The sequence below is a fragment of the Salinivibrio sp. MA351 genome, from assembly GCF_001996065.1.
Taxonomy (GTDB): Bacteria; Pseudomonadota; Gammaproteobacteria; order Enterobacterales; family Vibrionaceae; genus Salinivibrio; species Salinivibrio costicola.
Window position 1 is genome coordinate 1 of sequence record NZ_MUFG01000025.1, and the last position, 48,425, is coordinate 48,425.

Annotated in this window: 43 protein-coding genes and 1 riboswitch; of the genes, 15 read left to right on the plus strand and 28 right to left on the minus strand. The window is 50.9% G+C overall.

Annotation, left to right across the window (positions count from 1 at the left end; translation table 11 throughout):
- Positions 1-191: hypothetical protein (locus BZG78_RS15530; protein WP_206779563.1), on the plus strand; the 191-nt coding region annotated here is incomplete at its 5' end.
- 551 nt (positions 192-742) lie between these two features.
- Positions 743-1,225, plus strand: coding sequence for an RNA-binding protein (locus tag BZG78_RS12350; RefSeq protein ID WP_077661390.1), 483 nt, complete (start codon positions 743-745; stop codon positions 1,223-1,225).
- Here BZG78_RS12350 and murI read toward each other — a convergent pair.
- Positions 1,179-2,000 carry a glutamate racemase gene (gene murI, locus BZG78_RS12355; RefSeq protein WP_077661365.1) on the minus strand — a complete coding sequence of 274 codons (822 nt, stop codon included), beginning with the start codon at positions 1,998-2,000 and terminating at the stop codon, positions 1,179-1,181. The two genes, BZG78_RS12350 and murI, sit on opposite strands and share 47 nt — an antisense overlap.
- A gap of 80 nt (positions 2,001-2,080) precedes the next feature.
- Entirely contained in the window at positions 2,081-3,895 is a 1,815-nt protein-coding gene (locus tag BZG78_RS12360; RefSeq protein ID WP_077661366.1) for a TonB-dependent receptor, read from the minus strand.
- 31 nt (positions 3,896-3,926) lie between these two features.
- Positions 3,927-4,158, minus strand: a riboswitch (cobalamin riboswitch).
- 122 nt (positions 4,159-4,280) lie between these two features.
- On the opposite strand from BZG78_RS12360, the gene trmA reads away from it, so the two are divergent.
- Positions 4,281-5,384, plus strand: coding sequence for a tRNA (uridine(54)-C5)-methyltransferase TrmA (gene trmA / locus BZG78_RS12365; protein WP_077661367.1), 1,104 nt, complete (start codon positions 4,281-4,283; stop codon positions 5,382-5,384).
- Positions 5,385-5,457: 73 nt separating this feature from the next.
- Here the strand turns inward: trmA and BZG78_RS12370 are convergent, their stop codons facing one another.
- A complete protein-coding gene (locus tag BZG78_RS12370; protein ID WP_021022553.1) occupies positions 5,458-5,841 on the minus strand; it encodes a YijD family membrane protein in 384 nt (127 codons plus the stop codon).
- 12 nt (positions 5,842-5,853) lie between these two features.
- Positions 5,854-6,489 carry an HTH-type transcriptional repressor FabR gene (fabR, locus tag BZG78_RS12375; protein WP_028569605.1) on the minus strand — a complete coding sequence of 212 codons (636 nt, stop codon included), beginning with the start codon at positions 6,487-6,489 and terminating at the stop codon, positions 5,854-5,856.
- A 185-nt stretch (positions 6,490-6,674) separates the two neighbouring features.
- Between fabR and sthA the strand changes: the two genes are divergently transcribed.
- Complete coding sequence (sthA, locus tag BZG78_RS12380; protein WP_077661368.1) at positions 6,675-8,093, plus strand: Si-specific NAD(P)(+) transhydrogenase; 1,419 nt, start codon at positions 6,675-6,677, stop codon at positions 8,091-8,093.
- 76 nt (positions 8,094-8,169) lie between these two features.
- Here the strand turns inward: sthA and cysQ are convergent, their stop codons facing one another.
- The 14 genes from cysQ to gspC form a co-directional block, all read right to left on the minus strand.
- On the minus strand, positions 8,170-8,979 hold the full coding sequence (gene cysQ / locus BZG78_RS12385; RefSeq protein WP_077661369.1) for a 3'(2'),5'-bisphosphate nucleotidase CysQ: 810 nt from the start codon (positions 8,977-8,979) through the stop codon (positions 8,170-8,172).
- 3 nt (positions 8,980-8,982) lie between these two features.
- On the minus strand, positions 8,983-9,537 hold the full coding sequence (nudE, locus tag BZG78_RS12390) for an ADP compounds hydrolase NudE (RefSeq protein WP_021022557.1): 555 nt from the start codon (positions 9,535-9,537) through the stop codon (positions 8,983-8,985).
- Positions 9,538-9,580: 43 nt separating this feature from the next.
- On the minus strand, positions 9,581-10,327 hold the full coding sequence (locus tag BZG78_RS12395) for a type II secretion system protein N (protein WP_077661370.1): 747 nt from the start codon (positions 10,325-10,327) through the stop codon (positions 9,581-9,583).
- A 4-nt stretch (positions 10,328-10,331) separates the two neighbouring features.
- The gene (locus BZG78_RS12400) at positions 10,332-10,826 is read right to left on the minus strand and encodes a type II secretion system protein M (RefSeq protein ID WP_077577218.1); all 495 of its coding nucleotides are present in this window, start codon (positions 10,824-10,826) and stop codon (positions 10,332-10,334) included.
- The gene (gene gspL / locus BZG78_RS12405) at positions 10,823-12,076 is read right to left on the minus strand and encodes a type II secretion system protein GspL (protein ID WP_158011802.1); all 1,254 of its coding nucleotides are present in this window, start codon (positions 12,074-12,076) and stop codon (positions 10,823-10,825) included. The genes BZG78_RS12400 and gspL overlap by 4 nt, the downstream gene beginning before the upstream one ends.
- Positions 12,045-13,049 carry a type II secretion system minor pseudopilin GspK gene (gene gspK / locus BZG78_RS12410; RefSeq protein WP_077661372.1) on the minus strand — a complete coding sequence of 335 codons (1,005 nt, stop codon included), beginning with the start codon at positions 13,047-13,049 and terminating at the stop codon, positions 12,045-12,047. The genes gspL and gspK overlap by 32 nt, the downstream gene beginning before the upstream one ends.
- Positions 13,046-13,684 (minus strand): type II secretion system minor pseudopilin GspJ, encoded by a 639-nt coding sequence (gene gspJ, locus BZG78_RS12415; RefSeq protein ID WP_077661373.1) that lies wholly within the window; start codon positions 13,682-13,684, stop codon positions 13,046-13,048. The genes gspK and gspJ overlap by 4 nt, the downstream gene beginning before the upstream one ends.
- Complete coding sequence (gene gspI / locus BZG78_RS12420) at positions 13,668-14,045, minus strand: type II secretion system minor pseudopilin GspI (RefSeq protein ID WP_077661374.1); 378 nt, start codon at positions 14,043-14,045, stop codon at positions 13,668-13,670. Before gspI ends, gspJ begins: the two co-directional genes overlap by 17 nt.
- Positions 14,045-14,593 (minus strand): type II secretion system minor pseudopilin GspH, encoded by a 549-nt coding sequence (gspH, locus tag BZG78_RS12425; RefSeq protein WP_158011803.1) that lies wholly within the window; start codon positions 14,591-14,593, stop codon positions 14,045-14,047. The genes gspI and gspH overlap by 1 nt, the downstream gene beginning before the upstream one ends.
- Position 14,594: 1 nt before the next feature.
- On the minus strand, positions 14,595-15,050 hold the full coding sequence (gene gspG, locus BZG78_RS12430) for a type II secretion system major pseudopilin GspG (RefSeq protein WP_033379158.1): 456 nt from the start codon (positions 15,048-15,050) through the stop codon (positions 14,595-14,597).
- Positions 15,051-15,057: 7 nt separating this feature from the next.
- Positions 15,058-16,293 (minus strand): type II secretion system inner membrane protein GspF, encoded by a 1,236-nt coding sequence (gene gspF / locus BZG78_RS12435; RefSeq protein WP_077661376.1) that lies wholly within the window; start codon positions 16,291-16,293, stop codon positions 15,058-15,060.
- Positions 16,293-17,819: a type II secretion system ATPase GspE gene (gspE, locus tag BZG78_RS12440; RefSeq protein ID WP_077661377.1), complete on the minus strand. Its 1,527-nt coding sequence runs from the start codon at positions 17,817-17,819 to the stop codon at positions 16,293-16,295. The genes gspF and gspE overlap by 1 nt, the downstream gene beginning before the upstream one ends.
- Entirely contained in the window at positions 17,816-19,798 is a 1,983-nt protein-coding gene (gspD, locus tag BZG78_RS12445; RefSeq protein ID WP_077661391.1) for a type II secretion system secretin GspD, read from the minus strand. Before gspD ends, gspE begins: the two co-directional genes overlap by 4 nt.
- A gap of 71 nt (positions 19,799-19,869) precedes the next feature.
- Positions 19,870-20,739 (minus strand): type II secretion system protein GspC, encoded by an 870-nt coding sequence (gspC, locus tag BZG78_RS12450; protein WP_077661378.1) that lies wholly within the window; start codon positions 20,737-20,739, stop codon positions 19,870-19,872.
- A gap of 287 nt (positions 20,740-21,026) precedes the next feature.
- Between gspC and hslR the strand changes: the two genes are divergently transcribed.
- The 4 genes from hslR to BZG78_RS12470 all read left to right on the plus strand — a co-directional run bounded on the left by hslR (position 21,027) and on the right by BZG78_RS12470 (position 26,266).
- Positions 21,027-21,431, plus strand: coding sequence for a ribosome-associated heat shock protein Hsp15 (gene hslR, locus BZG78_RS12455; protein ID WP_077661379.1), 405 nt, complete (start codon positions 21,027-21,029; stop codon positions 21,429-21,431).
- Between the two features lie 35 nt (positions 21,432-21,466).
- Positions 21,467-22,342, plus strand: coding sequence for an Hsp33 family molecular chaperone HslO (gene hslO, locus BZG78_RS12460; protein ID WP_077661380.1), 876 nt, complete (start codon positions 21,467-21,469; stop codon positions 22,340-22,342).
- A 321-nt stretch (positions 22,343-22,663) separates the two neighbouring features.
- Positions 22,664-24,292 (plus strand): phosphoenolpyruvate carboxykinase (ATP), encoded by a 1,629-nt coding sequence (gene pckA, locus BZG78_RS12465; RefSeq protein ID WP_021022572.1) that lies wholly within the window; start codon positions 22,664-22,666, stop codon positions 24,290-24,292.
- 132 nt (positions 24,293-24,424) lie between these two features.
- The gene (locus BZG78_RS12470; protein ID WP_077661381.1) at positions 24,425-26,266 is read left to right on the plus strand and encodes an AsmA family protein; all 1,842 of its coding nucleotides are present in this window, start codon (positions 24,425-24,427) and stop codon (positions 26,264-26,266) included.
- On the opposite strand, the gene BZG78_RS12475 is transcribed toward BZG78_RS12470, so the two are convergent.
- The 4 genes from BZG78_RS12475 to typA all read right to left on the minus strand — a co-directional run bounded on the left by BZG78_RS12475 (position 26,263) and on the right by typA (position 30,583).
- Complete coding sequence (locus tag BZG78_RS12475; protein ID WP_021022574.1) at positions 26,263-27,207, minus strand: bifunctional GNAT family N-acetyltransferase/hotdog fold thioesterase; 945 nt, start codon at positions 27,205-27,207, stop codon at positions 26,263-26,265. The genes BZG78_RS12470 and BZG78_RS12475 overlap by 4 nt on opposite strands.
- 27 nt (positions 27,208-27,234) lie before the next feature.
- On the minus strand, positions 27,235-27,669 hold the full coding sequence (gene dtd / locus BZG78_RS12480; protein WP_077661382.1) for a D-aminoacyl-tRNA deacylase: 435 nt from the start codon (positions 27,667-27,669) through the stop codon (positions 27,235-27,237).
- Complete coding sequence (locus BZG78_RS12485; protein ID WP_077661383.1) at positions 27,641-28,609, minus strand: virulence factor BrkB family protein; 969 nt, start codon at positions 28,607-28,609, stop codon at positions 27,641-27,643. Before BZG78_RS12485 ends, dtd begins: the two co-directional genes overlap by 29 nt.
- Before the next feature lie 147 nt (positions 28,610-28,756).
- Positions 28,757-30,583: a translational GTPase TypA gene (gene typA, locus BZG78_RS12490; protein WP_077661384.1), complete on the minus strand. Its 1,827-nt coding sequence runs from the start codon at positions 30,581-30,583 to the stop codon at positions 28,757-28,759.
- Positions 30,584-31,114: 531 nt separating this feature from the next.
- On the opposite strand from typA, the gene glnA reads away from it, so the two are divergent.
- The 6 genes from glnA to add all read left to right on the plus strand — a co-directional run bounded on the left by glnA (position 31,115) and on the right by add (position 39,607).
- Complete coding sequence (glnA, locus tag BZG78_RS12495; RefSeq protein WP_077461674.1) at positions 31,115-32,524, plus strand: glutamate--ammonia ligase; 1,410 nt, start codon at positions 31,115-31,117, stop codon at positions 32,522-32,524.
- Between the two features lie 201 nt (positions 32,525-32,725).
- On the plus strand, positions 32,726-33,262 hold the full coding sequence (locus BZG78_RS12500) for a DUF4124 domain-containing protein (RefSeq protein ID WP_021022580.1): 537 nt from the start codon (positions 32,726-32,728) through the stop codon (positions 33,260-33,262).
- Between the two features lie 109 nt (positions 33,263-33,371).
- Complete coding sequence (gene glnL, locus BZG78_RS12505) at positions 33,372-34,436, plus strand: nitrogen regulation protein NR(II) (protein ID WP_021022581.1); 1,065 nt, start codon at positions 33,372-33,374, stop codon at positions 34,434-34,436.
- A complete protein-coding gene (gene glnG / locus BZG78_RS12510; RefSeq protein ID WP_077661386.1) occupies positions 34,429-35,838 on the plus strand; it encodes a nitrogen regulation protein NR(I) in 1,410 nt (469 codons plus the stop codon). Before glnL ends, glnG begins: the two co-directional genes overlap by 8 nt.
- A 135-nt stretch (positions 35,839-35,973) precedes the next feature.
- A complete protein-coding gene (locus tag BZG78_RS12515; protein WP_199877198.1) occupies positions 35,974-38,520 on the plus strand; it encodes an EAL domain-containing protein in 2,547 nt (848 codons plus the stop codon).
- 85 nt (positions 38,521-38,605) lie between these two features.
- Entirely contained in the window at positions 38,606-39,607 is a 1,002-nt protein-coding gene (gene add / locus BZG78_RS12520) for an adenosine deaminase (protein ID WP_077461679.1), read from the plus strand.
- A gap of 47 nt (positions 39,608-39,654) precedes the next feature.
- Here the strand turns inward: add and hemN are convergent, their stop codons facing one another.
- The 5 genes from hemN to BZG78_RS12545 all read right to left on the minus strand — a co-directional run bounded on the left by hemN (position 39,655) and on the right by BZG78_RS12545 (position 44,147).
- Positions 39,655-41,028: an oxygen-independent coproporphyrinogen III oxidase gene (hemN, locus tag BZG78_RS12525; protein ID WP_077577230.1), complete on the minus strand. Its 1,374-nt coding sequence runs from the start codon at positions 41,026-41,028 to the stop codon at positions 39,655-39,657.
- Between the two features lie 199 nt (positions 41,029-41,227).
- Positions 41,228-41,722, minus strand: coding sequence for a DUF2489 domain-containing protein (locus tag BZG78_RS12530; RefSeq protein ID WP_077461681.1), 495 nt, complete (start codon positions 41,720-41,722; stop codon positions 41,228-41,230).
- 13 nt (positions 41,723-41,735) lie between these two features.
- Positions 41,736-42,224, minus strand: a complete 489-nt coding sequence (gene yihI / locus BZG78_RS12535; RefSeq protein WP_077647238.1) for a Der GTPase-activating protein YihI — start codon at positions 42,222-42,224, stop codon at positions 41,736-41,738.
- The gene (locus tag BZG78_RS12540; RefSeq protein WP_077661388.1) at positions 42,221-42,865 is read right to left on the minus strand and encodes a class I SAM-dependent methyltransferase; all 645 of its coding nucleotides are present in this window, start codon (positions 42,863-42,865) and stop codon (positions 42,221-42,223) included. The genes yihI and BZG78_RS12540 overlap by 4 nt, the downstream gene beginning before the upstream one ends.
- Before the next feature lie 664 nt (positions 42,866-43,529).
- Positions 43,530-44,147 (minus strand): c-type cytochrome, encoded by a 618-nt coding sequence (locus tag BZG78_RS12545; RefSeq protein ID WP_077461683.1) that lies wholly within the window; start codon positions 44,145-44,147, stop codon positions 43,530-43,532.
- A gap of 149 nt (positions 44,148-44,296) precedes the next feature.
- Between BZG78_RS12545 and yihA the strand changes: the two genes are divergently transcribed.
- A complete protein-coding gene (yihA, locus tag BZG78_RS12550; RefSeq protein WP_021022591.1) occupies positions 44,297-44,941 on the plus strand; it encodes a ribosome biogenesis GTP-binding protein YihA/YsxC in 645 nt (214 codons plus the stop codon).
- Positions 44,942-45,520: 579 nt separating this feature from the next.
- Here yihA and polA read toward each other — a convergent pair.
- Positions 45,521-48,271 (minus strand): DNA polymerase I, encoded by a 2,751-nt coding sequence (gene polA, locus BZG78_RS12555; RefSeq protein WP_077661389.1) that lies wholly within the window; start codon positions 48,269-48,271, stop codon positions 45,521-45,523.
- Positions 48,272-48,425: the final 154 nt, after the last annotated feature.

Here is a 48,425-nt window from a genome sequence, read left to right on the forward strand (position 1 = left end):
TAGGCCTGCCGCCAGCGTTCAATCTGAGCCATGATCAAACTCTTCAATTAAAGTTTTGGTGTTTGCTTTTCCTAAGAAAAGACAAACGGCTCGATAAATACTGTTTTGTTCGTCTCTTGCGAGACAAACGAATTGACTGTGCCGAACAACGTAAACGTTGTTTCGTATTGGTCACTCAGTTCATCGAATAAATCTTTTTGTCTATTCTCAACGAGTGCCCACACAGATTGCATAGGTCAAATTGTTAAAGAGCGTTGACTGTGCGAAGCTCCGCTTCGCTTGGTCAGGGCTGCGTATCTTACGCGCCTTGCCGTTAAAGTCAAGAAGAAATTTTATCTTTTATTTTCAACCCTTACGGCCGAAACAAAACCTCTTTTTGACTCCCCTAACGCTTGGCGTTAAGTGGACGGCTATCTTAATCTTTTAAAAACTCACGTCAAGCGTTTATTTTTATTTGATTTTTTACGTCAACATGGCGCTGAGCGCTTGCCCTGTGTGCCGTGTCGATGTGGGGCGTAGTATAGCGACACAGATCACACTGACAAGGGTTTTTTACGTTTTTTATTTCGACTGGGCAATAATCCACCTAAAATGATGAATAACCAGCGTTTTGAAACATTCTTGATACGTGGTATTTACTGAGAGGTAACGCTGGCCTGTTTTCTTGGTCCTTTTCATGACATGCATTGCCTATTTGTTGTTCATGTCATCACTTTTAATTGCTCTATTTTTAATAATGCTTATGAAATCACCAGTCAATTTTGCACTAATTATCTGTATCGCCGTACTCGGCGCCATTATCGTCAACCTGATGGGGGTCAGTTCACCTGCCATTGCATTCGCTGCAGGCGCAATCGTCAGCGGACTGGCTTGCCTCTACCTTCCTCTCCCCGATTTTAAACCAGCGACACAGGATGCCCCTGCACCACATAGCGCGAACAACGACGAGGAAGAATCATCTCAGAGTAAAACCTTGTATGTGGGTAACCTACCTTATCGCGCCAATGAAAATGATGTCCGTACACTGTTTAGCGAACATGGCGAGGTTTTTGCCGTTCGGCTGATGAAGGATAAACGCACCGGCAAACGTCGAGGCTTTGGTTTCGTGGTGATGGCCGCTGCGCATGCCGAGGATGCCATCAACGCCCTGAATAACAATGTATACGGCGAGCGGACACTTAAAGTCCGTGAAGCGAACGAACCAAAAAAGCAGGCGAATAGCTAACGCGCGTCAATCCTATCGACTGTATATAGTCGGATAGCGCGTCAGACTTAATCGGTGTTGCCGTTGCGTAAGCGTGATTGTCTGATGTTGTCGCGGTAACACTGGATAAGTTCAGTGTCGCCGTCAGTGAGACGATGCGGCGCGCGATTGCAGTGCCTGAATCAATCAAACACACTGACTCACCCAATACTTGTTGGATTTCATCTCGCAATAAGGGGAAATGCGTGCATCCCAGCACCAACGTATCGATGGTGGCTGTAAACGGCGCTAAGATTGCCGTTAAGTCTTCTTGATTAACGGCCTCGCCTCGTAACTTTCGCTCTGCCATATGCACCAAAGCTGTAGTACCTACCGACACCATATGACAGCCTTTGGCGTAATCGGCAATCAACTGCTTCGTATAAGGACGAGCAACGGTGGCAGGTGTGGCCAGCAAACCTATCGTTTTATGCTGACTTTGCGCCGCTGCCGGTTTGATCGCCGGCACCACGCCGACAACCGGAATCGCTAACTGTTCACGTAACTGCGGCAGTACCAGCGTCGAGGCGGTATTACATGCGATGACGACGATATCAATATCATGCTGCGTACATACCGTACTCACCAAAGCAGTCACACGAGTGATGAGTTGGGTATCATCCAGCTCACCGTATGGGAAAGCTGCGTTATCGAACAAATAGGTGTAGTTAGCGTCAGGAAGCAGCTCTCGCACCGACTGATAAATCGATAAGCCCCCCACACCGGAGTCGAAGATCAATATATTGGGCTGCGCCATGGGACACCCATTCAATAAAAAACGCCCTTATCATAACGATAAAGGCGTGATTAAAGCTAGTTTCACCATAAAAGCAAACGCTAGTACTGATAGTCCAGCGTCATAAAGTAGCCGCGTTCGGCCGCAGGATAACCCCCCGCAGTCTCGTACTCTTTATCGAACACATTATCGACTTTGCCTTTCACGGTCAGGTTATCGGTCGCCTGATAAGAGGCAGTAACCGTCCACAGACTATAGCTTCCCAGCATCTTTCCACCGGGATAATCCAGACGTTCACTTTGATACTGCCACTGAGTACCGAGCTGCAGTCGCTCCCATTGGTAGGATGCATCCCACTTCGCTATCCGTTTAGCGCGACGTGCGAGCTGCTCGCCTGTTTTCTCATTTTTAGGATCTTTATATTCTAACGATATGCGATTATTTAAAGAGTGGACATCAAAGTTAGCAATAAACTCAACGCCTTCGATCTTAGCTTCACCCACGTTTTGGTTCTGACCATTGGGGTAACTACCTGCATACTGAATGAGATTATCAATGCGATTGATATAGCCTGTAAGTGACCAATCAACGTCAGCCGTCACGCCACGAAGAGCAAACTCGGTATTGGACGATTCCTCCGGCTTGAGCGTTGCATTGCCGCCCCATCCGTAAAGCTCAGTCAGACCGGGTGCCTTAAAAGCGGTGCCGTAGCTAGCGACCAATTGATACCCTTCCGCTACCGCAAAACCCGCGCTTGTCTGCCACGTCGTATGCTGCCCGTATTGTTGGTTATCATCCGACCGTGCGCTTGCCTCTATAGATAGTGCCTCTACTGGGCTAAATTGCGTTAAAAGGTAAGTGCCCAGGTTATCGCGCGGATTGATTGCAATATCATCGGGATTGGTAATCAAGCTTCCTTCATTAAAGGTATCGTGTCGATAATCCACGCCACCACCAAGCAGCCAATCCTCCGTAGCTTGATACTGGAGTCCCAACGAGGTAGAGACTTGCTCCACATCAGAATTTTTATTCTCCTTACGCGCACTGCCAGGAAAGTAGTCATACTTATCTCGCTGAGAAAACTCCCCGCTCAGGGTTGCACTCCAGCCCCCTGAGCGATAATTCAGCGTGCCAGCCAGTGCTTGGCTTTCTAACCAGCCATGTTTCAAGCTCCCTGAATAATCGTAATCGTATTCATTCTGGTACCAGCGTCCGGTGATATCGGCCGACCAAGATGCATTCCAGCGATGACTGTATCCAAGTTGTGCATTGCGGCCGGTAAAACCATGCTGATCACCCAAGTTACTTGTCGTTGGATGAACATTGTATCCATCATTCGACTCATACCCAGCGATACCAGAGAAGTGACCCTTATCGCCCAACGTTGTTGACCACGTGCCACTAACAGCATGATGATCCAAACTGCCCATGGTTACGGAAACATTGGCTCGCTCTTTATCGGTTTTAGTGATGATATTGATCACACCGCCGATCGCGCTCGACCCATAGAGTGTGGCGCGTGCGCCGCGAATAACCTCAATACGCTCGATACTGTTCACCGGGATCTGATTAAAATCCACCGACCCTGTGATGGACGAGGCCATACGCACCCCATCAATTAGGACCAAAGAGTGGTCTGATTCCGTGCCGCGCATAAAAATAGAGGCAAGTTGGCCACGACCTCCGTTTTGAGCAATTTCAACACTCGGCACCGTGCGCAATACATCGACAAGGCTTCGCGCCTGCAAACGCGCAATGTCTTGACGCGTCAAAATGGCTGCGGATTGCAATACTGAGGCATCGGACTGCGCAAACCGACTGGCGGTCACCACCACCGTTTCGGTATTTTGCTCGGCCCACGCGCTCGCGGGGAGTAATGACGCCGCCACCAGGCTCGCCACAATTGGTTTGTTCATGGGTTATTCCTTCCTATCGCGAGAATATGCAGCACTGTGCTGCGGGGCGGGCTGTATTCGGACTTAAGAGCATGGCTTTCGCCGCCTACTGCTAACGACTTCCCATCGCATACTGTTAAACAGTATTGGCGACAGTGTCTGGTCTAGTGCCGAGTTAGGGTCGTTCTCTGATACCGCTGCGCGTCAGTTGCGGATTCTCACCGCATTCCTGCGATTACGGCCTGTTTGCTCGCTAATCGCTTACCCGCCCAAGGATAGTAGCCATCTAGATGGATATTGTCCATTGATAACCTTATAGAATAACGGAGAATCGTGAGCAAGGCTGGACATAGCTGGGGATTTGTCTAAAATCTGCGCTCATTTTCCAATCGCTGAGGCAGCCATCATGACCAAGGCCCAACCAACCGTTGACTACGACACACAGCTTGCTGAGAAAGTCCAACGACTCACGGAACAACTCGCACCGTTTCACGCGCCTGAGCTCGAAGTGTTTCATTCGCCAGAGACGCATTATCGGATGCGCGCGGAATTTCGGGTATGGCATGAGGGGGATGATCTTTACTACATCATGTTTGACCCGGCGACTAAACAAAAATATCGCGTTGATACCTTTCCCGTGGCGAGCCGCTTAATCAACGACTTGATGCCGCTCTTACTCGAAGCAATTAAACCCAACGAGACCTTGCGCCGCAAACTGTTCCAAGTGGACTTTTTGTCAACCCAAAGTGGCGAGATCTTGGTGTCGTTACTGTACCACCGCCAACTAGATGAAGCGTGGGAGCAGGCCGCCCAGACACTGAAGCAACGCCTCAATGATGAAGGCTTTAACCTCAACTTGATTGGCCGTGCGCGTAAGCAAAAAAAGGTACTAGACCGCGATTACGTATTAGAAAAGGTACAGGCTGATGGCCAAACCTTGGTGTACCAGCAAATTGAAAACAGTTTTACCCAGCCCAATGGCCCAGTGGCGCAAAAAATGCTGGATTGGGCGATTGATTGTACCCGAGATAGCGAGGGCGATTTGCTGGAACTGTATTGCGGTAACGGCAACTTCTCACTGGCGCTGGCAAAAAACTTCCGTCGAGTCTTAGCCACCGAGCTTGCCAAACCTTCGGTACAATCGGCGCAATACAATATTGCCGCCAATCATATCGATAACGTGCAAATCGTTCGTATGTCAGCTGAAGAGTTTACCCAAGCGATTAATGGTGAGCGTGAGTTCCGTCGCTTACAAGACCAAGGCGTGACGCTGAGTGATTATCAGTGCAACACCATTTTTGTCGATCCACCCCGCGCGGGCATGGATGATGAAACCTGCAAAATGGTGCAAGGCTACGATCGTATTTTGTATATTTCATGCAATCCGGAAACCTTGGTCGAGAATTTACAACGCTTAGGTCAAACCCACCGGATTAGCCGTTGTGCCCTGTTCGATCAATTCCCATTCACCCACCATACCGAAGCGGGTGTGTGGTTAGAGCGCCAATAAAACCGCTAAAGCCAGAAACAAAAAAGGCGTCGCTCGCGAAAGGGACGCCTTTTTTTGTTTTTAACCCTGGTGATTAGGAATCAGAGGCCGTCTCTGCAGTCTGTTTGCGACTAAAAAAGCCCAACTTATGTCCAATCCAGAAAGCTAACGCCATTGAGACCAAAATCGAGAAGAAGTTACCGCCCAGCTCTGGTATTTGCATGCGAATAAAGGCGGAATAGCCAAATGCCCCCACCAGGAAACACGCAAAGGCAATCAGCGGTGTGCCTTCTGTCAGTGGCTGTCGTTCATGCAATTGATAACAAGCATGTACGGCCAGTACAAATGCGAGAATGGGGAAGATCGAAAACGCCACGCCACTGAAAAAGACGGTGGCTAGCGTTGCACTTCCACAAATGCCAGTGACTAGCGCCAGCAATAAGAATTTACGTTCTGATTTGACTTGCTCGTGTTCCATGTTTTCACCTGTTTATGACAGTTTTTCCTGTAAGGCTCGCCGCTCACGGTCTTTACGGTACCAGTAAGCTCCCTTGGCTATCATGCGCAATTGTAACACCATTCGCTCCGCCAATTCTGCGCGTGCGTGCGGGTCGAGATCAAGGGCCTCAGCCCCCATATTGAAGACTAAAATCACACACGCCTCAGATTGATTGTACGCTTCTTCATACGTGAGCTGTGTGCGCGATTGTAAATACTCGGTTAACTCCGCAACAAAATGTTGAATTTCTCGCGCGACCGCAGCACGAAACGCAGCGGATGTACCTGACCGTTCACGGAGCAACAATCGAAACACATTCGGACTACTTTCAATAAATTCCATAAAGGTTTCGACGGAAGTACGTACCACACTGCCTTCCGCAGCGATACGTTGACGCGCTTGGCGCATCAGTTGGCGCAATAACAAGCCCCCTTCATCGACCATGGTTAAACCGAGCTCATCCATGTCTTTAAAGTGACGATAAAATGAAGTCGGCGCTATACCTGCCTCTCGGGCCACTTCGCGCAAACTTAAGCCTGAGAAACTGCGCTCAGCACTGAGTTGGCTAAACGCCGCATCAATGACAGATCGACGCGTTTTTTCTTTTTGTTCTGCTCGAATCCCCATCATATCCAACTCATGGTCACCATGGTGTCACTATACGCAATTTTTATCGGCAAATCAGCCAGCCTACATCACGCGCGAACGCCAATTTCACCAGAGATTGGGCACCGAAAGTTAACCTTACGGATAATAAGCGTTAAACTAGTCATAAATGGATGTTGCAATAATGAAAATAAGGTCTGAGCCCTATGAGTAAGTCGAGTCCCCACCCAAAAGATCACTTTGACGCGATCGTTATTGGTAGCGGCCCTGGCGGTGAAGGGGCCGCGATGGGTTTGTCAAAAGCAGGCAAACGCGTCGCGGTGATTGAGCGCGAAAACACGGTTGGCGGCGGATGTACCCATTGGGGCACGATTCCCTCCAAAGCGCTACGCCACACGGTTAGCCGGATCATCGAATTTAATCAAAGTCCGATTTATACCCAAAACACCAAAAGCCTACACAGCACGTTTGCACAAATTCTAAGTCATGCCGATTCAGTGATTGGCAAACAAACGCGCATGCGCCAAGGCTTTTACGACCGCAACCAATGTACCTTGTTACATGGGAGTGCCACATTTATTGATGCACACACATTAGCGGTTCATCATAGTGATGGCAGCGCTGATACCTACACGGCTGATCACTTTGTGATAGCCACCGGCTCTCGCCCTTATCAACCGGCAGATGTTGATTTTGCTCACCCTCGTATTTACGACAGTGATTCAATTTTGTCGCTTGAGCACGACCCTCGTCATGTCATCATTTATGGTGCGGGGGTCATTGGCAGTGAATATGCCTCGATTTTTCGCGGGTTAGGGGTGAAGGTCGATTTAATCAATACACGAGACCGCTTGCTCTCCTTTTTGGATAACGAAATCTCTGATGCCTTGTCCTATCACTTTGGCAGTAGCGGCGTCATGATCCGTAACGATGAGACCTATGCAAACATTGAAGGCACGGAAGATGGGGTGGTCGTCCATCTTGAGTCAGGCAAAAAAATGAAAGCCGATTGTTTGCTCTATGCCAACGGACGCGCGGGCAATACCGACAAACTTAATCTTCAATCCGTCGGGCTGACACCGAATTCTCGCGGTCAACTTGATGTCGATAACGAAAGCTATGCCACTGAGGTCGGTCACATCTACGCGGTCGGTGATGTCATTGGTTATCCAAGTTTAGCGAGTGCTGCCTACGACCAAGGCCGTGTGGTGGCTGAAGCCATCTGCCAAGGCAATGCCAATGTGCGCCTGATTGAACATATTCCAACTGGGATCTATACCATTCCGGAGATCAGTTCAGTGGGGAAAACCGAGCAGGAGCTCACTGCAGAGAAAGTCCCTTACGAAGTAGGCCGATCGCTTTTTAAACACCTAGCACGAGCACAAATTGCAGGGATGGATGTCGGTAGCTTAAAGATACTGTTTCACCGTGAAACACGCGAGATCCTTGGCATCCATTGCTTTGGTGAACGTGCCTCGGAAATCATTCACATTGGCCAAGCGATTTTCGAGCAAAAAGGTGAGGCAAATACCATCGATTATTTTGTCAACACCACCTTCAATTATCCCACCATGGCAGAAGCCTATCGGGTGGCGGCGCTTAATGGGCTCAATCGCTTGTTCTAGCGGCTTTGTTCTTATCCATGCAAAACGGCACCGAGAGCGGTGCCGTTGACTGTATTCTCAAACACCTGCGGTGTCTCTAGCGACATAAAATAGATGACCACGCTAGCGACTCATCACCAAGAACAATAAAGTTTGGATTTTGCAGTGAATCCCGCTCGTTATACGACAAAGGGTCAAGCTCTGTGCTGAGGATCCGTCCACCTGCTTGCTCGACGATGCATTGCGTCGCGGCGGTGTCCCACTCTCCGGTCGGTCCTAAACGCAGATAACAATCTACCGCCCCTTCCGCCACTAAACAGGCTTTCAGTGCGGCTGAGCCCAAAGGGATCAAATCGTAATTAATTTCAGGCGCTAACTTTTCCGTCACCGCATGAATATCTTGTCGACGACTGATCGCAATGGATAACGAGGTAATCGCTTCGTCGCGCTTTATGGTCGAGATGCGATGCATATCGCCATCAGGGGTGATTTTCCACGCCCCTTTATCTTGGCACGCATAATAGGTCACACCCGATACAGGCGCATAGACCACGCCCATCACCGGATGGTTGTTTTCCACCAGCGCAATAATAGTGGCAAAATCGCCACTGCCAGCGATAAATTCTTGGGTACCATCCAGTGGATCAATCAGCCAATAGCGCTGCCATTGTTGGCGATCACTGAAGGGCACACCGCAATCTTCTTCCGACAATACCGGAATATCCGGCGTCAAGGCAGTGAGTTTTTCCGTAATCAGCTTGTGGGCAGCTAAATCGGCGCTGGTCACCGGGGTTTGATCACTTTTGGTGATCTCTTCAAAATCACCGTCTTGATAAATATCGAGAATAACCTGGCCCGCTGAGCGGGTTATTTCAATCACATCGGGCAACAACTCAGGCAATGCCATGCCTCACCTCTCCGCTTGTAAGTACTTCAGCGCCATCATCAGTGCGGTAATACTGCGCGCTTCACAGAAATCACCATGGGTCAGTAACTCTTCCGCTTGGGCTAACGGCCAGCGAATGATCTCAAGCGGTTCGGGTTCATCACCTTCCAAGCTTTCTGGATACAAATCACGTGCCAACATCAAGGTCATACGGCTGGAAAAGTACGAAGGCGCGAGGACCACCTCTTTCAACGGGATCAATTCGCGCGCGCCCTGGCCAATTTCTTCTTTCAGCTCACGCACCGCCGCTTGCGCGGCCTCTTCACCCGGGTCAATTAAGCCTTTCGGGAATCCCAATTCATAGCGCTCTGTCCCAGCAGCATATTCTCGGACTAATAAGAGATCGCCTGACTCGGTAACCGGCACCATCATTACCGCATTACGGCCTGAGGGTTTCATCCGCTCATAGGTACGTTCAACGCCATTGCTAAACGTGAGATCTAACGACTCCACCTTAAACAAACGAGAAGCGGCGACGACCTGTTTCGACAGGATTTGAGGAAGTTTACGCTGCGTCATAGTGTGATTTGCCACCCTTTGCTGATATGCCAATCAGGCCTTGTTAGCCGCGAAAAGAAAAGCGATAGCGGCCTTGTTGATCTGGCGCGCCTAACCAAGATAATGGCGCCTTCATCGGCTCGGGATAGTCAGGCCCCGGCTTTAGCCATCCCGATACAGAGTATCGCCCAGACGGCGTAATTGACAATGAAAACTTATTGCTTAAAGACGCCGACTGCCCCTCACCGTGCGCGGCAATACCTTGATTTTCGCAGGATAAAGCGGCTTGCGCAGGAATATTTTCTAGCTGCCCCATCGGCAGTTGCAATGCTGCATGCTGCCATTGGATTTGCCCTTGCAATTGCTGACACCCTGATTCAGCCAAGATGGCATCGCGCAGCACCAGATCGAGTGTGCCATCAATCGCAACGCCTGGGGGCAGTGCGATAGCGCCTGTTAATAGCTGCGCGGGCGCAGACACCAACGTTTGTGACACCGTCAGTGTCGAGCCGTTAAAACCGAGGTTCCCTTTTCCTTGCAACCCGTCAGGGCTACGTACCTTAATGGCCGCTTCAAACGTCGCGCCGGTGACTAAACGATGCCACTGCACATCCCATTGCACCGGTCCTAGGGTATAATTTTGCCACCGTATTTGTTCGACTTGCCCGTGCCAAACCGTGCCGTCGATTTCACCGATGTGTATCACATCGGGCAAAGGCGCTAGACGTAATAAAGATGCAGGCGCATGCACCACAACACTGACCACAAAGACAAGCACACACCCTATGCCGAATAAGCCTTTTTTCCACATTGTTTTATCGCTCCAACTGCAGTCGATTCACCTTAACTTTGCCGGCCGTCTCTGTGGCTTCCGTGCTTAAACGCACTACGCGAATACCATGTACACTCGCCAGTTGATCTAACCAGCGGAGGAGTTGGTTAAACGGCAGCGGTTCAATCCCAAGCTGCACGCTATCTTCACCCGGTTGTAAGCGCGTAATCGTGAGGTTAAATTCCCCAGCACTGGCCGCGATGACTTGGTTTAATGGCTGTGTTCGGCTTGCAGAGGCTTGATGACCGCTTCCTGACTGCGCCCGCAGCTGCATGATTTGGGTGCGCTTTTGTTGAACGTCTCGCAACAGGTGCTGCTCGCTGGCTAGCGCGGTATTGGCCTTTTCGGCCTGAGTTTGAAGCGGGACGATAACTCCCCAGTACAAAAGACTAACGACCAGCACGCCACCCGCGATCAGTAATAACCGCTGCTCGCGCACACTGATCGCCTGCCACTGGGCTTGGATGCGTGCCATCATGATGGGCTCCTTAACGTAAACTCGCCACTGACTACGTCGCCACTACGGTTCAGCTGGCCGAGCTCAGTCGCATAATGCTCGCTCAATATTCCTCGCAAACGCTCAAATTGCGCAAAGTCTCGACCTTTGGCGCGTAAAATCAACGCGTCTCGATTACCCTGATAACGCAGCGCCTGGAGCTCAAGGCCAGGCACATCATCCAGCATTGGCGCTAATTGTGCCAACCAAGGCAGTAGCGCGGAATCCTGTTGCTGCCGGGCTAGGCGGGCGATTTCAGCGTCCATTTGCCGCACCATATACGAGCGGGTTGGAATGCGTTGGTATTGTGGTAACGTCTCACGAAACAAGGCTTCGCTTTGCGAGCGTAACGCTTGCACCTGTTGCTGGGTGTCACGAAGTGCCAGCCATTGCTCGCCGCCCAACAACGCCATCATCATCACCAATAGCGCGGCGGTGGGGATCAGCGGCTTGAATCGCTGCTTCATCTGGCTTTGCGGCCGATAAGGGCCGGATAATAAATTGGTAGACACCGCGGTACTCTGTGCGGCCAACACACTGATAGTTGGTTCACTTTGCTGCCACTGCACCGGGAAGCCATCGATGGGCAAAGGCGACTCGGTGTGTGCGTCTTGCGCGCCATACACCTGCAGGCTGAGTGTCGATGACTCGGTGTCTGCCGCGCGCGCTCCCTCGGTTTGATTGCCCGGCTGTTGCCACCAAGCTTGCGCCCAGAAGGCAAGCCATGCGCGCTGCCCAACCACACCTTGATGGGGTTGATAGCGGCACAACCACTGATCGGCCAGTGGCGCTAGCGTCAACGTTTGAGACTGCCAAGGTAAACACAACACATCCGGGATCCACTGGCGAGCATGGATATTGGCCGCATCAAGGGCCTGCTGCCAAGCTTGCATCTGCCGATGAGCCACCACCGCGACCTGAGCGGTGTTTTCTTGGGTATCGAGCAGGGTGACATGCACCGCCTCAACCTCATCGGCTAATGCTTCTTCCAGTAAATAGGGCACGACTTTGTCTCGTTGCCGGCGCGAGCCAGGCGGTAACGTCACCGAAGTGAGCGTCAGCCAGGTACTGTCCACCAGCACAACCACACGTCTTGTCTGTGCTTGTTCTGTTAATGCTGACAACTGCTGACAGGTGCCGGTCGTCATCACTTGGTTATCGCTGGTACGCACCTGCGCCCAATAAATGGGTTGGCTGGCATCACTGATCCTGATTATCAGTCGCTCGCTCACGCATTCCTCCGAACCGACGGCGTAAAACCGATACTTGGCCGTCGTCTTGATAGTGCAATAATGCCTGGATGTGACGTTGGGCTGAGGCCACGTGCACATCGGCGTGTAATAAAAAGTAATGGCTTGTCACGCTTAAATGCGACATCACTTGCTTGCGCGCCGCCTCATCAAAATCAGTCAGCGTCAGGGTAGCGATAAAATCGTCGACACTTTTCCAACCCGAATCAGGGCGCTCGGTCAGTACCTGTTCTGCCTGTTCAACTGACAGGGCCGGGGTAAACAACGCCGATAGCAATGCAGCCTGTTTGTCCGTTAACGTGTTCACGTTCACCATCAGCTCCGCAGAGGGAATCGCACACAGCTGCGGTGATAACTGACGAAAGACCTCAGCGTTGACTCCACGAACAGCGCGCCACTCACTGACATCGGCAATCACGGCATCAGCCGTCACGTAAGCGGGACGGACACTCTCGTAGTGAGCATCTTCCGCGCCTAACGATTGATCAAGCTGATTATTTTCATCAATATAATCGCGACTCGCTTGCGCAATCACATCGGCTTGATAACTATCGTCGACCTGGCTACCGATTAAAGCACGCAGTACGCGCACTTCATACGGCACCTCTCCGCCTAACGCTGCACCTCGCAACTGCAAACTATTTAAGTTAAAGCAGGCTTGCGCATCTTGTAAGTGACCACTAACTTTGCCACCTTGAAGCGGAAATGTCCGCGCAGACTGGGCCCAGTCCTGGTTTACATTCACCGTATCACTGTCCGATAAACTCTCGCGTAATACCGCAGAGGCAAGGGCTTCCACCGCGTTGCTGTACCAATACACTTGCTGAAAATGGAGCTGGTTTTCCGCCCGATGGTAATTGGTAAACAATCGTGACGCCATGCTGCCAGCAATCGCTGTCATCAGCGCCATGATCATCATCACGATAAGAAGCGCCGCGCCTCGCTGTCGGGTCATTGTGCCTCCCGCTGCAGCGGCGCGGGTAACGTTTGCCCCGCCAGCAAATACGTGCGGACTAACCGCCCGTAACGCGGATGAGTAAAGCGTACTTGCACCGCTTTGGGCAAAGCATGGGCCGTGTTATAGCTTTCTTGCCAATTGCCTTCCACGTAAAACCGAAACGTGAGCGCTTTGATATCACTGAGCAAGGTGGCCACCGCTGGCTCATCACCTGCGGCCTGATCCGGATAACGCCAACGCAGGCGCTCTAAGTGACCGTCCCGTTGTCGGTAGCCAACCGCGACGACTTCACCGCGAGGAAAACGCGCTTGCGGGTTAATCCAACCGGTACGCGTAAAACGCATACCCATTTCCTCACTTTGGAGAACATCGCGTCCGGCAATCAGCAGTCGCTCGGTCGGTGTTTGACCGTCGATACGCTGACGACGCGCGGCCATTTGACGAAAGTCACTGTCCATGATCACTAACGCACGTTGCAACCGCTGCAAGGTTTCGCCGACTTCACGCGATTGCACATTGCTGCGTTGTACGGTTTGTAGCACTTGATAAGCCGTCAGGCTGATACTGGCAAATACCACCAACGCCAACAAGACTTCAAGTAACGTAAATCCCTTTTCAGCGCGTCTCGACATACGTCCTCACGGTCACCAATGGGTTATCGCTCTGCTCAGCGGCGGACACCGACAGATCCACCGCTCGCAGTTGGCCGGTTTCGGTCGCCACCGGCGTAAGTTGCCATTGCCATTGCTGACCGGCCATCTCAGTGGTCCCTTGCGTCGTCTTTTCTGGCACGTCAGCCCTGAGCACGACTTCAGCAAGTTGGTTATCCGCCACCATGGCCGCTAAGGTTTTTTGCTCTAAACGCCCTAGCGAACGGGTATGCTGGCCCGTCGCCTTCATGACACTGAGCGCCGCAATAGCAAAAATGGCCACCGCCACCAATACCTCAAGCAAAGTCATGCCCTTTTGGGGGCTTGGCGTCTTGCCATGCATCAGCGGTCCTCCACCCGTTGCCAAGTAAACTGTGCCAGCTCATTGGCTTTAAGCTGCCAAGCGGCCCGGCCATCTACGTCGATTCGTAAGGTAAAAGGGGTGAGTTCACCATTGGGCAATAACCAGATCTGTGGTGGGGCCACGGGCTGCTCACCCTCGTCATCAAACAGGTTCTCAAACAGAGGCTTATCTTCGAACAAGCGGTCTTGTTGCTGCCAACCAAAGCCGTCCATGGTGAGAGAAAACCGGCTTTGCGCTGGCAAGGTCCCTTGGGTTGCCCAGCGTTCACTGCGTACGGGGCGCCACTTGTCTTCCCCCAACGTTAACAGCTGATAATCATGCTCATTGATGCGCACGCCATACGTTCGCCCCTCGAGCCAGCTTTGCTCGGCCCAGAGCTTCATCCGCTGGTGTAACGCTTGCCCCGCTTCTTGCGCGCGGGTATCGGCAGGCTCTGGCCACACCATCACCACACCAGAGGCACTGACAGCGATAATGACCACCACCAGTAAGATCTCAAGGAGGGTAAAACCTGCCGCTTGGCGCATCTTATTGCAGCTCGTTAAGGTTCCAGTTGCCGATGTCTTGGTTGACACCGTCGCCCCCTTCTTGGCCATCCGCGCCTAACGAGAAAATATCAATCACCCCATGTTCACCTGGGCTGACATAGCGATAATCGTTATTCCATGGGTCCTGTGGCAAGCGCTTAATGTAGCCTTGATCCGGATAGCTGCGCGGTACCGGCTCACTTTGTGGTTTGTTCACTAACGCGTCTAAGCCTTGATCGGTGGTGGGATATTGGTTGTTATCCAGTTTGTACATGTCCAGTGCGTTTTCAAGCGCACTGACATCAGCAATCGCCTTTTTGACCGCGGCTTTATCTTTATTACCGAGCAAATTGGGGGCGACAAAGCTTGCTAATAAGCCAATAATCACCACCACGACCATCACTTCGAGCAGGGTAAAACCGTGTTGACGACGCATCTTGTTCTCCTTATTTATCATTATAAAATTACAATCCAACCATATCGTTCATGGCAATAATCGGCATCAAGGTGGCCACGACAATAAAAAGCACCAATCCTGCCATTAATACGATCATTAACGGGCCGAATATACCCAGTGCCACATTCACTTGGGCTTCAAAATCTTTATCTTGGTTATCCGCGGCACGAGAGAGCATGGGCTCAAGATCACCACTGCGTTCACCACTGGCAATCATGTGCAGCATCATGGGAGGAAATAAGCGCGACTGATCCAAAGCGACACGCAAACTGGCACCTTCCCGCACTTTATCCGCAGCCTCCAATACGCGCATGCGGACGTATTGATTACTCATCACTTGCGCGGCGACTTTCATCCCATCTAATAACGGGATGGCACTGGCCGTGCATATTGCCAAGGTACGCGCAAAACGGGATGTATTCAGGCCGCGAGCCACCCGACCAATCACCGGTAAGGATAGTATTTTTTTATCCCACACTAAGCGTCGCTGCGTATCCTTAAGCAAGGCTCGGATACTGACACCGATAAGGATCAGTGCGCTCACCACCCAAATCCCCCAGTCGGTAATAAAATCACTGGCGTTCAATAGAAATTGGGTGGATGCCGGCAGCGCCTGACCGGTTTGAACAAATTGGCCGACAATATCAGGCACCACGGTGGCCAGTAAAAAGGCGACAATCACCACCGAAAAGAAGGTGAGAATGGCGGGATACAACATGGCTTGTAACAACGTGGACTGAATGCGCTGACGGTTCTCAACATAATCAGCCAAGCGTGATAATACGGTGGATAAATACCCCGCTTTTTCACCGGCAGCAATCATCGCTCGGTAGAGTTCATTAAACACCTGTGGGTAATCGGCTAACGCATCAGCCAAGGTGTACCCTTCCATCACTCGCGCTCGAACACTGGTCATCATGCTGCCTATTCGCGGTTTTTCCGCTTGCTCTGCCACTGCTTTTAAGCACTCTTCAAGTGGCATAGAGGCATCGATTAAGGTCGCTAATTGGCGGGTGATCAACGACAGCTCTTGTGTACGAATACCGCGGTTTCGTTGATTGAACAGTGGCTGCGACGCCGATGCCTTTTGGTTGGCGCGTTGACGACGCGTAGCATTGACGTCGAGCGGGGTAAAGCCTTTGTCACGCAGCTGCTGACGCGCTTGTCGTGCAGTATCGGCCTCAATCACCCCTTTACGCTTACGCCCTCGCGCGTCTAACGCTTGATAGTCAAATGCGCCCATTAGCCCTCCTTGGTGACACGAATCACTTCTTCAAGGGTGGTTTGCCCTTGCAGCACTTTGGTTAGGCCGTCATAGCGAATACTCGGACTTTGCGCACGCACGGCTTCTTCTATCGCATGCTCGCCCGCATCATGATGGATCAGCGCTTGCACCTTCTCGTCGACTGTCAGCAATTCATGAATCCCGGTTCGGCCTCGGTAGCCCTTGTGGTGACAGTGTTCACAGCCATCCGCTTTATAGAGCGTGATCGCCTCACCGGGGTTCGCCAAGCCTAGCTCGACAAATAACGGCTGCTGCGAGCTATCGGCTTGATAAGGGATACGGCACCGTGGACATAAGGTGCGGACCAAGCGCTGCGCCAGCACGCCGAGTAACGAGGAAGACAACAAGAAAGGCTCAATGCCCATATCACGTAAGCGTGTCACCGCGCCAATCGCCGTGTTGGTGTGCAGTGTCGACATCACTAAGTGACCGGTCAGTGAGGCTTGTACGGCGATTTGTGCGGTTTCTAAGTCTCGAATTTCACCCACCATTACCACGTCGGGATCTTGACGCAACATGGCGCGCAACCCTCGCGCAAAGGTCATATCGACTTTTGGATTGACTTGGGTCTGACCGATACCCGCCAGATCAAATTCGATCGGATCTTCCACGGTGAGGATATTGCGATCCTCACTGTTAATGGTTTGTAATCCAGCATACAAGGTCGTGGATTTCCCCGACCCCGTCGGGCCGGTGACGAGCAAAATACCATGAGGTTTGTGAATCAGTGCGCGAAAATCTTGGTGCAAGCTGGGCACCATGCCCAACTGCGCGAGATCCAGTTGGACGGCGTTCTTATCCAGCAAACGCATGACGACACGTTCGCCGTGAGACGAGGGCATGGTCGACACCCGTACATCCACCGCTCGCCCACCAATACGGACCGAAATACGCCCATCTTGCGGCACCCGTTTTTCGGCAATATCTAGTTTTGCCATCACTTTGACGCGAGACACTAATAAGGGGGCCAACTTGCGGCTGGGGGATAGAACGTCACGCAGCACCCCGTCAACGCGAAAACGGATCGATAACGCATGCTCAAAGGTTTCGATATGAATGTCAGACGCGCTTTCTTTAATCGCTTCGCCTAACATGGCATTAATCAACTTAATGATCGGCGCATCGTCTTCCGATTCAAGCAAGTCTTCACTTTGCGGCAGCTCTTCGGCCAACGAGAAAAAGTCGTCGCTGTCAGCATCCGCACCAATGTCAGCCATTAGCTGTTGTGCATCGGCGCTGTCTCTTTGATAGAGGCGAGTCAGGTGGTGCTCAAAATCAGCATCCGACACCCATTCGGGGGCGAGAGTCGCGCCCAGCACACGTTGCACCTCCACCAAGGTCTGCGGTGTTACCGACGCTAAACACAATAAACGTGGGGTGTCGTTGTCGGTCAATACCACCACACCGTGACGACGCGCAAAGCCAAAGGGTAACTGCCAGGTTGTCACCGGTTCAGCCGCTAGCGCCGCAGCACGCTCACTCATCCTTCTAACTCCGCTTGTAGCATACGTACTTCGGCCGGCATCACCGCTTCGCTGTTGTAATCAGGCAGGACCGGTTTTTCGGCGTCAGGCATCAGCTTAACGCCATCTTGGGCGCGCAGTAATTGCTCGGCGCGGATATAGTTGTATTTGCGTTGGGTCACCCCGTCTGCGGTCAAACCGGTACGGATAATGGTCGGCTTAATAAACAGCATCAGGTTTTTCTTTTCGGTTTCGGTCGAGGTCGACTTAAACAAGTGCCCTAAAATGGGAATATCCCCCAACAGTGGCACCTTGGATTCACTTTCGACCGTTCGTTCGTCAATCAAGCCACTTAATACAATCATTTGTTGGTCGCCGACCATCACAGATGTATTCAGTTGACGTTTACCAAAGCGCACATCCACCGCGCCACTGGCGCCGAGCACGTTCGAGACTTCTTGCTCAATATCGAGCAACACCGCGGAGCCTTCGTTGATTTGCGGGGTCACTTTCAGTTTAATCCCCACATCTTTACGCTCGACAGTTTGGAAGGGGTTGTCGTTATTCGAGCCCGTTTGCGAGCCGGTGATCACAGGGACTTCTTCACCGACAATAAACGAGGCTTCTTGGTTATCGAGCACCATCAAATTGGGCGACGACAAAATATTCGACTCGTTTTTCGACGCCACCGCGGTCACCAAGGCGGTCCAATCGCCCATGACTACGCCGGCAGCCAAGCCATTTAAGCCACCTAATACATTGTTTAATGCCGAGTAATCGCCCGACTCGGTAATCGGAACATTGTACGGAGTACCATCATCCCGATAGCGTACTTCAGTACGAGTAGTATCTTCCGCTGCTTTCTGTCCTGTGAGGTAACTAGTAACACCCACCCCTGCGTTATTAAACTGAATCCCACCGTTTTCAAGCGAGCCCCACTGTACGCCGAGGTTCGCCCCATCGGACTCCGACATTTCGACGATTAGCGCTTCAATCAACACTTGTGCGCGGCGTATATCGAGCTGAGAAATCACGCTCTCAAGGGTTTTTAAAATATCAGGTGGCGCGGTGATCACCAGCGAGTTAGTGCCTTGGTGAGAGGAAATTTGTACCGCTTGGTCATTCACACTCGGTTTCGCATTTTTCTCTTTTTCTTTCAGAAGATTATCCGAAACACCTTGCAATACATCGACCAAATCTTCCGCTTTCGCATAGCGCAGATAGATCACCCGGCTGTTGCCCGTGGTCGCCATTTCTTGGTCGAGTTGTCGGATAAGTTCAATCACGCGCTCACGGACTTTGGGCTCGCCAGAAACCAACACCGCATTCAGCCGTTCATCGGCGACAATGCGTGGTTCTAAAAGCTCAGGGCGGGTGTTGGCGTTGTCTCGCTTATTTAAAGTATCGACAATCCGTACCATTTCCGCGGCTGACGCATGGTCAAGGCGGACCACTTCCACTTTTTTATCGCCCGCTTGATCGACGCGCTGAATAATATCAGTGAGCCGATTCACCACCGCGGCACGACCGGTAATCATAATGACATTGGCAGGATCATAGTGCACCACGTTCCCTGCCCCCGCATTATTGATCAGCTGACGCAACAAAGGGGATAGCTCGCGCACCGAGACATTTTTCACGGCAATCACGCGGGTCACGACTTCGTCGCCGACCACGTTATCGCCTTCTCCAACCACAGGAACGGGCGAGGTTTTCGCATCTTTGTCGCGAACAACTTTAACAATCCCATTTTCCATCTCAACCACCGCAAAGCCATACACTTCGAGCACGTTGAGGAAAAATTGGTAGTACTGTTCATCGTCTAACGTATTGTAACTGCGTACATTAATGGTGCCGCGTACCGAGGGGTCAACGATAATGGTTTTCTCGAGGTTGCGCCCTACAATTTCGATAAACTCTTGAATATTCGTGCCTTTAAACGAGGCACTAAATTCTGCCGCTCCCGCCGGTAGGCCAGAGAAAAGCAGACTTGCGGCCATCAGATAGGGGATCAGTCGTTGCTTTACGTTCACGTCACACTCCTAAAGCCGCACGGGGCGGTTGTGGTAATTTATAGTTGAATCGAAATGTCATGTTGCTGCCCTTGTCGCTCGACCACTAAATCAAGCGTGCCCTGTTGTTGAATGCGATTGAGAATATCGGGAAGCGCCACCGAGCGGCTCAGTGTTAGACCGTTAATGGCGACGGCGATATCACCCGGCTGTAACCCCGATTGCTCAAATAACACCGGATTTTTCCCTGGTGTAAGACGAAAGCCTTTTAACTGTTTGGCATCGCCGACCTGCGCTAACTGGACATAATCAAATAGGCGCTGAGGATTGCTGGCAAGCTGTCGCGCTAAGTCGGCAGGCCAGTCAGAGCTGGTCTGCCTTGAGGTTGGCGCCGGCTTTGGGGGCGTATGGTTACCCTCAGAGGAAGAAAACACGGTTTGCGGTGTACTGTCAGCCTCCACACCCGGCATCAACAAGGCTTCACGACGCGTACCTTGACGAAGGATGACGCGATCGGACAAGACTTGATCGACACTGACCTGGGTACCTTTAACTTGCTCACCCACACCATAGGTTGCTTGTTGACCACCGTTAGCAATCACCGCTAATGCCCGAGCAGGCTGATTGGAAGCCACCACGCCGACTAAAGTAAGCTGTAAACGGGTCTCAGGCACTTGGCTAACCGACTGCTGGCGCTGTTGCGCGGAAGCTTGGAATCGACCAAATAACTGGGCATTAATCGCGGGCGCCAATGAAAAGGCCCCCTTACCGGTGACTTGGCTCGCCACAACCTGACTACTCGACGGCAAGATAGGTGCCGCGGGAGGCGTGTAGACATGCCACACCAGCCGCCCAATAAGCCAAGCCAGTAAAAGTACTAGCCCACCGTTTAGGCACAGCAGTACCCGACCGCGTGTCAGTGCAGACATCGAGATTGTTCGTTGAGGGCTTCCTGCCTGGATCATCCTTTTAAAACCAATTAATGACACCACATGCCTATTGATGGCCTTTTTCGCCATTAGATTCCACGATTAGATTACGAAAAGCTGGACATACTAGCAAAAACACATTGTGATCTTGAGACTTTTTCATTTATAGCGTGTTTATTTTACCCAAGTCGCAGCGATGACGGGAGGATGAGCGCTGATGCTGTGATACTGCTCTAAAGTAAATTTTATGCTAATGTCGCCGATCCAGATTGCGCAGGAGTTGAGGGATGAAAAAAAGCACATCGACACCTTTGACAGCGGTCAGGTTAGATAAATGGCTGTGGGCCGCTCGCTTTTATAAAACACGCTCTATTGCACGCAATATGATCGATGGGGGCAAGGTGCACTACAATGGTCAACGTGCCAAGCCAAGCAGAATGGTCGAGGTTGGGGCTGAGATACGCTTGCGCCAAGGCCATGATGAAAGAACCATCACTGTTTTAGCGTTATCGGAGCAACGTCAAGGCGCGCCGATCGCGCAAACCTTGTATCAAGAAACCGACACGAGCCTAAAGAAACGTGAGCACGAGACGGAAATGCGTCGCTTAAATGCCCATAATCCACGTCCCGATGGACGACCGGATAAAAAGCAACGCCGAGATATTCGTAAGTTTAAACAAGGCATAGACTAAGGCCGCAAGTCGCGCCATTGCCGGAGAGAGATTGCATGTCAAACGATCAATTACACCGTTACCTATTCGAAGATGTGTCTGTGCGTGGTGAGCTAGTCAAGCTCGACGAAACCTATCAACGCATCCTGGAGAATCAAAACTTCCCAGCCCCGGTGAATGCTTTACTGGGTGAAATGTTGGCCGCCACCAGCCTGCTTACCGCAACACTCAAATTTAATGGCTCGATCACGGTGCAATTGCAGGGAGATGGTCCTGTGTCGCTGGCGGTCATTAATGGTGATCACCATCAGCAACTGCGCGGCACCGCGCGGGTGAAAGGTGCCGTCAAAGAGGATGCGACCTTGCCAGAAATGATGGGCAAGGGCCAACTGGTCATTACCATTGAGCCTGTCGATGGCGAGCGCTATCAAGGCATTGTTGGCTTAGAGTCGGATCATTTACAAGGTTGCTTGGAAGATTACTTCGCACGCTCAGAGCAGTTAATGACCCGTCTTTGGTTACGCACGGGAGAGGTTGACGGCAAGTCGCATGCGGCCGGTATGATGTTGCAAGTGTTGCCTGACGATAAAGGCGACGAAGGCGACTTTGATCACCTTGCCCAGCTGACTGAAACGATTAAAAATGATGAACTTTTCAGCCTCAGCGCCAAAGATGTCTTATACCGTCTGTACCATCAAGAGAAAGTCACCCTGTATCCGGCACAAGATGTGGTGTTTAAATGCAGTTGCTCCCGTGAACGCAGTGCCGGTGCTATTGCCGCGATTGAGCGCAGTGAAGTCGACAAAATGGTCGCGGAAATGGGTACGATCCATTTGCACTGTGATTACTGTGGCACTGACTATGCGTTCGATAGCGTTGATGTGGCGGCAATTTTTGAGCAAAACGCCAGCTCCTCCTCTCAAATGCAATAACCACGTGCTACATTTTTAGCGCTTCGAAGTAAATAAGCTTGACCAAGCTCAAAAGCCAGCACAACGCTGGCTTTTTTCTTATTCCTTCCCGACTTAACTCACATTTTTCTGCGCGTTATTTTTGTACAAACAATAATAGGTCTTTGGGTAGCGCAAACGTTTAACTAAGCGTTACCATGTCTATGACATGGCAGCTGGTGGTCCGTACCCTACAATCACAATAACCCCAGTCTGTCGTCATCTATGGAGTCAGTTCCTGAATCTATATTTCAGGTTGCTAGCACAAAGACAGTTAACACCATCTTACCTCAAGGAGCACCTATGACTGTCCTGAACGTCGAATCTGAGGTCGCTGACATCGATCTTTCCCGTTATGGTCTGGAAAATGTCAAAGAAGTCATCCGTAACCCCTCATATGAGCAGTTGTTCGAAGAAGAAACCAAACCTGGGCTGGAAGGCTACGAGAAAGGCGTAGTGACCGAACTCGGCGCGGTGTCGGTAGACACGGGTATTTTTACCGGCCGTTCTCCCAAAGATAAGTACATTGTTCGTGATGACACCACGCGCGATACCCTGTGGTGGTCGGATCAAGGCAAAAACGATAATAAACCGATCGATCAAGCGGTATGGAATGATCTCAAGGCACTGGTCACACAACAACTCTCTAATAAACGCCTGTTTGTCGTTGATGGCTATTGCGGTGCCAACCCCAACACACGATTACGTATTCGCGTGATCACCGAAGTGGCTTGGCAGGCGCACTTCGTCAAAAATATGTTTATTCGTCCAACCGAGGAAGAGCTTAAAGATTTCGAGCCTGACTTTGTGGTGATGAATGGTGCCAAATGCGTGAACAACCAATGGCGTGAACACGGCCTAAACTCAGAAAACTTTACCGTTTTCAACCTCACCGAACGGATGCAGCTTATTGGCGGTACTTGGTATGGCGGTGAAATGAAAAAAGGCATGTTCGCGATGATGAACTACTTCTTGCCGTTGCAAGATGTCGCATCGATGCATTGCTCCGCCAACATGGGCAAAGATGGCGACGTTGCCATCTTCTTCGGGCTATCTGGAACCGGGAAAACCACACTCTCCACCGATCCTAAGCGCCAGCTTATCGGTGACGATGAACATGGTTGGGACGATCAGGGCGTCTTTAACTTTGAAGGGGGCTGCTATGCCAAAACCATCAAGTTATCTAAAGAGGCTGAGCCAGATATCTATAACGCCATCCGCCGTGATGCGTTATTAGAAAACGTCACCGTCCGTGGCGACGGCCGCATCGATTTTGACGATAATTCGAAGACAGAAAACACCCGCGTGTCATATCCTATTTATCATATCGATAATATTGTGAAGCCGGTCTCAAAAGGCGGTCATGCCAACAAGGTGATTTTCTTGTCTGCGGATGCATTCGGCATACTTCCACCGGTGTCTAAATTGACCCCTGAACAAACCAAGTACCATTTCTTATCTGGTTTTACCGCGAAGTTAGCAGGTACCGAGCGCGGTATTACTGAACCCACGCCTGCTTTCTCAGCGGCCTTTGGCGCGGCATTTTTGACCTTGCACCCCACCAAGTATGCGGAAGTATTGGTCAAGCGCATGGAGGCGGCAGGGACTGAAGCCTATCTGGTCAATACAGGCTGGAATGGCTCAGGCAAGCGGATATCCATCAAAGATACCCGCGCGATCATCGACGCGATTTTAGACGGCTCGATCGAAAAAGCCGACACCAAGGTAATTCCAATCTTTAATTTGGAAGTTCCTGTCTCGCTAGACGAAGTGAGCGACGGCATTCTTGACCCGCGTGATACCTATGTTGACCCGCTGCAATGGGAAAGCAAAGCGAAAGACCTGGCCACACGCTTTATCGATAACTTCGATAAATACACAGATACCGAAGAAGGCGCAGCCTTGGTCGCTGCAGGTCCACAGTTAGACTAACCCCTAGCCCCATATTGCTGATGCGATATGGGGCGCTATTCCTCAGGGCGACTGGTTGACTGGTTGACTGGTTGAAGTTTGGCAACTTTTGCGCCAATCTTACTGCTACTCGTTGCCTGATAGGATTCATTCATGCGCATCCTGGCCAAACTCTTTGCCAGCTTTTTTATCCTAATCATAATCTCACTGTCAGTGATTTTCGTGTTGCTCCATACGCGATACAGCACCCAGGTTTTTACTGCCCTTATCACCCCTATACTGCCAGGCACCTTGACGGCAGAACAGGTGGACTATCACTGGCAACGCCCGCTTCACCTCACTCTGACGCAACCGAATTACCAATATGGCCATCAACACTGGCAGGCCAATACGGCGCGTGTACAGTTCTCTGTCGAACGATGGTCTCACCTACAATGGGTAAGGATTGACGGTCTAAGCCTTGACTTGACCGATCGCGCCATAACGTCTCTCGATATGCTACCGGCGACGCTTACCATTGGTCGTGTCCTTTTTAATGATCTTTCCCTGCAAGGACAAGGCTGGCAAGCGCAGCAAGTCAGCGCTCAGCTCGATGATTGGCACAAAGGACAAGCCCCTTTAGGATCAGTTCGCGGCCGCGCGCAATGGGAGGCCAAACAAGTCGACTGGCATGGGCTACAAGCCTCCCGACTTTTAGTCGATGCCACACCAGCGCTTAACGGTTGGCAATTCCGCGGCGTGTCTTTTGAGTGGCAAGGTGCCGCGATCAGCGCCCAAGGCCATTGGCAGCCAGGTGCGCTCGCCTTAACCCAGTTAACCCTGAGCGATGTCATTATCGACGGGGAAGATACGTATCAACGCGTGTCCAACGCCTTATTGCAATGGCCCCACACAACCACGTTAACCATCGACCGCACTGATATTCGCCAACTCAGTGCCGAAACCGAACAGTTTTCGGTGAATGGCCTCACTTTATCGGCCGAGCACATCACCATTGCGCCAAAGACGCCTTGGTGGCAACAGCCTAAGCTACGTGCATCATTCAACGCTGACTATATCCGCTGGCACACGCAGACTTGGGATCAACCGCTTGGGGATATTGAACGCCGCGGCGAAAGCTGGGTGATCAATCAGTTGACCAGTCAATGGCAAGAAGGATTTGTCGGGCTTTCCGGGCACTTTTCTAAGCGTCATTGGCAGATTGATAAGCTACAAGCCAATAACCTGACACTCAGCCACGCAATGCTTTCCCCGCTGATGGAAGCACTCCCGGAGTGGCCAGAGACACTGTTCATTGACGACGTATCACTGAAACATAATCAATGGCTGGCCTTATCGCCGCAGTTTCCTATCAAAATCAGTGGCATTGATGTTAATGGACGCGCATTGCAGCTATCCCCGTTCAAACAATGGCGCTTAACCGATGGCAGTTTGACCGCCAGCGCAAGCCACGCCAGCATCAATCAGCATTGGCTGGCTGAGCCCTATTTGCGCCTCGATGCTGTTCAAGGGAAATTAACCCTCCAGCAGCTATTACTGGGCTTCCCTGATGGCCAACTGGCTGTATCAGGAACCTGGGACTTAAGCGCCCCTAGTCAACCATGGTCACTGCTTGTGGATGGGTTACAAATTCCGCTCTCTGTTTATCAAGACTGGTTTGATTGGCCCCTCCCCCTGACAGGGTTTCATGATATTGAGGCAAAGTGGTCAGGGCTGGCAGCGGATCGAGAAAGCTTCAATGTGGGGCTCAATGGCGAGATGGATATCACCTTCTTAGATGCAAAAACCCATGCAGACTCAGACACAAATTGGGCCACACAAATAAGCGCTTGGCTGCAACCGCCAAGCCCCAAGAAGGACAAACAACAGACTTTCCCGTTTGAGACTTTATCCATTGATGCTGATCGCGGCCAACTGACCGGCGCACTGCAAGGCGAGACACGCTTATCCATCCAGTGGCCGATTTATCGCACGGACGCCCCACGCATTCGTTAGCGTAACAAGGCCAACTGAGGGGCAGGTTGTGCGGTAGCGCCATCATCCGAGGGGAGCAGGACATAGGTGCCGGTAAACACACCGGCTTTTTCATCACCACTGAAAAAATCGACTTCTAACGTCACACGGGCACGGCGTCCGTTTTCTAATCGATCGAGCTCGCCACTAAGGTTATCGAGTGACACACTCGCCCGGGGCCGTTCTGCAACCGGACGACGGTAGCGAATATGGCTATCCGCTAGGACAATATCCGCGCTGAGTTGGCGCTCTTTCATCAATAGCCATACCATGCCCCAACCGGTTAACGTCGCAAGGCTGAAAATACTGCCCGCAAACATGGTTTGGCGAGGGTTTAAATTGGCGTTTAAATTGGCGCTCACTTCAAAGCTGTAGCCAGTGAACTGGCTAATTTTGACTCCCATTTTGTCGCTAATCGGAATGTGTGCTTGCCAACGCTGCTGAAGCTCGGTGCACCACTCGGGACGGCGAACCACATCCGATAACGGATCCAAGGGTTTAACCATCTGCTGATGACGTATCGGTCCTCGCTCGTCACTCAGATCGCCCTGACGGAGGAAATCGTGTTGCGCATAAAAGCTCACCGCCTCTTCACGCGCACTGCACACCAGACGCTTAGCGCCCTCTTCCCGCGCCAACGACTCTAACGCCATGAGCACTAAGGCGCCTAGACCACGATTACGATAATCTGGTGACACCGCCATATATCGGATTTGGCCGTCATTGTCTGGGGTTAAGTACAAGCGTCCAATCGCGACCGGCGCATCATCACTGTCTACGATCATACGATGGCACGCATTAACATCATACGCATCGCGCTCTGAACCACGCGGCGCATGCCATGGCTCTCTTAACATCCGATAACGAAAGTCATAATAACGCGCTAGCTCTTGCTCTGTGCGCGGGGTAACGATTCTAAACATGCCTGTCTCTCCTTGTGAGGCGCGTGGTTATACCTGAAGCCAGAAAGTCACAGGACCATCATTAACGAGGCTTACTTTCATGTCGGCGGCGAATTGACCCGTTTGCGTTTTTAACCCTGCACGCTGGCAATCCTGACAAAATACCGTGTACAAACGTTCTGCCTCATCAGGCGATGCCCCCGAGAAGCTCGGACGCATTCCCTTTTTTGTGTCGGCAGCCAGGGTAAACTGCGATATCACCAACAATTCACCGCCGTGCTGCGACACATTAAGATTCATTTTGCCATTATCGTCTTCAAACACACGATAACCTCTGACTTTATGCGCCAGTTTCGCGGCATCCGCATCGGTGTCGCCCTTTTCGACGCCCAGAAGCACCACCAGCCCTTTCCCTATCGCACCGAGGATCTCACCGTCGACAGTGACATTGGCTTCACTCACGCGTTGAATTAGGGCAATCATAAGGCGCCTCCGCTTGATTGATTAAAGGATGGGATGGCTCAGCCAAACCGGCTGACTGATTGTTAACCGCTGGCGAGGTGCCACTTGGCCACCAAGCCTCCGACTCTCTTAAAGTCGCGGTAACTTGTGCGCCGAATAATACAATACACCAGCTAAAATACACCCACACAAACAGAATGGGCACCACGGCCAGGGCGCCGTAAATTAATTGATACGAGGGAAAGTGGGCAACATATAGCGCGAATACTTTTTTACTTAGCTCAAATAGCACACTCGCCACAGCCGCACCGACCAAGGCATGGCGAAGGCGCACGCGAGTGTTAGGTACCAGGGTATACAACCCCATAAAGGTGAGCGTGGTTAAAAGAAAAGGCAGGATTCGGAGTAAGGTGGTAAACAAATCATTCGCCAGCCCTGTTTGTAATAACGACAAAGACGTTAAGTAAGAGCTCAGCGCGATGCTAGTACCAATCAAAATAGGCCCTAACGTGAGCACCATCCAATAGATTGAGAACGCAATCATCATCGGCCGTTTGGTCTGAATTTTAAACGTGTGGTTCAAACTTTTGTCGATCGCCGAGATCAGCATAATCGCGACCACAAACAAAAAACTAACCCCAACAGCGGTCATCTTACCGGCGTTAGCAACAAATTGGTTGAGATAGCGTGCCACCACCTCACCGGCGGCGGGAACAAAATTATTGATCACAAATGTTTGTAAGGTATCACCCACTTGAGAAAATCCCGGGAAACTCGAAAAAGCAGACAACACGACAGTGACTAAGGGGACCAAAGAAAGCAGCGTGACATACGCCATATAACCGGCACTCACCGTGAGCCTGTCTTCGCCCATACGCTGCCACAAATGCGTGAGCATCGCTTTCAACCAATTACGGCTGTCATGCCACGTTTTCTGATTTAGCGTCCCAATTATGCGCATCCTTCCACCTTTATCTTGTGCCCGTTTTACGCGTAATGAGTGTACATGATTTACTTCTCGCTCGCTGCGATCAAAAAAAGGCACCTAACGGTGCCTTTAATCTTGGGACAGAATCTGGTGACTCAGTCACATGATGATATAACGCGATTAACCTTTACGACCAGCGCGCTTGCGGTCTGTCTCAGTCAACAGCTTTTTACGAATACGGATGCTTTCTGGCGTAACTTCAACCAGCTCATCGTCATCAATAAACTCAAGCGCTTGCTCCAAGGTATACTTGATCGCTGGGCTCAATACCTGCGCCTCATCGGTACCCGAGGCACGCACGTTAGTCAATTGCTTACCTTTCAGACAGTTAACCGTCAAGTCATTGGCGCGGTTATGAATACCGATAACTTGACCTTCGTACACTTCATCACCGTGTTCAGCAAACAAGCGACCACGGCCTTGTAGGTTAAACAAGGCATAAGTCAGTGCCTTACCTGCGGCGTTTGAGATCAATACACCGTTGATACGTTGGCCAATATCACCCCCTTTGAATTTACCGTAATGGTCAAAGGTATGATAAATCAGGCCCGAACCAGAGGTCAGGGTTAAGAACTCGGTTTGGAAACCAATTAAACCCCGTGATGGCATCACAAAGTCCATGCGTACACGGCCTTTACCGTCTGGGAGCATGTTGCTCAGCTCGCCTTTACGCAGACCGATGCTTTCCATAACGCCACCTTGATGCTCTTCGAGCACGTCAATGGTCACGGTTTCAAACGGTTCAAATTTCTCACCGTTTTCTTCTTTGATGATCACTTCAGGGCGAGATACGGCAAGCTCAAAGCCTTCGCGACGCATATTCTCGATAAGGATCGACAAGTGCAATTCGCCACGACCTGATACACGGAATTTATCCGGGTTCTCGGTCTCTTCAACACGCAGCGCCACGTTGTGGACCAGCTCTTTTTGCAAACGCTCAAGGATATTACGTGACGTCACGTACTTACCTTCTAGGCCGGCGAACGGCGAGGTGTTGACTTGGAACGTCATGGTCACAGTTGGCTCATCAACGGTCAGTGCGGGGAGCGCTTCAACGTTGCTTGGATCACAGATGGTGTCTGAAATCTTTAGCTCGCCCAGACCCGTAATAGCAATAATGTCGCCCGCTGAGGCTTCATCGACATCAGTACGGTCAAGGCCGAGGTAACCCAAGACGCTACCTACCTTACCATTGCGCTTGCTGCCATCGGCACTGATGATGGTCACTTGCTGGTTCGGTTTCACCGAGCCACGCGTAATTCGACCCACGCCGATAACACCGACATAGGCGTTATAATCAAGCTGAGACACCTGCATTTGCAATGGCGTAGTAATGTCGACGTCAGGCGCATCGACGTTGTCCACGATCGCGTTGAACAACGGCTCCATATCGTCGCCTTCGGTCGCTTCATCTAGGCTCGCCCAACCGTTTAGCGCTGATGCGTAAACCACTTGGAAGTCTAACTGTTCGTCCGTGGCACCCAAGGTGTCAAACAGATCGAAAACTTGATCCATCACCCAGTCAGGGCGTGCACCCGGACGGTCAATTTTGTTGATAACCAAAATCGGCTTCAGGCCGTGAGCGAAGGCTTTTTGGGTCACAAAGCGGGTTTGTGGCATCGGACCATCAACGGCATCAACCACCAATAAGACCGAATCAACCATCGACATGATACGCTCGACTTCACCACCGAAATCGGCGTGCCCTGGGGTATCAACGATGTTAATTCGATAATCATTCCAGTTAATGGCGGTGTTTTTCGCCAAAATGGTGATGCCACGCTCTTTCTCAATATCATTTGAGTCCATGACACGCTCTTCCACCTCACCGCGGGAAGCTAGCGTACCGGATTGCTGAAGCAGCTTATCCACTAGCGTGGTTTTACCGTGGTCAACGTGGGCAATAATGGCGATATTTCTTAATTTATCTGTTTGTATTTTGGTCATGGACTCTCTTTTTCACTCGTTAGACGCGGCGCGTGTCGAACCTGACACGCTGAGACAGCGTATACTAGCACGACGGGGCCACCATCTGATTAAAAAAACGGCCGTAATGTACCAGATTTTGTCGCAAAACCCACCTTATTCTGTGAATCAGCTCACCATCAAAGTGGCTTGACTGCTGTCTAGTTGGTCATTTGTTAAGCAAATACAAGGATTCACCGGTCTTCGAGCAAACATGAATTTTTAAAGACGGCCCACACTCTCAATACCGATTGTCTGCTAAAAAGAAGAGGGGGATGGGGTTGCACCCATGTCGTGCACAAACATCTGCACCACCTTCGCCCCTTGCACTATGATTGAGCATGTGCGCACAATAATGGTGCAACCCGCTCTCGTTTGACGAGCACTGAGCGGCATTTTTACCCGCCGAGCCTGCTATGGCGTGGTTTTAAATTGTTGGCACAGTTTTCGCTTTGTCATGCAGCAAGGAGCCAACTCGCTATTTACCTAATTTGACACCGGAGGTTATTTCACATGTCAGTAGAAAATGTGCTCGCACTTATCCAAGAAAACGAGGTGAAATTCATCGACCTGCGCTTTACCGATACCAAAGGTAAAGAGCAGCATGTTTCCATCCCCTCTCATCAAGTGGACGATGACTTCTTTGAAGAAGGCAAAATGTTTGACGGTTCATCCGTGGCGGGCTGGAAAGGGATCAACGAATCAGACATGGTCATGATGCCAGATGCAAGTTCGGCCGTGCTTGACCCCTTTACCGAAGAAAGCACCTTGAATATTCGCTGTGATATTCTAGAGCCGTCTACCATGCAAGGGTATGATCGTGACCCACGTTCCATTGCTAAACGCGCTGAAGATTTCATGCGCTCAACGGGGATCGCAGATACCGTTCTAATTGGGCCTGAACCCGAGTTTTTCCTCTTTGATGACGTGAAATTCGCCACCGATATGGCCGGCTCTTTTTACAAAATCGATGACGTCGAAGCGAGCTGGAACTCAGGCACCGCACTGGAAGGCGGTAACAAAGGCCACCGTCCAGGCGTTAAAGGTGGCTATTTCCCTGTTGCACCGGTCGATTCGTCACAAGATATCCGCTCGGCCATGTCATTGGTCATGGAAGAGATGGGCTTAGTGGTTGAAGCGCACCACCATGAAGTGGCAACGGCTGGCCAAAACGAAATCGCGACCCGCTTTAACACCTTGACCACTAAAGCGGACGAAATTCAGATCTATAAATATGTGGTGCACAACGTCGCACACGCCTTTGGTAAAACGGCGACCTTTATGCCGAAACCACTGGTGGGCGATAATGGCTCAGGCATGCACGTTCACCAATCACTGGCCAAAGATGGTCAAAACCTCTTTGCAGGTGATAAATACGGTGGCCTGTCTGAAACAGCACTTTATTACATTGGTGGTGTGATTAAGCACGCACGGGCCATTAACGCCTTTGCCAACGCGTCAACCAACTCGTATAAGCGCCTGGTTCCTGGGTTTGAAGCGCCGGTCATGCTGGCTTATTCTGCGCGTAACCGCTCTGCGTCAATTCGTATCCCAGTGGTGCCTAGCCCGAAAGCGCGCCGTATTGAGCTCCGTTTTGCCGATCCAACTGCGAACCCTTATTTGTGCTTTGCTTCGATGCTGATGGCCGGCCTTGACGGTATCAAAAACAAGATTCACCCAGGCGATGCCATGGACAAAGACTTGTATGATCTCCCGGCTGAAGAAGCGGCAGAAATTCCGACGGTAGCGGAGTCCCTTAAAGAGGCTCTACAGGCGCTGGATGCTGACCGCGAATTCTTGACCGCAGGTGGCGTGTTCTCAGACGACTTTATCGACTCATACATCAAACTGAAAAGCGAAGATGTTGAGCGTATTCAAATGACAACGCACCCAGTTGAGTTTGAGCTTTACTACTCGGTGTAACGACTCGTCACGCTGAACATTTAAAATGTAGCCCACCTCGCAGGTGGGCTTTTTTATGCTTGGCGACTGTATGTACCCACTTACAATGCTCCGCAGGGGATCGCGCAAACCTAGGGGGCTGTGATGCGTGGGTTAGGTGCTCGTTGGCGAGGAGCTCTTTCGCGAGGCGCTCTTTTACTAGGCGCTATGTTGCTAGGAGCTATGTTACTGACATTGGCTTTTAGCAGTCATGCGGGCATGCTCTATCAGTGGACCGATGACAACGGCCAGGTACATTTTAGCGACCAACCTCCGGCGCACCCGTACCACGTTAGGCCGTATGCATCCCTAACGTCTTCGCCCTCTCTCTACGATGCCTCTTCGTCTTCGGCTGAGCAGCCTGCGCCAGCCCTGACACCACCCAAATCGGTGACACTCACCCTTGTATCGCCCAATGATGGCGCAACATTACGCAGTAATCCCGGCGAGCTATCCGTGACAGCCACGGTGTCACCGCTTTCCATCCCCGCCAAGCAAACACGGCTCGTCTTAGACGGCCAGCCCGTTGCGTCTCCCCCAACCATTAGCTTGAACGCATCACAGCGACAGCTGGATTGGCGGCTGGCGCCCATTGATCGTGGCACCCATCAGATTCAAGTCCAATACCTCGAAAGCGGCAAGGTAATTGCATCCTCATCGATACATCACGTGTATTTACACCGCGCGCACGTTAATCAACGCCATCGACGCCAAGATTAACCGACCACGGCACCTAAACCATCACAAACTCAGTGGTACCGGCTGCATCATGCAAGGATCTCGATTACACTCAATGCACCAAACTAGTGCAAACAAGGACGCGACACGGATGACGCCAGCTCAACTGTTTGATCATCTGCTTACCGCCATCATTGTGGTAGACAGCCAATGGCGTATTGAATACGTTAATGCAGCAGCAGAACAGCTAATGCATCAAAGTGCTAGGCGCTTGCGCCAGCAACCCCTCACACAGCAAATTCAGCATGCCAGTGTTGACTGGGCGCACATAGCCAGCGCCACTCAGGCAGGGCAAAGTTTAACCGATAGTGATGTCACTTGGGTGGTTGATGGACAACCACAAAAAGTACAACTCAGTGCAAGTCCCTTATTTGACGCCGAGGATGAGGGCCGTCTGTTACTTGAAGTCAACGTCGTGAGCCAGCAACAAAGGATCAGCAAGGAGCTGACCCAAAAAGCGCAACAACAAGCAGCAAAAGAACTGGTGCGTGGCTTGGCTCATGAAATAAAAAACCCGCTAGGCGGATTGCGCGGGGCGGCACAGCTACTGGAAAAAATGCTACCCGATGCCAGCCTCGCGGAGTATACCCAAATCATTATCGAGCAAGCGGACCGCTTAAGAAATTTAGTCGACCGCTTGCTTGGACCGCAGCGCCCGGGATTACGCCAACGGCAAAATATTCACGTGGTCTTGGAGAAAGTCCGTCAACTGGTCAGCCTTGATCATCATGACGGGGTGCATATTGTGCGCGACTATGATCCCAGTTTGCCTGATTTTGATATGGATCCAGAGCAGCTTGAGCAGGCGATCCTCAACGTCGTCACCAATGCCGCCGACGCGGTGAGTGGCCAAGAGGATGCACGCCTCACACTGCGCACCCGCACCGGTTTTCAAACCGTGATTCATGGTCAACGCCATCGTGTCGTGGCCCAGATAGAAATCATCGACAATGGCCCAGGTATCGCCCCTCACTTACAAGATACCTTGTTCTATCCGATGGTCACCAGCAAAGCGGATGGTAACGGACTCGGACTGGCCATTACCCACCACTTAATCGATCAACACCAGGGCAAAATTGAAGTGAATAGCTGGCCGGGCCATACCTGCTTCGCTATCCAATTACCCATTATTGAAAAGGATAGACCGCATGAGTAAAGGGACCATTTGGGTCGTGGATGATGACAGCTCGATTCGTTGGGTGATGGAGCGAACACTGAGTGCTGCGGGCCTCACGTGCGATACATTTTGCGATGCTGAAAGTGTAATGAGTGCGTTGCACGAGCGCACTCCCGACGTTTTAGTGTCAGACATTCGCATGCCAGGCAGCGATGGGCTTGCTCTGCTCAATGTGGTGCAAGCACAACATCCAGACTTACCCGTCATTATCATGACCGCCCACTCTGATTTAGATGCCGCGGTTAATGCCTATAAAGAAGGCGCATTTGAGTACCTGCCAAAACCTTTCGATATTGACGAAGCCTTGGCTTTGGTTGAGCGCGCGTTAGCCCACGTTAAAGAACAGCAAAAGCAGCAAACGGCGACGCAACCAAACGCACAAACGCCAGAAATCATTGGCGAAGCCCCGGCGATGCAAGAAGTGTTTCGCGCCATCGGTCGGTTATCGCGCTCATCCATTTCGGTGTTAATCAACGGTGAGTCCGGCACCGGCAAGGAGTTAGTCGCCCAAGCGCTTCATCGCCATAGTCCGCGTTCAGAGCAAGCCTTTATTGCCCTGAACATGGCAGCAATCCCAAAAGATTTGATCGAGTCAGAGTTGTTTGGGCATGAGAAAGGCGCATTTACCGGAGCCAATGCCGTTCGCCAAGGACGGTTTGAGCAAGCCAATGGCGGCACCTTATTTTTAGATGAAATTGGTGACATGCCGTTGGATGTGCAAACGCGTTTGCTACGCGTGCTCGCCGATGGTCAATTCTATCGCGTGGGTGGCCACGCAGCCGTCGATGTGGATGTCCGTATTATTGCCGCGACCCACCAAGATTTAGAGCGCCTTGTCACCAATGGTACATTCCGAGAGGACTTATTCCATCGCTTAAATGTGATTCGCGTCCACCTTCCATCACTCAAGGACAGGCGCCAGGACATCCCACAACTGTGCCAACACTTTTTGGCCCGCGCGGCTAAAGAGTTAGATGTCGAGGCCAAACAACTTCACCCGGACACCGAAGCCATGATGAGTCAGCTTCCGTGGCCTGGCAATGTGCGTCAGCTGGAAAACACCTGCCGCTGGCTCACGGTGATGGCCAGCAGTAAAGAAGTACTCCCCGGTGATTTACCGCGCGAATTGGTCAATCAGCCATTGTCTGTGACCGACAGTGAAGCGCAAGACTGGCAGGATGCACTCACTCAATGGGCTCAGGACGCAATCACTCAGGGGCAGCATGGCATTTTGCAACAAGCATTGCCTAACGTGGAGCGAATACTCCTACAATCAGCGTTGCAACATACTCATGGGCATAAGCAAGAAGCCGCGAAAATTTTAGGATGGGGACGTAATACACTGACACGCAAGCTGAAAGAGCTTAATATTGAGCACTAACGCAATATTAAAACTAACACAATTTGAACCTCTGCTAAATTTAAGTAAAGAGATTGAAGTAAAAACCGTTGATCGTGTTAACTTCAATGGTGTTTAGTTGATGAGAAAAGTGATGTTGTTGTTCTGATGAGAAACATGCGCCCATTGTCGATTCGAGCCGCTGTAATGCTCCCCGTGTTTCTCGTGCTCACGTTCACCTTGATTGTGATCATTCTGACCATTAACAACCACTACCGCACCAGCTCTCAGTTTGTCGGTAAGTTACTGCTGGACGATTACTCTCAAGGGATTGAATTAGACTTACGCCAGTATCTTCAGCACCCGTTTAACGCCAACGTATTTGTCGCTGAGCGTCTCGCCGCTCGCCTCCAAGCCGCCCCCATCAACAATAAAGGCTTGCGAGACTATTTACTCAGTAGTCACACGTCGCTTTATCAAGCCATGCCATACATGCAAGTGCTCAGCATTGGCGTTGATGCGAACGGCGATTATTTTGGCTATCGCAAAAATCAAGCAGGCCAGTCGATTTTGATGGAGCGAAGTGATGCCACACAAGGCACATTACGCATCTTCGACGGTCGAACGTTAAACGCCAATATTGTTTACCAAGACAGCCACTATGATCCTCGTGTTCGCCCCTGGTATATTCCAGCCTTTAACCGCGAACAACCACGCTGGACCGATATATACCTCGATGCTGATGAAATCGGCGAAGTATCACTCTCTGCCATTGCGCCCGTGCAGGTTAGTGGCGAGGTCTGGGGGGTGGTCGCCAGCGATATCAAGCTGAACGCCTTTAATCGCTTTCTCAGTGAGCGCCAGCAAAAACTCGGCGGCGCGCTTTTTATTGTCGATGACGAAGGCAGGATGATCGCCCATAGCGGCAACAGCAGTCCTAGCAACATTTTACACTTCCCTAATATCACCAATAACTCAGTACTCAACGCCACCATCAATGAGATATCGGCTGATTGGCCTCCTGAACCTGAAAAGCTCGGCAAATCGTTTCATTTCGACATCCATGAAAAACAGGGTCACTTCTATGGCACCGTCAAAAAAATCGCCTTACCGCCGCCTTTTCAGCATCAATGGTATGTGGTGGCCGCCCTGCCTGATCAGCTGCTTCTCGAAAGCTTGTTAAGCCAACAAGAAATCAGTATTTATTTAGTGATCGCAATATCGGTAATTGGCTTGGTGATTGTTTATTTAATTATTCGCCAACTCACTCGGCCCTTGCGTGACACCGCAGAGGCGGCGGCAAAGCTCGCCTCAGGCAATCTCACCTATCGAATTAACACCCCTGCCAACCTGCGGGAGATTGCGATATTAAAAGACGCGTTTAATAACATGTCCGGCAAAATGCAAGAGTCATTCAACCGCTTACGTCAGCAAGTCCGCCAAGATAACTTAACCCAGTTGTATACGCGCGAAGGCTTGATCGAACAAGCCGCCGGGCTGCGTTATCGGTCACCGAATACCTTGGCGATTTTAGGGGTCAATGGCTTTCGAGATATTAACGATAGCCTAGGTCAAGACGGCGGTGATGTGCTGCTATGTGCCATCGCACAACGATTAACAGATTTAGCCGATGGCTCCAGTATGCTAATCGCACGCGTTCGCGGTGATGAATTTGCAGTCCTGGCGCCCCACACCACTAACCGAACCCAGTCAGAAGCGCTAGTGAGTCAACTACTGAGTCTGTTTAACCGCCCAGTCACTATCGGTAACGACGATGTCCTGGTGGATGCTTGTGCCGGGGTGGTGTTCGGTTATACCTACGGGGATGCCATTCATGAAAGCCTCCAACACGCAGGGTTGGCTCTCAGTGAAGCCAAGCGCAGTGATGCGGCGATGTATGTCTATTTTGAAGCCAGTATGCAAGCTCGGGTGCAAGAACAGTCTCGGCTCCTGCTTGAGCTTCATCATGCCGTTCAGCATCATGAATTCGTCGTGTTCTATCAACCTTTCGTGCGCTTAAGCGATGGCTATTTCTGTGGCGCAGAAGCCTTAGTGCGCTGGGAAAGCCCCAGCCGTGGCATGGTGTCCCCAGCAGAGTTCATTCCGGTCGCCGAACAAAGCGGTTTAATCAACCAAATCGGCATGCAAGTGCTTGAACAAGCCGCTTTTGATACGGTCGCACAAATTGAAGCCGGACGATGGCCTGCCCATTTCCAATTACATGTCAACTTATCAGCACGACAGTTATTATCGGCTGACTTTATCGACAAGTTGGAGCAAGTGCTCACACGCACACAACTTCCGCCCGAGAATTTAACCCTAGAAATCACTGAGTCACAGTTGATGAGCCATGAGCATCTCGCGACCTCTGGGCTCACTAAAATCCGCGCCCTTGGGATTAAAATTGCGATTGACGACTTTGGTACGGGCTATTCTTCATTGGCCTATTTACATCAGATGGCTTTCGATAGCCTAAAAATCGACCGTAGCTTCGTCCATTCGATGACCGAAAACAGCACCAACCAAAGGATCATTGAAGCCGTGGTTGCCATGACCCGTGGCATGGATGTCCACTTGGTCGCTGAAGGCATTGAAACCAAAGAAGAGGCGGCTAGGTTACGTGAAATTGGTTGCCATTATGCGCAAGGGTTCTTGTTCGCCAGGCCCCTTCCCTTGGCCGAACAACCAACAGAACGGGTAACGGATAAATTACCAACGCGATAAGGCTCACGTCCTACGCGCTTCGACAGCTGACGCATGGCGCCACAGTCGCTATACTGAGCGCCAACTCACCGGCTGGGAACCAACGATGATGAGACACGATTTTCCTTTAACGGACCTACACCGTCACCTCGATGGCAACATCCGCATCAATACGATTTTAGAGCTCGGTCAGCAGTTTTCGATGCCGCTGCCGGCACATGACATTGAAAGCCTGCGCCCCCATGTGCAGGTGGTTGATACCGCGCCTGATTTGGTCGCGTTTCTCTCAAAACTTGATTGGGGTGTGGCAGTACTCGGAGATCTCGACGCGGTACGGCGCGTGGCGTATGAAAACGTCGAGGATGCCCTAAATGCACACATCGACTATGCTGAACTACGATTTTCGCCCTACTACATGGCGATGAAACATCAACTGCCCCTCGAAGGCGTGGTGGAAGCCGTCGTCGATGGCGTGCAGGCCGGCAGCCGTGACTTTGGCGTGAAAACCAACCTAATTGGCATCATGAGCCGTACTTTCGGCACCCAAGCCTGTATGGCCGAGTTGGATGCACTACTGACACAGAAATCGCAACTGGTTGCCATCGATTTAGCCGGTGACGAACTGGGGCAGCCCGGAGACCAATTCACCGAACATTTTGCCAAAGTTCGAGCCAGTGATTTGCAAGTGACGGTTCACGCTGGTGAGGCTGCGGGCGCTGAGAGTATGTGGCAGGCGATTAACGAGCTAGGCGCGACCCGTATTGGCCATGGCGTGAAAGCGATTGAAGACCCCGCTTTAATGGACTATTTAGCCAAGCACCGTATCGGGATTGAATCCTGCCTAACCTCGAATATTCAGACCAGTACCATTGCTGATCTCGCACAGCATCCGGTGCGCCAATTCCTCGACCACGGTATTCTGGCATCGTTAAATACCGACGATCCAGCCGTGGAAGGCATCGAGCTGCCCTATGAATATGAAGTCGCGGCCCCAGCCGCGGGCTTAACCGCTACGCAAATCAACACACTACAAGAAAATGGCCTAACCATTGCCTTCTTGTCTGACCATGAGAAAGCGGCGCTAATAGCCAAAGCTGCGGCCCGCTAATGGGCGTGGGTGTTATAAAAAAAACCGCCATTTGGCGGTTTTTTTGTTTAAATCACCCGTGAGAACTGTTGTTGTCGCGCCCTATCCCGTAAATAAATATCAAAACTCATACAGATATTACGGATCAGCATCCGGCCGGTTTTGGTCACGCTGATGGTCTGGTCGGTGACACGGACCAAATCGTCGTCAATAAAACACTGTAGCAACTTGAGATCGTCAGCAAAGTAACGGTCAAAATCAATCTGATAACGTGCGGCGATCACCGCCTTCTCAAGGGTAAAGTTACACATCAAGGCTTTAATCACATCGCGGCGAATACGATCATCGCGCTCCAACATGACGCCTTTGAATAAGGCATGTCGCTCCGCATCCACTTGGTGGTAATACCGCTTCATCTCTTTTTGATTTTGCGCGTAACAATCACCAATCATCGAAATCGCCGACACACCCAATCCTAATAAGTCACAGTCACCCTGGGTGGTGTAGCCTTGAAAATTACGATGCAAGCGTCCCTCACGTTGCGCAACCGCCAGCTCATCATCGGGCAAGGCAAAGTGGTCCATACCAATAAATTGATACCCCGCCGCCGTTAGCGTGTTAATGGTTTCTTGCAGCATGGTGAGCTTGGCGTCGGGTGACGGTAAGGCATTTTCGTCTATTTTCCGCTGGGCGGCGAATAAATTAGGTAAATGGGCATAGTTAAACACTGATAGCCGCCCAGGGCGCATGGTGAGCACTTGCTCTAGCGTGTTGGCAAATCCCTCGGGGGTTTGGCTGGGTAAACCATAAATCAAATCAAGATTGGTGGAGCGAAAGCCAAGCTCTCGCGCACGTGCAACCAATGCGTGAATAAAGTCTTCATCTTGCTCTCGGTTGACCAGCTGCTGCACTTTTTTATCAAAGTCCTGCACGCCAATACTGATGCGATTAAACCCTTCACTGCGCAGATGATCGAGCATATCCAGCGGGATTTCACGTGGGTCCACCTCGATACTGATTTCCGCATCGTCTTCAAACTGGAACTCTTGGCGCAGTAACCCCATTAGACGCGAGATCTGTGCTTTGGTGAGAAAGGTGGGTGTACCGCCTCCCCAGTGCAATTGAGTAACCCGACGGGCGCCCAGTAAAAATGCACGCTGGCGAATTTCATGTTCCAAGGCATCCAGGTACTCATCCGCCTTATGTTGATGCCGGGTCACCACTTTGTTGCAGCCGCAGTAATAGCAGAGCTTGTGACAAAATGGGATATGCACATACAACGACAACGGCCGCTCAGGGTACTGGCTACATGCCATATCAAATTCCGCAGGCGTAAATGCCTCATGGAATTCAAGCGCGGTGGGGTACGAGGTATAGCGGGGCCCTGAATAATTATACTTATTGATCAAGGCTTGATCCCAAATGATTTGTGGTGATGACATGGCTTACATTCCGCAAAGGCGCTTAGGAAAGGAGGACAAAGTATAGTGTGCCACAGCCTTAAGTTAGGTGCTTAGCACTACCCGCATTGGTATAGTGAAAGTGTCGGCGAGATCGATTTTCGCCTAATAATTATAAGGGTATTGTGCCAAAATAATAAAGGAATGCCGCTGCGAGCAGCCGCATTCCAAGCAGGTACACTTAGTGGGTCAAAATATGATCAGGGATATGCCGGCCACCCGTAAAGGCCAAAATCTCGGCCAACTCGGCTTTTATCGCCTGCTCGAGTCGCGCTTCATGCTTAGCACGATCAAAGTCCAACCGCATCCGTTCGTTCTTTTTAAGGGTTTTCCTGGCATCACCTCGTGGGGTGTCTTTGACCGCCTCATAAAGTTCAAATAACGCAGGGTAGCGGCTATCAAATTCAACCCGCTTTTCCCCTTGGAGGTGATCCATAATCATATAAAGACGAATCGCCGCCTCGGACAAATCACATTGATCTTTCAAGGCTGCGAACGCAATCACATCAACGCTTTCAATGATTTTATCATTCCGCTTTTTTATCGCCGCCTCTTCCATCTCCGCTTGCAGCGCCGTCTGCCGCTTGAGTCTTGCCAGCAAAGTCCCGGCGTATACCGATAACGCTAAAATAATCAACGCGCCTAGTCCTGCTAGTATCCAGATCCCGTCCTGCACCTGCTACTCCTCATTAATCGTTCTGTTGCTCAAATTTAGCAAGCAGATCGCTGTCATCATCCTCCGGTGTATCCTCGTCGCTCAGCAACCCTAGCTTATCCATCAGCACTTCAATGCGATCGAGTTTTTCATCGACATAGTTTTGCAGCCCTGCCCCGAGCTTTTCACCGTTTTCGATGCGATCGAGTAAGACATTCAGTTGCGGGTCTTGCTCGAGCTTTTCCAGCTCTTGCGCAGGGGTCAACGTGGATTGTTTCGGTTTCGCAGCTTCAGGCCCCAATGGAATCGGTTTTTTACTGCCAATTCGTGGGTCTTTCTTGCCGCCGCGACGATGCGTTTGCACATCACTTTCTTCAGAATGACGCGATCCTGCTTTTTTTCCTTTCCGTTTTTTCTGCTTTTTCAGCATGCGAGCAATTCGATCTTGCTCGGTCTGGTTTTTATCTACGTATTGCGCCGGGCCTTCCGATCCTGTGCGGCGCGTTTTCTTTTTACGCGTCATAACAATGGTTTCCTCATTAATATTACATCGTTGCCCAAAAAGGTCAGTTCGAAGCCAGCTTGAGCAGCTAGAAATTGAAACGTTTGGCGGCTAAAAAAGCTGACATGAGTCAGGTCATTCTTATAGTGCCAGCGTGAAAATGCCGCTGGATCCTGGACCAGCTTGGTCATGATCCCCAGATACCCACCCGGCTTTAGCATGGATAGCCATTGTGTCCACTGCTCGGCGGGGTGATAAAAGTGCTCAATCGCTTCGGTGCAGGTGATGAAATCGTAACCACGCGCCAACACCTGTGTATCAGGGGCATAGAAGGGATCATAGCAGGCGATTGAATGTCCCGCGTCACGCAGCATGTTTGCAAGCACCGGCCCCGGACCACAACCAAAATCTAGGCCATTGCGTGGCGATTCAGCTAACCGCGCAAGTAACGGGGCGGCCAACCGCGATAAGAAGCGCTGATAGCCCGCATCATCAGGATGATTTTGGTGCAAGTCATAAATGGCTTTCTCATCGTGCGGTGCCAGCAGTGCCTGGCGATCAACAAACACCAAATCACAACGCGTACATTGAAAATAGGCGCGGCGCTTATCGGTATGGTAAGGGTGAGTCTGGGTATGCTCACATAAAGGGCAGTGCTGCATGTTATTCGTCTATGCCAAAAGCTGGCGCGAATGTAGCAGAAAGTGGGTCAATAAAAAAGCGACAGGCATAATGCCTGTCGCGGTATCGCCTTGGCGATATAAGCGGGTGTCGTCCGTCCTGGTACGTCTTTCATCCCTGCTCAATAGCGTTTTACGCCTTGGCTTTAACATCCTGTTAGTGTGGTTGGCTTACCTGCCTAACGGTCGCATCCTGCGTCCTTGTCGTCATAACATCCACATCACATCCTGTGCGAGGCTATCCTTGCATGCCGACCTTGGCGAGTTCACATCCTGTAGCGACACCTTCCTGGTGAAAAGCTTTCCTTAGCCGGTTGGCCTATTCTTGGCGTCAACGTCCTGTTGATGATGATAGCGTATCCTAATCACTTAATTTGCCTAGCATGCCAAACAAAAAAAACCTGTTTAAAAAAGAAAGGGGCGCGGTAAGCGATTGAATGTATAGTGTTTTTTATTTTATCTTTCAATCGATATCGCGATTTTCTCGCCGTAAAATAGCAAATATCTTACACCCGATAACGCACTTATCGTTATCAGCGCTAACGCCCATGCAAGCAAACCGCAAAGCAGTGATAAGAAGAGGAAGAGGAAGGAAACAAAAAGCGGCTGCGTTATTCACAACCGCTTTTGCTGTCACGCTCGGTAATTAATGCAGACCACCGAGATAGCTCGACAGCGCATCAATTTCCTCGTCAGTGAGCTTGGCAGCCACCGATCGCATCATGTTGTTCATATCATTATGACGTTCCTCTGCGCGGAACATCTTCAACTGACTCGCCAAGTAGTTTGCGGGCTGGCCAGAAATTTTCGGGAAACCAGAAGAGGGGGTGCCATTACCGCGCGGACCGTGACAAGCGACACACGCCGCAATGCCTCGCTCTGCATCGCCCGCCATGTAGAGTTGGCGGCCAATTTCAACCGCGCCTTCGGGGGTTGTGCCAGGCTTGGGCGTGAGCGTTGCGTAATAAGCAGCCAGGTCAGCCATATCCTGCTCCGATAAAGGAGCCACCATGCCAGCCATCACCGCGTTGTATCGCCCTTGCTCACCGCCGCTTTGCGCGCCAAGCTTAAATTCCTTCAACTGCTTTTCAATGTAGTTGGCGTGCTGACCCGCCAAGTTTGGGTAATCAGGCAAAACACTGTTACCGTCAGCACCGTGACAGGCGGCACAGGTATTGGATTTGGCTTTGCCCGCTTCAGCATCTCCTTGAGCCCAGACTGAAGTGCTGGCCAGGAGAGTCAATATTAGCGCTAATTTCTTCATGACATTCCGTTTATAATTATCAAGCTTCCAGTACCACTACTTAGTTACCGTCATGGTACAATTACCGATCAAAAACCGAGCACGGTTATTTTACACAAATTCACACAAAAGTAATCAGTCTACTACACCAAGACGAGACGGAGTTAACAGTGGAGCAATCACTTAATTACCGTAACACCCAGTTTGTTACTAGCGCACCAGACATCCGCCATCTTCCTGATAATACAGGAATCGAAATCGCTTTTGCTGGCCGCTCAAACGCCGGTAAATCTAGCTCCCTTAACCGTCTATGTGACCAAAAGAGCCTAGCGAAAACCAGTAAAACCCCCGGTCGGACACAATTGATTAACCTATTTAAGGTGGACGAGGGTTGCCATATTGTCGACCTCCCTGGCTATGGTTATGCCCAAGTCCCTCTAGAAATGAAAGAGAAATGGCAGCGATCGCTGGGAGAATATTTACAAAAACGTGATCAACTTGGCGGATTAGTGGTGTTGATGGATATTCGCCACCCGATGAAAGACTTGGATCAGCAGCTGATTTATTGGGCCGTTGAGTCAAAATTGCCCGTTTTAGTGTTACTGACCAAAGCGGACAAGCTTAAAACCGGTGCACGTAAACAGCAATTGATGAAGATTCGAGAAGCGTCACTGGCATTTTGCGGCGATGTCGAGGTCGAATTGTATTCGTCACTCAAGGGCATTGGCGTGGATAAATTACGTCAAAAACTGGATGCCTGGTATCACACCACGCCGCCATTGCTTGCCGAAGAGCAACCACTGCCTAGCGAGTAATCGCCTTTTATCGGCGTAAGGGACGCACAACGTCTTCCCTCACGGATCTGGCGCTAAAAGACGAAAGCTAAAAAAAAGCCGACCCTCATCGAGGGTCGGCGAATCTTTGTGCGTGCGTGATCTGAATCAGACCCTGTAAACACATAAAGAACAAGAAGCTGTGCGTATTATAACCAGGTTTCCCAGCGAAATTAAAGTAATTACTCTAATTTTTTGGAATACAGGATCAACACAGCTGAAAATAGTTAAAAAGGCAGTGGCAGGGCTGCTCGCGTCGCGGCATATCAACCAATAAAAAAAGCCCCAGTCAGTATCCTGACTGGGGCTGCTGAATCAGCCAAATCCAATAACGTGAAACAAAAGGTCTGAAAGATAGAACATCTTACCTCTGTACCCTACGCTGATAACTGTATATCAATCACCCAGCCTTGAAAAGTATATTACGTAATTTTTTTTCATAAAAATACGCAAAAAAGAACGAAAACCACCATAGATCAGTTGGATACTAAACAAAAAAAAGCCGAATTCGCATTCGGCTCTTTATACTAAAAGGTCGATATATAGATAAAAACCGTAAACTTAGTGGGCTTCTCCCCAGTTATCGCCAAATCCTGCCTCAGCGATTAAGGGCACATCAAGTACAGCCGCCGACTCCATCAATTTTCGTACTTGGCTTTCAACTTTGGACATAGATGACGTTTTTACTTCCAACACCAGCTCATCGTGAACTTGCATCACCAGACGCGCGTCATCCGCGGCGTTGGCCTGAATCCACTGATCAACCAATATCATTGCACGCTTAATAATATCGGCGGCGGTACCTTGCATCGGCGCGTTGATAGCCGCACGTTCGGCTCCTTTGCGACGCATGCCATTGCGTGATTTTATTTCAGGTAAGTACAAACGACGGCCAAAGATAGTCTCCACATAACCTTTTTCTGCGGCTTGCTCACGGGTGCTATCCATATATGCTTTCACGCCTGGATAACGATCGAAGTAGGTGTCCATGTAGGTTTGCGCTTCATGGCGACCAATACCAAGCTGGCGTGAGAGGCCAAAGGCACTCATACCATAAATCAAACCAAAGTTGATCGCTTTGGCGCGGCGACGCTGCTCACTGGTGACCTCATCAAGACTCACCCCCATCACTTCCGCCGCCGTGGCCGCGTGAATATCTTTGCCCTCACGGAACGCTTCTAACAAGGCTTTATCACCGGATAGGTGCGCCATAATCCGCAATTCGATCTGCGAGTAATCCACCGCTAAAATCGTATGATCCGGTTCCGCGGTGAAGGCTTCACGAATACGGCGACCCTGCTCGTTCCGAATCGGGATATTCTGTAAGTTTGGATCGGTTGACGATAAACGCCCAGTGGCTGTGACCGCTTGATGATACGAGGTATGCACGCGGCCCGTTTGTGCATTGATCATGCGTGGCAGTTTATCCGTGTAGGTTGATTTGAGTTTTGCAAGGCCACGATACTCCAAGATACGCGCAGGCAACGGGTAATCGAGCGAGAGCTCTTGCAGCACTTCTTCATTGGTCGACGGGCTACCTGACGGGGTTTTCTTGACCACAGGCAGACCCATCTTCTCAAATAAAATCGTCTGTAATTGCTTCGGCGAGCTTAAGTTAAACTCTTCGCCGGCAATCTCAAAGGCTTCACGCTCAAGTTCAATCAAACGGGTATGCAGCGCTTCTGATTGCGTCGCCAACTTGTCTTTGTCAATTAACACACCATGACGTTCCATGCGCGATAGCACACTGACTAATGGCATTTCATAAAACTCAAAAATGGTTTTTAACTTTTCGTCACTGGTGACCCGTCCAATCAAATACTGATGTAACCGTAGCGTAATGTCAGCATCTTCCGCGGCATAAGGTGCCGCCTGTTCCAACGGGATCTGATTGAAAGTGAGCTGCTTTTTGCCCTTACCCGCAATCTCTTCGAAACTAATGCAGGTGTGCTGCAAGTAGCGCTCAGCGAGGCTGTCCATGTCATGGCGTCCCGCGACACTGTTGTACACGTACGACTCCAGCATGGTGTCGTAGGCTATCCCTTTTAAGGTGATTCCGTGACGCGCAAAAACACTGGCATCATACTTTAGATTTTGGCCGACTTTCGCCGCTGAGGGATCTTCCAGCCAAGGACGCAATACAGTGATCACATCTTCCAGCGATAGCTGCTCAGGCGCTTCGAGGTAATCATGGGCCACCGGTACATAAGCCGCTTCGCCTGGCGCGACCGCAAATGAAATACCAACCAGATTGGCTTCCATATAGTTAAGGCTATCGGTTTCCGTATCCACCGCCACCACGTCAGCTTGACGAATTTTCTCTAACCATGTTTCCAGTGACTCGCGCGTGAGTACGGTTTGATAATGATCACGATCGATACTGACTGCCTGCGATAAAGGCTCATCAGAGGTTGATTCCTCTGGCGCATCTCCCTCGTCGAGCTCTTTTAGCCAACGACGGAACTGTAAATCGCGGTACATGGCTACCAAAGTATCATTATCAGGTGCTTGCTTAATCAGTTGTTGCGGGGTGAAATCAAGCGCCACATCTAATTTGATAGTAGCCAACTGATAGGAAAGATAGGCGCCCTCTTTATTGTCCGTTAGCTTTTTTGCCATGCTCTTGGCGCCGCGGAAGCTCAGCTCAGCAATTTTATCCAGATTGGCGTAGATATCATCCAAGCCGCCGAGGTTGGCAATCAACGCCGTCGCAGTTTTATCGCCCACCCCCGGCACGCCAGGAATGTTATCGACTTTATCCCCCATCAGCGCGAGATAATCAATAATATGCTCAGGACCAAAGCCATACTTATCACGCACCGCATCCGGGTCCATCACCACATTAGTCATGGTGTTGATTAAGGTGACATGCTCGTCCACTAATTGAGCCATATCTTTGTCGCCGGTGCTGATCAGTACCGGCATTCCGGCTTGTGAGGCCTGAGTGGCAAGTGTGCCGATAACGTCATCGGCTTCGACCCCCTCTACCGCAAGTAAAGGCAACCCCATTGCTTTAATAATCTTATGCAGGGGGGCTATTTGCCCACGTAAGTCATCTGGCATCGGTGGACGATTCGCTTTGTACTGTTCGTACATGTCATCGCGGAACGTCTTCCCTTTGGCATCAAAAATCACCGCGACATGAGAATGCGGGTATTGGCGCAATAAACTACGCAGCATATTCACCACACCATAGACCGCACCCGTCGGCTCACCTTCACTATTGGTGAGGCTGGGAGACGCATGGTAAGCCCGGTAAAGATAAGAGGATCCATCCACCAGGATGAGGGGGTTATCGGGAAGAGTTGCCATATCAGTATCTTGATTGCCAGTTAAACACGTTAGTCGTTAAGCATGCCACGAGTCGTGACCCCTGTTAACCATGGTTTTTCCCATCGCGTCGTCTATCTGTGGATAACTTTGTTGGTAAATATTTTATAGGTTTTTTTGCTTGTCTAAATAGAGA

Excerpts from the sequence above, each read along its gene's own strand:
- pckA (WP_021022572.1), top strand. The coding sequence starts at position 22,664 with ATGACTGTCCTGAACGTCGAATCTGAGGTCGCTGACATCGATCTTTCC.
- gspG (WP_033379158.1), bottom strand. The coding sequence starts at position 15,050 with ATGATAAATAAGGAGAACAAGATGCGTCGTCAACACGGTTTTACCCTG.
- cysQ (WP_077661369.1), bottom strand. The coding sequence starts at position 8,979 with ATGGCATTGCCTGAGTTGTTGCCCGATGTGATTGAAATAACCCGCTCA.
- BZG78_RS12370 (WP_021022553.1), bottom strand. The coding sequence starts at position 5,841 with ATGGAACACGAGCAAGTCAAATCAGAACGTAAATTCTTATTGCTGGCG.
- gspE (WP_077661377.1), bottom strand. The coding sequence starts at position 17,819 with ATGAGTGAGCGTGCTGCGGCGCTAGCGGCTGAACCGGTGACAACCTGG.
- gspC (WP_077661378.1), bottom strand. The coding sequence starts at position 20,739 with ATGTCTGCACTGACACGCGGTCGGGTACTGCTGTGCCTAAACGGTGGG.
- gspJ (WP_077661373.1), bottom strand. The coding sequence starts at position 13,684 with ATGTCGAGACGCGCTGAAAAGGGATTTACGTTACTTGAAGTCTTGTTG.
- BZG78_RS12360 (WP_077661366.1), bottom strand. The coding sequence starts at position 3,895 with ATGAACAAACCAATTGTGGCGAGCCTGGTGGCGGCGTCATTACTCCCC.
- typA (WP_077661384.1), bottom strand. The coding sequence starts at position 30,583 with ATGACCAAAATACAAACAGATAAATTAAGAAATATCGCCATTATTGCC.
- hemN (WP_077577230.1), bottom strand. The coding sequence starts at position 41,028 with ATGTCATCACCACAAATCATTTGGGATCAAGCCTTGATCAATAAGTAT.
- fabR (WP_028569605.1), bottom strand. The coding sequence starts at position 6,489 with ATGGGGATTCGAGCAGAACAAAAAGAAAAAACGCGTCGATCTGTCATT.
- gspF (WP_077661376.1), bottom strand. The coding sequence starts at position 16,293 with ATGGGCGCATTTGACTATCAAGCGTTAGACGCGCGAGGGCGTAAGCGT.
- gspI (WP_077661374.1), bottom strand. The coding sequence starts at position 14,045 with ATGCATGGCAAGACGCCAAGCCCCCAAAAGGGCATGACTTTGCTTGAG.
- murI (WP_077661365.1), bottom strand. The coding sequence starts at position 2,000 with ATGGCGCAGCCCAATATATTGATCTTCGACTCCGGTGTGGGGGGCTTA.
- BZG78_RS12485 (WP_077661383.1), bottom strand. The coding sequence starts at position 28,609 with ATGCGCATAATTGGGACGCTAAATCAGAAAACGTGGCATGACAGCCGT.
- polA (WP_077661389.1), bottom strand. The coding sequence starts at position 48,271 with ATGGCAACTCTTCCCGATAACCCCCTCATCCTGGTGGATGGATCCTCT.
- nudE (WP_021022557.1), bottom strand. The coding sequence starts at position 9,537 with ATGACGCAGCGTAAACTTCCTCAAATCCTGTCGAAACAGGTCGTCGCC.
- glnG (WP_077661386.1), top strand. The coding sequence starts at position 34,429 with ATGAGTAAAGGGACCATTTGGGTCGTGGATGATGACAGCTCGATTCGT.
- hslO (WP_077661380.1), top strand. The coding sequence starts at position 21,467 with ATGTCAAACGATCAATTACACCGTTACCTATTCGAAGATGTGTCTGTG.
- gspH (WP_158011803.1), bottom strand. The coding sequence starts at position 14,593 with ATGCGCCAAGCGGCAGGTTTTACCCTCCTTGAGATCTTACTGGTGGTG.
- sthA (WP_077661368.1), top strand. The coding sequence starts at position 6,675 with ATGAGTAAGTCGAGTCCCCACCCAAAAGATCACTTTGACGCGATCGTT.
- add (WP_077461679.1), top strand. The coding sequence starts at position 38,606 with ATGATGAGACACGATTTTCCTTTAACGGACCTACACCGTCACCTCGAT.
- BZG78_RS12540 (WP_077661388.1), bottom strand. The coding sequence starts at position 42,865 with ATGCAGCACTGCCCTTTATGTGAGCATACCCAGACTCACCCTTACCAT.
- hslR (WP_077661379.1), top strand. The coding sequence starts at position 21,027 with ATGAAAAAAAGCACATCGACACCTTTGACAGCGGTCAGGTTAGATAAA.
- BZG78_RS12500 (WP_021022580.1), top strand. The coding sequence starts at position 32,726 with ATGTTACTGACATTGGCTTTTAGCAGTCATGCGGGCATGCTCTATCAG.
- glnA (WP_077461674.1), top strand. The coding sequence starts at position 31,115 with ATGTCAGTAGAAAATGTGCTCGCACTTATCCAAGAAAACGAGGTGAAA.
- BZG78_RS12395 (WP_077661370.1), bottom strand. The coding sequence starts at position 10,327 with ATGTGGAAAAAAGGCTTATTCGGCATAGGGTGTGTGCTTGTCTTTGTG.
- BZG78_RS12515 (WP_199877198.1), top strand. The coding sequence starts at position 35,974 with ATGCGCCCATTGTCGATTCGAGCCGCTGTAATGCTCCCCGTGTTTCTC.
- BZG78_RS12350 (WP_077661390.1), top strand. The coding sequence starts at position 743 with ATGAAATCACCAGTCAATTTTGCACTAATTATCTGTATCGCCGTACTC.
- BZG78_RS12475 (WP_021022574.1), bottom strand. The coding sequence starts at position 27,207 with ATGTTTAGAATCGTTACCCCGCGCACAGAGCAAGAGCTAGCGCGTTAT.
- BZG78_RS12400 (WP_077577218.1), bottom strand. The coding sequence starts at position 10,826 with ATGATGGCACGCATCCAAGCCCAGTGGCAGGCGATCAGTGTGCGCGAG.
- gspK (WP_077661372.1), bottom strand. The coding sequence starts at position 13,049 with ATGACCCGACAGCGAGGCGCGGCGCTTCTTATCGTGATGATGATCATG.
- trmA (WP_077661367.1), top strand. The coding sequence starts at position 4,281 with ATGACCAAGGCCCAACCAACCGTTGACTACGACACACAGCTTGCTGAG.
- BZG78_RS12545 (WP_077461683.1), bottom strand. The coding sequence starts at position 44,147 with ATGAAGAAATTAGCGCTAATATTGACTCTCCTGGCCAGCACTTCAGTC.
- yihI (WP_077647238.1), bottom strand. The coding sequence starts at position 42,224 with ATGACGCGTAAAAAGAAAACGCGCCGCACAGGATCGGAAGGCCCGGCG.
- glnL (WP_021022581.1), top strand. The coding sequence starts at position 33,372 with ATGACGCCAGCTCAACTGTTTGATCATCTGCTTACCGCCATCATTGTG.
- BZG78_RS12470 (WP_077661381.1), top strand. The coding sequence starts at position 24,425 with ATGCGCATCCTGGCCAAACTCTTTGCCAGCTTTTTTATCCTAATCATA.
- gspD (WP_077661391.1), bottom strand. The coding sequence starts at position 19,798 with ATGGCCGCAAGTCTGCTTTTCTCTGGCCTACCGGCGGGAGCGGCAGAA.
- dtd (WP_077661382.1), bottom strand. The coding sequence starts at position 27,669 with ATGATTGCCCTAATTCAACGCGTGAGTGAAGCCAATGTCACTGTCGAC.